Source organism: Streptococcus sanguinis SK1 = NCTC 7863 (assembly GCF_000194945.1).
In the GTDB taxonomy this organism is placed as follows: Bacteria; Bacillota; Bacilli; order Lactobacillales; family Streptococcaceae; genus Streptococcus; species Streptococcus sanguinis.
The window spans coordinates 173,015-230,685 of record NZ_GL878511.1 but is presented as its reverse complement, the minus strand read 5'-3'; the positions used below and the strand labels follow the sequence as shown (position 1 = coordinate 230,685).

Annotated in this window: 51 protein-coding genes, 3 pseudogenes and 1 riboswitch (2 of these 55 running past the window's edge); of the genes and pseudogenes, 38 read left to right on the top strand and 16 right to left on the bottom strand. The window is 44.6% G+C overall.

Annotated features, from left to right (window positions below; translation table 11 throughout):
• From HMPREF9378_RS00800 to fni, 7 genes are all read left to right on the top strand, one after another.
• On the top strand, positions 1-12 hold the final stretch of the coding sequence (locus tag HMPREF9378_RS00800; RefSeq protein ID WP_002914416.1) for a hypothetical protein. Its footprint begins 1,272 nt before the window's first position; 12 of the gene's 1,284 nt are visible here — the last part of the coding sequence; its start codon lies off the left edge, out of view; it ends in the stop codon at positions 10-12.
• A gap of 95 nt (positions 13-107) precedes the next feature.
• Positions 108-842: a CppA N-terminal domain-containing protein gene (locus tag HMPREF9378_RS00805; RefSeq protein WP_002901526.1), complete on the top strand. Its 735-nt coding sequence runs from the start codon at positions 108-110 to the stop codon at positions 840-842.
• Positions 839-1,774: a serine hydrolase domain-containing protein gene (locus tag HMPREF9378_RS00810; RefSeq protein ID WP_002901525.1), complete on the top strand. Its 936-nt coding sequence runs from the start codon at positions 839-841 to the stop codon at positions 1,772-1,774. The genes HMPREF9378_RS00805 and HMPREF9378_RS00810 overlap by 4 nt, the downstream gene beginning before the upstream one ends.
• A gap of 150 nt (positions 1,775-1,924) precedes the next feature.
• On the top strand, positions 1,925-2,803 hold the full coding sequence (mvk, locus tag HMPREF9378_RS00815; RefSeq protein ID WP_002901524.1) for a mevalonate kinase: 879 nt from the start codon (positions 1,925-1,927) through the stop codon (positions 2,801-2,803).
• A complete protein-coding gene (gene mvaD, locus HMPREF9378_RS00820) occupies positions 2,785-3,732 on the top strand; it encodes a diphosphomevalonate decarboxylase (RefSeq protein WP_002901522.1) in 948 nt (315 codons plus the stop codon). The genes mvk and mvaD overlap by 19 nt, the downstream gene beginning before the upstream one ends.
• Positions 3,722-4,741 carry a phosphomevalonate kinase gene (locus HMPREF9378_RS00825; RefSeq protein ID WP_002914415.1) on the top strand — a complete coding sequence of 340 codons (1,020 nt, stop codon included), beginning with the start codon at positions 3,722-3,724 and terminating at the stop codon, positions 4,739-4,741. Before mvaD ends, HMPREF9378_RS00825 begins: the two co-directional genes overlap by 11 nt.
• A complete protein-coding gene (gene fni / locus HMPREF9378_RS00830; protein ID WP_002901519.1) occupies positions 4,722-5,729 on the top strand; it encodes a type 2 isopentenyl-diphosphate Delta-isomerase in 1,008 nt (335 codons plus the stop codon). The genes HMPREF9378_RS00825 and fni overlap by 20 nt, the downstream gene beginning before the upstream one ends.
• 38 nt (positions 5,730-5,767) lie before the next feature.
• Here the strand turns inward: fni and HMPREF9378_RS00835 are convergent, their stop codons facing one another.
• The 5 genes from HMPREF9378_RS00835 to pflB form a co-directional block, all read right to left on the bottom strand.
• Complete coding sequence (locus HMPREF9378_RS00835) at positions 5,768-7,042, bottom strand: hydroxymethylglutaryl-CoA reductase, degradative (RefSeq protein ID WP_002901518.1); 1,275 nt, start codon at positions 7,040-7,042, stop codon at positions 5,768-5,770.
• Positions 7,039-8,217, bottom strand: a complete 1,179-nt coding sequence (locus HMPREF9378_RS00840; protein WP_002901517.1) for a hydroxymethylglutaryl-CoA synthase — start codon at positions 8,215-8,217, stop codon at positions 7,039-7,041. The genes HMPREF9378_RS00835 and HMPREF9378_RS00840 overlap by 4 nt, the downstream gene beginning before the upstream one ends.
• 144 nt (positions 8,218-8,361) lie before the next feature.
• The gene (locus HMPREF9378_RS00845) at positions 8,362-8,829 is read right to left on the bottom strand and encodes a threonine/serine exporter family protein (RefSeq protein WP_002901516.1); all 468 of its coding nucleotides are present in this window, start codon (positions 8,827-8,829) and stop codon (positions 8,362-8,364) included.
• Between the two features lie 4 nt (positions 8,830-8,833).
• Positions 8,834-9,610: a threonine/serine exporter family protein gene (locus HMPREF9378_RS00850; protein WP_002901514.1), complete on the bottom strand. Its 777-nt coding sequence runs from the start codon at positions 9,608-9,610 to the stop codon at positions 8,834-8,836.
• A 159-nt stretch (positions 9,611-9,769) separates the two neighbouring features.
• Positions 9,770-12,085: a formate C-acetyltransferase gene (gene pflB / locus HMPREF9378_RS00855; RefSeq protein ID WP_002914414.1), complete on the bottom strand. Its 2,316-nt coding sequence runs from the start codon at positions 12,083-12,085 to the stop codon at positions 9,770-9,772.
• A gap of 368 nt (positions 12,086-12,453) precedes the next feature.
• Here pflB and dinB point away from each other — a divergent pair, with 368 nt between their 5' ends.
• From dinB to HMPREF9378_RS00880, 5 genes are all read left to right on the top strand, one after another.
• Positions 12,454-13,518: a DNA polymerase IV gene (dinB, locus tag HMPREF9378_RS00860; RefSeq protein WP_002914413.1), complete on the top strand. Its 1,065-nt coding sequence runs from the start codon at positions 12,454-12,456 to the stop codon at positions 13,516-13,518.
• 212 nt (positions 13,519-13,730) lie between these two features.
• On the top strand, positions 13,731-14,057 hold the full coding sequence (locus HMPREF9378_RS00865; protein WP_002914412.1) for a hypothetical protein: 327 nt from the start codon (positions 13,731-13,733) through the stop codon (positions 14,055-14,057).
• A gap of 308 nt (positions 14,058-14,365) precedes the next feature.
• Complete coding sequence (locus HMPREF9378_RS00870; protein WP_002901509.1) at positions 14,366-15,160, top strand: CPBP family intramembrane glutamic endopeptidase; 795 nt, start codon at positions 14,366-14,368, stop codon at positions 15,158-15,160.
• Positions 15,150-15,857: a CPBP family intramembrane glutamic endopeptidase gene (locus HMPREF9378_RS00875; protein ID WP_002901507.1), complete on the top strand. Its 708-nt coding sequence runs from the start codon at positions 15,150-15,152 to the stop codon at positions 15,855-15,857. Before HMPREF9378_RS00870 ends, HMPREF9378_RS00875 begins: the two co-directional genes overlap by 11 nt.
• A gap of 75 nt (positions 15,858-15,932) precedes the next feature.
• Positions 15,933-16,571: a TetR/AcrR family transcriptional regulator gene (locus HMPREF9378_RS00880; RefSeq protein WP_002901506.1), complete on the top strand. Its 639-nt coding sequence runs from the start codon at positions 15,933-15,935 to the stop codon at positions 16,569-16,571.
• A gap of 314 nt (positions 16,572-16,885) precedes the next feature.
• Here HMPREF9378_RS00880 and HMPREF9378_RS00885 read toward each other — a convergent pair whose 3' ends face one another.
• The 4 genes from HMPREF9378_RS00885 to rnhC all read right to left on the bottom strand — a co-directional run bounded on the left by HMPREF9378_RS00885 (position 16,886) and on the right by rnhC (position 21,870).
• Positions 16,886-17,830: a hypothetical protein gene (locus tag HMPREF9378_RS00885; RefSeq protein WP_002901504.1), complete on the bottom strand. Its 945-nt coding sequence runs from the start codon at positions 17,828-17,830 to the stop codon at positions 16,886-16,888.
• 93 nt (positions 17,831-17,923) lie between these two features.
• Complete coding sequence (recD2, locus tag HMPREF9378_RS00890; protein ID WP_002914411.1) at positions 17,924-20,287, bottom strand: SF1B family DNA helicase RecD2; 2,364 nt, start codon at positions 20,285-20,287, stop codon at positions 17,924-17,926.
• A 59-nt stretch (positions 20,288-20,346) separates the two neighbouring features.
• The gene (gene lepB / locus HMPREF9378_RS00895) at positions 20,347-20,976 is read right to left on the bottom strand and encodes a signal peptidase I (RefSeq protein ID WP_002901501.1); all 630 of its coding nucleotides are present in this window, start codon (positions 20,974-20,976) and stop codon (positions 20,347-20,349) included.
• A gap of 3 nt (positions 20,977-20,979) precedes the next feature.
• A complete protein-coding gene (rnhC, locus tag HMPREF9378_RS00900) occupies positions 20,980-21,870 on the bottom strand; it encodes a ribonuclease HIII (RefSeq protein WP_002901499.1) in 891 nt (296 codons plus the stop codon).
• Positions 21,871-22,058: 188 nt separating this feature from the next.
• Here rnhC and HMPREF9378_RS00905 point away from each other — a divergent pair, with 188 nt between their 5' ends.
• The 7 genes from HMPREF9378_RS00905 (at position 22,059) to HMPREF9378_RS00935 (ending at position 29,554) form a co-directional block, all read left to right on the top strand.
• Positions 22,059-22,349 (top strand): hypothetical protein, encoded by a 291-nt coding sequence (locus HMPREF9378_RS00905; RefSeq protein WP_002896593.1) that lies wholly within the window; start codon positions 22,059-22,061, stop codon positions 22,347-22,349.
• A 10-nt stretch (positions 22,350-22,359) separates the two neighbouring features.
• Positions 22,360-22,911: a CvpA family protein gene (locus HMPREF9378_RS00910; protein ID WP_002901497.1), complete on the top strand. Its 552-nt coding sequence runs from the start codon at positions 22,360-22,362 to the stop codon at positions 22,909-22,911.
• A gap of 54 nt (positions 22,912-22,965) precedes the next feature.
• Positions 22,966-25,299 carry an endonuclease MutS2 gene (locus HMPREF9378_RS00915; protein WP_002901496.1) on the top strand — a complete coding sequence of 778 codons (2,334 nt, stop codon included), beginning with the start codon at positions 22,966-22,968 and terminating at the stop codon, positions 25,297-25,299.
• A 10-nt stretch (positions 25,300-25,309) separates the two neighbouring features.
• Positions 25,310-25,954 (top strand): GNAT family N-acetyltransferase, encoded by a 645-nt coding sequence (locus tag HMPREF9378_RS00920; protein ID WP_002901495.1) that lies wholly within the window; start codon positions 25,310-25,312, stop codon positions 25,952-25,954.
• A gap of 100 nt (positions 25,955-26,054) precedes the next feature.
• Positions 26,055-27,473, top strand: a complete 1,419-nt coding sequence (locus tag HMPREF9378_RS00925; RefSeq protein WP_002901494.1) for a C69 family dipeptidase — start codon at positions 26,055-26,057, stop codon at positions 27,471-27,473.
• An 84-nt stretch (positions 27,474-27,557) separates the two neighbouring features.
• Complete coding sequence (gene trxA / locus HMPREF9378_RS00930; RefSeq protein WP_002901492.1) at positions 27,558-27,872, top strand: thioredoxin; 315 nt, start codon at positions 27,558-27,560, stop codon at positions 27,870-27,872.
• 166 nt (positions 27,873-28,038) lie between these two features.
• Positions 28,039-28,131: riboswitch (glycine riboswitch) on the top strand.
• A gap of 85 nt (positions 28,132-28,216) precedes the next feature.
• Positions 28,217-29,554 carry an alanine/glycine:cation symporter family protein gene (locus tag HMPREF9378_RS00935; RefSeq protein ID WP_002903371.1) on the top strand — a complete coding sequence of 446 codons (1,338 nt, stop codon included), beginning with the start codon at positions 28,217-28,219 and terminating at the stop codon, positions 29,552-29,554.
• 65 nt (positions 29,555-29,619) lie between these two features.
• On the opposite strand, the gene sstT is transcribed toward HMPREF9378_RS00935, so the two are convergent.
• Entirely contained in the window at positions 29,620-30,837 is a 1,218-nt protein-coding gene (gene sstT / locus HMPREF9378_RS00940) for a serine/threonine transporter SstT (protein ID WP_002901488.1), read from the bottom strand.
• A 143-nt stretch (positions 30,838-30,980) separates the two neighbouring features.
• Between sstT and HMPREF9378_RS00945 the strand changes: the two genes are divergently transcribed.
• The 6 genes from HMPREF9378_RS00945 (at position 30,981) to HMPREF9378_RS00970 (ending at position 35,919) form a co-directional block, all read left to right on the top strand.
• On the top strand, positions 30,981-31,844 hold the full coding sequence (locus HMPREF9378_RS00945; protein ID WP_002903370.1) for a mechanosensitive ion channel family protein: 864 nt from the start codon (positions 30,981-30,983) through the stop codon (positions 31,842-31,844).
• A 21-nt stretch (positions 31,845-31,865) separates the two neighbouring features.
• The gene (locus HMPREF9378_RS00950) at positions 31,866-32,495 is read left to right on the top strand and encodes a DUF4352 domain-containing protein (protein WP_002903368.1); all 630 of its coding nucleotides are present in this window, start codon (positions 31,866-31,868) and stop codon (positions 32,493-32,495) included.
• Between the two features lie 174 nt (positions 32,496-32,669).
• The gene (locus HMPREF9378_RS00955; RefSeq protein WP_002914410.1) at positions 32,670-33,572 is read left to right on the top strand and encodes a DUF2268 domain-containing putative Zn-dependent protease; all 903 of its coding nucleotides are present in this window, start codon (positions 32,670-32,672) and stop codon (positions 33,570-33,572) included.
• A 62-nt stretch (positions 33,573-33,634) separates the two neighbouring features.
• Positions 33,635-34,003, top strand: a complete 369-nt coding sequence (locus HMPREF9378_RS00960; protein WP_002914409.1) for an EXLDI protein — start codon at positions 33,635-33,637, stop codon at positions 34,001-34,003.
• Between the two features lie 250 nt (positions 34,004-34,253).
• A complete protein-coding gene (locus HMPREF9378_RS00965) occupies positions 34,254-35,258 on the top strand; it encodes an NADP-dependent oxidoreductase (protein WP_002914408.1) in 1,005 nt (334 codons plus the stop codon).
• 16 nt (positions 35,259-35,274) lie between these two features.
• Complete coding sequence (locus tag HMPREF9378_RS00970) at positions 35,275-35,919, top strand: TetR/AcrR family transcriptional regulator (protein ID WP_002903363.1); 645 nt, start codon at positions 35,275-35,277, stop codon at positions 35,917-35,919.
• A gap of 96 nt (positions 35,920-36,015) precedes the next feature.
• Here the strand turns inward: HMPREF9378_RS00970 and HMPREF9378_RS00975 are convergent.
• The 3 genes and pseudogenes from HMPREF9378_RS00975 to gdhA all read right to left on the bottom strand — a co-directional run.
• Positions 36,016-36,165: pseudogene (locus HMPREF9378_RS00975) on the bottom strand (NADP-specific glutamate dehydrogenase); the annotation flags it as partial.
• Positions 36,166-36,180: 15 nt separating this feature from the next.
• Entirely contained in the window at positions 36,181-36,666 is a 486-nt protein-coding gene (locus tag HMPREF9378_RS00980; RefSeq protein ID WP_002903361.1) for a GNAT family N-acetyltransferase, read from the bottom strand.
• A 31-nt stretch (positions 36,667-36,697) separates the two neighbouring features.
• Positions 36,698-38,044: an NADP-specific glutamate dehydrogenase gene (gene gdhA / locus HMPREF9378_RS00985; protein ID WP_002903360.1), complete on the bottom strand. Its 1,347-nt coding sequence runs from the start codon at positions 38,042-38,044 to the stop codon at positions 36,698-36,700.
• Between the two features lie 352 nt (positions 38,045-38,396).
• Here gdhA and HMPREF9378_RS00990 point away from each other — a divergent pair, with 352 nt between their 5' ends.
• From HMPREF9378_RS00990 to HMPREF9378_RS01030, 11 genes and pseudogenes are all read left to right on the top strand, one after another.
• On the top strand, positions 38,397-39,335 hold the full coding sequence (locus HMPREF9378_RS00990; protein WP_002903358.1) for a dihydroorotate oxidase: 939 nt from the start codon (positions 38,397-38,399) through the stop codon (positions 39,333-39,335).
• A 169-nt stretch (positions 39,336-39,504) separates the two neighbouring features.
• Complete coding sequence (locus tag HMPREF9378_RS00995; RefSeq protein WP_002903357.1) at positions 39,505-39,894, top strand: DUF1310 family protein; 390 nt, start codon at positions 39,505-39,507, stop codon at positions 39,892-39,894.
• A gap of 255 nt (positions 39,895-40,149) precedes the next feature.
• A complete protein-coding gene (gene msrB / locus HMPREF9378_RS01000; RefSeq protein WP_002903355.1) occupies positions 40,150-41,085 on the top strand; it encodes a peptide-methionine (R)-S-oxide reductase MsrB in 936 nt (311 codons plus the stop codon).
• A 158-nt stretch (positions 41,086-41,243) separates the two neighbouring features.
• On the top strand, positions 41,244-42,116 hold the full coding sequence (locus HMPREF9378_RS01005; protein WP_002903353.1) for a MetQ/NlpA family ABC transporter substrate-binding protein: 873 nt from the start codon (positions 41,244-41,246) through the stop codon (positions 42,114-42,116).
• Positions 42,117-42,365: 249 nt separating this feature from the next.
• A pseudogene (locus HMPREF9378_RS0110995) lies at positions 42,366-43,433 on the top strand (methionine ABC transporter ATP-binding protein).
• Positions 43,433-44,125 carry a methionine ABC transporter permease gene (locus tag HMPREF9378_RS01010; RefSeq protein ID WP_002898357.1) on the top strand — a complete coding sequence of 231 codons (693 nt, stop codon included), beginning with the start codon at positions 43,433-43,435 and terminating at the stop codon, positions 44,123-44,125. Before HMPREF9378_RS0110995 ends, HMPREF9378_RS01010 begins: the two are co-directional and overlap by 1 nt.
• Before the next feature lie 137 nt (positions 44,126-44,262).
• A complete protein-coding gene (locus tag HMPREF9378_RS01015; RefSeq protein WP_002914404.1) occupies positions 44,263-45,534 on the top strand; it encodes a TRZ/ATZ family protein in 1,272 nt (423 codons plus the stop codon).
• A gap of 274 nt (positions 45,535-45,808) precedes the next feature.
• Positions 45,809-47,740 (top strand): beta-glucoside-specific PTS transporter subunit IIABC, encoded by a 1,932-nt coding sequence (locus tag HMPREF9378_RS01020; protein ID WP_002901467.1) that lies wholly within the window; start codon positions 45,809-45,811, stop codon positions 47,738-47,740.
• A gap of 162 nt (positions 47,741-47,902) precedes the next feature.
• Positions 47,903-49,285 carry a CapA family protein gene (locus HMPREF9378_RS01025; protein ID WP_002901466.1) on the top strand — a complete coding sequence of 461 codons (1,383 nt, stop codon included), beginning with the start codon at positions 47,903-47,905 and terminating at the stop codon, positions 49,283-49,285.
• Between the two features lie 184 nt (positions 49,286-49,469).
• A complete protein-coding gene (locus HMPREF9378_RS0110990; RefSeq protein ID WP_032910630.1) occupies positions 49,470-49,667 on the top strand; it encodes a hypothetical protein in 198 nt (65 codons plus the stop codon).
• A gap of 66 nt (positions 49,668-49,733) precedes the next feature.
• On the top strand, positions 49,734-50,405 hold the full coding sequence (locus tag HMPREF9378_RS01030) for a hypothetical protein (protein ID WP_002903346.1): 672 nt from the start codon (positions 49,734-49,736) through the stop codon (positions 50,403-50,405).
• A 120-nt stretch (positions 50,406-50,525) separates the two neighbouring features.
• Here the strand turns inward: HMPREF9378_RS01030 and HMPREF9378_RS01035 are convergent.
• Positions 50,526-51,352 (bottom strand): annotated as a pseudogene (locus HMPREF9378_RS01035) (helix-turn-helix domain-containing protein).
• A 105-nt stretch (positions 51,353-51,457) separates the two neighbouring features.
• Between HMPREF9378_RS01035 and HMPREF9378_RS01040 the strand changes: the two are divergent.
• Together HMPREF9378_RS01040 and HMPREF9378_RS01045 are read left to right on the top strand one after the other, a co-directional pair.
• A complete protein-coding gene (locus HMPREF9378_RS01040) occupies positions 51,458-52,903 on the top strand; it encodes a glycoside hydrolase family 1 protein (protein WP_002914401.1) in 1,446 nt (481 codons plus the stop codon).
• A 274-nt stretch (positions 52,904-53,177) separates the two neighbouring features.
• Positions 53,178-55,307: a transglutaminase domain-containing protein gene (locus tag HMPREF9378_RS01045; protein ID WP_002914400.1), complete on the top strand. Its 2,130-nt coding sequence runs from the start codon at positions 53,178-53,180 to the stop codon at positions 55,305-55,307.
• A gap of 106 nt (positions 55,308-55,413) precedes the next feature.
• Here HMPREF9378_RS01045 and HMPREF9378_RS01050 read toward each other — a convergent pair whose 3' ends face one another.
• Both HMPREF9378_RS01050 and HMPREF9378_RS01055 read right to left on the bottom strand, forming a co-directional pair.
• The gene (locus tag HMPREF9378_RS01050) at positions 55,414-57,138 is read right to left on the bottom strand and encodes an ABC transporter permease/substrate binding protein (RefSeq protein WP_002914399.1); all 1,725 of its coding nucleotides are present in this window, start codon (positions 57,136-57,138) and stop codon (positions 55,414-55,416) included.
• A 14-nt stretch (positions 57,139-57,152) separates the two neighbouring features.
• On the bottom strand, positions 57,153-57,671 hold the final stretch of the coding sequence (locus HMPREF9378_RS01055) for a quaternary amine ABC transporter ATP-binding protein (RefSeq protein WP_002898349.1). Its footprint extends 672 nt past the window's final position; the window shows 519 of its 1,191 coding nt (coding positions 673-1,191); its start codon lies beyond the right edge, outside the window; it ends in the stop codon at positions 57,153-57,155.

The following is a 57,671-nucleotide window of genomic DNA, read 5'->3' as shown; positions in this document are numbered from 1 at the left end:
GTTTACCAATAAATCCAAGGCTTTCTTGTTTTAAAAATTGTTTATTTGCGCATAATTTCTTGTCAAAAAGATGAAAATCCATTACAATAAAATGGTTTGGAGGAATTATGAGCGCGAATCATATTATTAGAATTATCCCTGTATTAAAAATCAATAATCGTCATTTAAACCAAGAGTTTTTTGTAAATCAGCTGGGCATGAAGGCTCTTTTAGAGGAAGCTGCTTTTCTGTCCTTAGGAGATCAGACCAAGACAGAGAAACTGCAGCTGGAAGAATCACCCAGTATGCGGTCGCGGCGAGTCAAAGGCCTTAAAAAATTAGCCAGAATCGTTGTCAAGGTTGCAGATGCTAAAGAAATCGAGTCTCTATTGGCCCAAAAGCCTGCTTGGACTAAGCTGTATCAAGGAGAGAAAGGCTATGCTTTTGAAGCTCTGTCACCAGAGGGTGACCTAGTTCTCCTGCATGCAGAAGAGAATAGAACAAATCTTCAAGAAGTGGCGGAGGCGCCTGAATTTGAAAAGCAAGAGGACTTCATCGGTCTTAGTCAATTTGAGATAGAGACAGTAGAAATTCGTGTGCCTGATGCCAATGCAGCCCAAGAATTTTATAGCAAGATTGAAAATGCGCTGGACTTTCTGACCTTTATAGAAGCAGAGGGTCAAGACTTGAAGGCAGACAATGCCCTAACTTGGGACTTGACTATGCTCAAAGCTCAAGTCAATCGTTTAGAAACCGCTGCGCTGCGTCCTATCTTTGAAGGACACGAGGTCTTTGTACCCAAGTCAGATAAGTTCCTGCTGAGTCAGGATTTTAGTAAGATTGAATTGTGGTTTGAAGCATGACTCTAGAAAAAATCACCAATAAAATCAAAGAACAGCTAAAAGACGGTATCTATCCCGGTGCTAGTCTGGCCTTGTATCAAGCTGGCCAGTGGCAGGAATTCTACTTTGGTTTAGCTGATCCGCAAGAAAAAAAGGCCACTCAAGCAGGTTTGGTCTATGACTTGGCTAGCGTCAGCAAGGTGGTCGGAGTTGGTACTCTGGCAGCCTTTTTGTATGAGCAAGGCAAGCTGGAGCTGGATTTACCCTTGCAACACTATTATCCGGCCTTCCATCAAGAAGATGTGACCTTGCGTCAGCTCTTGACCCACACATCTGGGCTGGATCCCTTTATTCCCAATCGTGACCAGCTGACAGCTCCTGAGTTGAAATCAGCGCTCAATCATTTGACCGTGCTTGAAGATAAGACCTTCCGCTATACGGATGTGAATTTTCTGCTCTTGGGCTTTATGTTGGAAGAGATCTACGGTCAGTCCTTGGATCAGATTTTTCAAAGTCAGATTTTCCAGCCTTGGGGTTTGACTGAGACAGGTTTTGGGCCAGTTCCAGTAGCTGTGCCGACCGTTCGCGGTGTCCAGGATGGTCAGGTTCATGATCCCAAGGCGCGTGTTCTAGGCATCCATGCTGGCAGTGCTGGCTTATTTTCAACTCTCAAGGATTTGGAAATATTTCTGGAGCATTATCTGCAGGATGACTTTGCGGCCAATCTGACCCAGAATTTTTCCAAAGAGCCTGGCAAAAGACGCAGTCTAGCTTGGAATCTAGAAAGCGGCTGGCTGGACCATACTGGCTACACGGGAATCTTTATCATGTATAATCGCAAGGAGCAAAAGGCGGCTATTTTCCTATCCAACCGGACCTATGAAAAAGACGAGCGGGCTCAGTGGATCTTGGATCGTAACCAGCTGATGGACCTGATAAGAATAGAACTTTAAAAGACTCCGGCTGCAAGCCCCGGGGTTTTATCATGTCTGCCTATATAAATATCGGTCTCTAGCCCCAGTGATTTTCTCTTAATAAAAATCGCTTTTTTTGCCAAAGTATATTAAAATAAGATAGAGAGAATCTACAGACAAGAGAAGAATATGACAAAAGAAATCGGTGTCGGCAAGGCACACAGTAAAATTATTTTAATGGGAGAGCATTCGGTGGTCTACGGCTATCCAGCCATTTCTCTGCCTCTTAATCGCATTGAAGTGACCTGTCAGGTCTTTCCGTCTGAGCGGGCCTGGACCCTCTACGCCGAGGATACGCTGTCTATGGCTGTTTTTGCCTGTCTAGAACATCTCGGTCGTCAGGGAGCTAAGATTCGCTGTCAGGTGGAGTCCATGGTCCCTGAGAAGAGGGGGATGGGGTCTTCAGCAGCGGTCAGTATTGCGGCTATTCGGGCGGTCTTCGACTACTTTGAGGAAGAACTGGATGACCAGACACTGGAGATTCTAGCCAATCGGGCAGAGATGATTGCCCATATGAATCCCAGCGGCCTTGATGCCAAGACTTGCCTTAGCGATGTGGCTATTAAATTCATCCGCAATTTTGGTTTCAGTGAAATTGAGCTGGATTTGGATGCCTTTTTAGTCATTGCAGATACTGGCATTCACGGTCATACCCGCGAAGCTATCCGTGCTGTAGAAAGTCAGGGTCAAAAGGCTCTGCCCTTGCTTCAGGAATTAGGGAATTTAACGAAAATCCTTGAGAAAGCCATTTCTATCAAGGACTTGATGACAATGGGGCAAGCTATGACCAAGGCTCACGAGAAGCTAGCCAAGCTAGGAGTGTCTTGCCAGAAAGCAGATGAGCTGGTATCGGCAGCTCTTGAAAACGGAGCTTTGGGAGCTAAAATGAGCGGCGGTGGTCTGGGTGGCTGTGTCATTGCTCTTGTAGGAGAAAAAAGTCAGGCGGAGGCCTTAGCCGCCTTATTGAGAGAGAAAGGGGCCATTAACACATGGATCGAAAGCCTGTAAGTGTCAAATCCTATGCCAATATTGCAATTGTCAAATATTGGGGGAAGAAAGATGCAGAAAAGATGATTCCGTCTACCAGCAGTATCTCACTGACATTGGAAAATATGTACACCAAGACGCAACTAAGTCCTTTGCCGGATACAGCGACTGGAGATGAGTTTTATATTGACGGTCAGCTGCAAAGTCCGGCAGAACATGCCAAAATCAGTAAGATAATTGACCGTTTCCGCTCTCCAGAAGATGGTTTTGTCCGTGTTGATACCAGCAACAATATGCCAACAGCTGCGGGTCTTTCTTCCAGCTCCAGTGGTCTGTCAGCCCTCGTCAAGGCCTGCAATGCTTATTTTCAGACGGGCTATCAGACGGAAGAGCTGGCTCAGCTGGCCAAGTTTGCTTCAGGGTCGTCAGCTCGCTCTTTCTTTGGTCCGCTAGCGGCCTGGGATAAGGACAGTGGGGCCATTTATCCAGTCAAGACGGATTTGAAGCTAGCCATGATTATGCTGGTTCTTCACGATGAGAAAAAGCCCATTTCCAGCCGCGACGGTATGGAGCTCTGTGCTAAAACTTCCACCATTTTCCCAGATTGGATTACCCAGTCTGCCCTGGATTATCAGGCCATGCTGGGTTATTTACGAGACAATGATTTTGCAAAGGTTGGTCAGCTGACGGAAGAAAATGCTCTTCGGATGCATGCCACGACAGAAAAAGCTTATCCACCATTCTCTTATCTGACAGATGAGTCTTACCAAGCTATGGATGCTGTCAGAAAGCTGCGGGAGCAAGGCGAACGTTGCTACTTTACCATGGACGCGGGGCCAAATGTCAAGGTGCTCTGCTTGGAGGAAGACCTAGATCATCTGGTTGCTATTTTTGAGAAGGACTATCGGCTTATCGTCTCCAAAACAAAGGACTTGTCAGATGAAAGTTAGTGCAAGAGTTCAAACCTGCGGCAAGCTCTATCTGGCGGGTGAATATGCAGTGCTGACGGCCGGCCAGCCAGCCATTATCAAGGCCATTCCCATCTATATGACGGGGGAAATCCAGGCAGCCTCCGCCTATCGCTTGACATCAGATATGTTTGAACACAGCGCTAACCTAGAGTCAGACCCTGATTATGCCTTGATTCAGGAGACGGTAGGGGCTATGAACACTTATCTGCTAGCCTTAGACTACCAACTTCAGCCCTTTTCTCTAAAGATTAGTGGCAAAATGGAAAGGGACGGTAAGAAGTTCGGGATTGGCTCCAGCGGTAGTGTGGTTATTCTGACTCTCAAGGCCATGGCGGCGCTTTATGAGCTGGACTTGGAGCCAGAGTTACTCTTTAAGCTGGCTTCCTACGTCCTCCTAAAGCGAGGGGACAATGGCTCCATGGGAGATCTAGCCTGCATTGCTTATGAAGACCTGATTTACTACCGGTCTTTTGATAGAGAACTGATCCGTAAGCGTATGGACAAAGTTGATTTGCTACAGCTGTTAGCAGAGGATTGGGGTTTTGAAATTCGCAGCATTAAGCCTCGCTTAGCCATGGATTTTCTAGTTGGCTGGACCAAGCAGCCGGCTATCTCTAAGGACTTGGTCAATCAGGTCAAGTCAGCTATTTCAGAGTCCTTTTTGACAGGAAGCAGGACGCAGGTTGATGCTTTGGAGAGAGCTTTATTAGCAAGAGAGAAGCTTGCTATTCAGTCCAGTTTGGAAAAGGCTAGCCAGCTCTTAGAAAGGCTCAGCCCAGCTATTTATACAGACAGGTTGAAAGTCTTAAAAGAAGCGGCAGAGGGTCTGAACTGTGTGGCTAAGAGCAGTGGTGCCGGCGGTGGCGACTGTGGGATTGCTCTCAGCTTTGATGTCACATCTAGCAAGCAACTGATTCAAGCCTGGCAAGCAGCTGGCATTGAGCTATTATACAGAGAAAGGATGGGCCATGATGAGCCAGAATCGTAAGGATGACCATATCAAATACGCCTTAGAGCAGCGTCTGGGTTACAACAGTTTTGATGAAATGGAGCTGATTCACCGTTCTCTGCCCAAGTACGATTTGGCAGAGATTGACCTATCTACTCACTTTGCTGGCCGTGATTGGGCGTTTCCCTTTTACATCAATGCCATGACTGGCGGCAGCCAAAAAGGCGGTCAAATCAATGAAAAGCTGGCTCAAGTAGCTGAAAGTTGTGGCCTTCTTTTTGTAACTGGCTCTTACAGCGCAGCCTTGAAAAATCCTTCTGATCCTTCCTATCGGGTGGCGGCTGGTCTGCCTAATTTATTACTGGCTACCAATATCGGCTTGGACAAGCCTTATCAAGCCGCCCAGCAAGCAGTAGCTGATTTACAGCCCCTCTTTTTGCAGGTCCATGTCAATCTCATGCAGGAATTGCTAATGCCAGAGGGCGAGCGGGAGTTTCGTTCTTGGCGCCAGCACTTGGCAGATTATAGTCAGCGATTAGAAGTCCCTCTAATTCTTAAAGAAGTTGGCTTTGGCATGGATCGCTCTACTGTCGAAGAAGCGCGCTTCTTTGGAATTCAGACTTTTGATATTTCCGGCCGGGGTGGCACTAGCTTTGCCTATATTGAAAATCAGCGGGGTGGCAATCGTGACTACCTTAATGATTGGGGTCAATCTACTCTGCAAAGTCTGCTAGCTCTTCAGCCACTTCGTGATGAGGTCGAACTCTTGGCTAGTGGAGGTGTCCGCCATCCTTTAGACATAATCAAAGCTCTGGTCTTAGGAGCCAAGTCGGTTGGCCTTTCTCGCGCCATGTTGGACTTGGTGGAAAATCACTCAGTGGAAGAGGTTATTGATATTGTAGAAGGCTGGAAATCGGATTTGCGGCTTGTCATGTGCGCCCTATCTTGCCGAAACTTGCAAGAATTAAAGAGTGTACCTTATCTACTCTACGGTCGGCTAAAAGAAGCTCAGGAACAGATTCAATAAATAGCATAAAGACATAAAAAAAGGCCATTAAGGCCTTTTTACTTGTCCTGTTTTCGTAAGTCAGTTAGTATTTCTTGAGCAGCAGCGAGGTTGAAAGTCTTCATGGCTGTTAAGCGATTGGCTACAGCAGCAATTTCTTCGCCTTGAGCTCCAGCCTGCAATGCTAAAGATTTGGCTTGCAATTTCATATGTCCTGCTTGGATGCCAGTGCTGACTAGAGCTTTGAGGGCAGCGAAGTTTTGTGCCAATCCGACTGATACGATGAGGGAAGCCAATTCCTTAGCCTGAGGCTGCCCCAGCAAGTCAAAGCTGGCTGTCACTGTGGGATTGAGGCCGATGGAGCCTCCCTTAGTTGCAATGGGCATGGGCAGGGTCATCTGACCATGAAGCTGGCGTTTGTCTGGGTCCGCCGTCCAAGTAGAGAGGCCACGGTAGCTTCCTTCTCGGCTGGCATAGGCATGTGCACCAGCTTCTACAGCCCTCCAGTCATTTCCAGTAGCTAGCACCAAAGCATCAATACCATTAAAGATACCTTTATTGTGGGTAGCCGCTCGATAAGGGTCAATCTGGGCTAGCTTGCTAGCCAGCTGCATTTTATCCGCAAGAAGTTCCGCCTCAGCCTTATCCCGGCTGAGAAAGCGATAGTCGATGACACAGCGGGCTGTTACAAGGCTATCTGTTGCATAGTTTGACAGAATAGCCATCAGGCTCTTACCGCCAGTCAGCTCTTCCAGAGAAAGGGTGAGAGCCTCTAGCATGGTGTTGAGCATATTGGCTCCCATAGCTTCCTGCGTATCTACAGACAGATAAAAAATGAGGAAGTCATCCTTTTGCTCCAGCCAAAGATCTCTAGCACCGCCACCACGGGCAACGATCGATGGATAGGCTTGGTTGGCCTGCTCCAGCAACTCTTTCTTTTTTTTGAGAATATCTTTGATGGCTTGGTCGACCTTTTCGACCTGATAGAGGGCAATTTGCCCAATCATCTGGCGTTTGTGAACCTCGGTTTCAAATCCGCCTGAACGTTTGATAATCTTAGCGGCAAAGCTAGCCGCTGCTACCACAGATGGCTCTTCTGTCACAAAAGGAACTTGATAGGTCTTACTATCCACCAGAAAGTCTGGCACCAGAGAGTAGGGTAGGGCTAGAGTGGCCAGCACATTTTCACTCATCTGGTTGGCTGTTTCCAAAGGCAAAGTCTGCTGACTGTCTAGCAGTTGCCAATGTTCATCTTGTAAAAGTTCCTTTTCTTTCAGCATCTGCAGCCGCTCAGCAGGAGTTTTTTTGGAAAATCCAGTCCAGTTTACTTTCATGATGATTTCTCAACTTTGATGTACTTACGCTGGTGCTCTGCAATTTCCGCCAGAGCAAAGCTTTGGTCTTCATAGCCAGAGAAGCGGGCATTGCCTTCCGCATCCAGCTCAGCTTCTTCAAAAAAGATGCGCTCGTAGTCTGAGATGGAAAGAGTCTGACGCTGGTCTAATTCCTCTAGGCGTGTCTTGGATAGATGCTTTTCATAGCCCTCTACCAAATTGGCACTAAAGATTTCAGAGACAGCCCCGCTGCCATAGCCGAAAAGAGCAATCCGTTCACCAGCCTTGAGGTTGTCAGAGTTTTCTAAAAGAGACAGAAGACCTAAGAAGAGAGAGCCTGTATAGATATTTCCAACCTTTTGACTGTAAAGAATGGAGGCTTCAAAGTTCTTTCTAAGCTGATCTTGCTGCTCTTGAGGTAGGCTTTTATCCATGATTTTATTGAGGCCTTTAAGGGCCAGTTTTGGATAAGGCAGGTGGAAGCAGTAGGCTGCAAAATCTTTGAGAGCTAGCTTGTGGCGTTTCTGGTACTCTGTCCAAGTTGTCTTTAAGCTATCCAGATACTGCTGGGTTGAATAGAGCCCGTTGACATAAGGAGTTGTCGAGTAATTTGGGCGCCAAAAATCCATGACATCGCGTGTCTGGGCCACATTATCATCATTGAAAGCGAGGATACGGGGATTGCTGCTAATCAGCATAGAAATAGCTCCCGCTCCCTGAGTTGGCTCGCCCGGTGTATTGATTCCATACTTGGCAATGTCGCTAGCTAATACCAAAACTTTGCTGTCTGGGTGTTTTTCGATATGGAGCTTGGCATAGTCCAGTGCAGCAGTAGCTCCATAGCAGGCTTCCTTAATTTCAAAGCTGCGGGCAAAAGGCTGGATGCCCAAAAGGCCGTGGACAAAAACGGCTGCCGCCTTGCTCTGGTCGATCCCTGACTCAGTAGCCACGATGACCATATCAATCTTTTCTTTGTCCTCTATTGTCAGGATGGGTTCTGCTGCCGCCGCTCCCAAGGTAACAATATCCTCAGTCAGAGGAGCAATGCTTAGTTCCTTGAGTAAGAGCCCCTTGCTAAGCTTGTCTGGGTCAGTTCCACGGGCTGCCGCTAAATCATTTAATTTTAAAACATAATTACTGGTCGCAAAACCGATTTTGTCGATTCCGATTGTCATTATAAGACCTCTTTAAATCCTTTTATTCTAGTATATTCCGAAAACTATTTTACCATACTTAGGAATAAAACTCTTACAAAAACATCTAATCTCAGCTAAATCAGGCTTAAGATGTATTTTCCAAAAGAAAAACAGCAGATGGCTCTACTGTTTATTTGCTGTGAGTTTGGTTTGGCGCTTTTTTAAGTAGTGATAGATCTTGAGTACGACGGTGCCGCTGGCCATGCCAATTGAGATGACCAAGGCTAGAATGACCACCAGAGTGGCGTGAATCATGGCCTGGCTGTAATCACCAGTGACAAAGAAGGCAGTCGTCCGATAGGAAATGTAGCCTGGGACCAGAGGCGCTAGAATAGCCAAAATAAAAACAACAGCGGGCGTTTTATAGATGATGCTGAGAATTTGGCTGACGCAGGAACCAATGATAGCAGCCACAAAGGTTGCTATAATGACGTTGGTCGGTCCTTTGAGCAGGAGATAGAGCAGCCAAATAGCCATGCCCAGCACTCCGCCAGGAATCAGCATACTACGCTGGACGTTTAGAACGATTAAAAAGGTAATGATGGCCAGCAGGCTGGCAACGGCTTGCAGTAAGAAAGTCAAGATTGTCATAGGCTTATTTCATAATAAGGAGGGCGACAGAGGTACCTGCACCGAGAGCAAGAGTGATGAGGAGCGATTCAAAGAGCTTGCTCATCCCAGAGTTGATATGGTTGGTCATGATGTCACGCACAGAGTTGGTCAGAGCAATGCCGGGCACAAAAGGCATGACAGAGCCCGCAATAATCAAATCATCTGTGGAGTTAAAACCGGAATAGCGCGTCCAGATATGAGCCAGCAGTCCAAAGACAAAGGCTCCGGCAAAAGCTGTCACAAAAGGAATGCGGATATATTTGTCCACATACAAAGAGAAAGCAAAGCCAAAGAAGGTGGCAATGGCAGCCCCCAAAGCATCGTAGAAGTTTCCGCCAAACATGATGGAGAAGAAGGGAGCACTGAGCGTTGCGGCAGCGATCAGCTGCTTGTTGTTATAGGGCAGTTCCTTGACTTTGAGGCGATTCAGCTCATCAAAAGCCTCCTGAAGGCTGATTTCTCCTGTTACCAACTGACGGGAGACCTGATTGACATCGCAGACCTTCTCGATATTGTAGTTGGTCTTGAGATTGCGCTTCATACGTGAGACATTTGTATTTTCAATCGAAAAGAAAATAGCTACTGGCATTGCTAAGGCATTGCAGTCGATAATCCCTTGCGAATGAGCGATACGAATCATGGTGTCTTCCACCCGATAAGTCTCGGATCCGCTCTGTAGCAGCAGTGTCCCAGCCAGCATGATGACATCTACCGCCAGATTGAAATCTTTGGCTTCTTCCCTGATACCTTTCTCTGTCATTTCCCCAGTCCTTTTCCTAGTATAGCAATAGAACCATTATACCATAAAGACTCTTAAAAATTTCATCAAGTTAGCAGCCATTTGAAGTCTGAAATACAAAAAAGAAGATTGGAGATTTCCAATCTTCTTTCAAATGGTTTGTAAGTCCTTAGTCGTTTATTAGCTCAAAGCATCGTCCATAGAGAGCACTTCGTGGAAGACACGTTGAGTCAATTCAGTTTTTTGCTCTGGAGTGAGGTACTTAGTATTTACACAGTAACCTGAGATACGAACGATAACGTCTTCACCAGACATAATCTTGTCGTAAACATCCTTCAAGTCCATAACGTTCAAGTTAACGTGCTGACCACCGTTTTCGAAGTAGCCATCCAGGATAGTAACTAAGTTGTCTACTTGTTCGTCGTGAGTCTTACCAAGCGCACGAGGTGATACTTGAGTTGTCAATGAGATACCGTCAGCTGCGTAACTGAAGTCCAAGCTAGCAAGAGAGTTAAGGTTTTGCAACCAGCCACCTTTTGCCTTGTTAGATGGGTTAGCACCTGGTGAGAAGAATTCCAATTTAGACAAGTTCACGCTGCCATCTTCGTTGAGGTAAACTCCTTTGTGAACTGGTGAGTTACCAGTTTGTTTAGAGTAAGCAACGTTAGATGTGATAGTCAGAAGAGACACAGTAGCTTCTGCATTCTTATACAGTTTGTGGCTGCGCAGACGAGTTGTGTAAGCTTCAACCAACCATTCAGCCAGTTCGTTTGAACGAGGATCATCTTCACCCCAACGTGGGTAATCACCGATTGTTTCGTAATCGTAGATATAGCCGTTTTCGTCGCGGATTGGCTTAACAGTTGCATACTTGATAGCAGACAAGGTATCAACAGTGTTGGCAAATCCACAGATACCGAATCCCATGTTAGCACGTTGGTAAGTTGGCAAGAAGGCCATTTGAACAGCTTCGTAGTTGTACTTGTCAGTCATGTAGTGGATGATGTTCAAAGCATCTACGTAAGTGTCGGTCAACCAGTCCAGAGATTTTTCAAAGTTCGCTTTAACTGATTCGAAGTCAAGAACTTCGTCCCGGATAGGCTCGATGTCAAATACTTTGTAGTCTTTATGAACATCGTCGTAACCGCCATTGAGACCTGTCAGAAGGGCTTTCAGAACGTTTACACGAGCACCGAAGTATTGGATGTTGTGGCGTTGTTCTTCATTTTCAGGGTCAAGTGGAGATACACAACATGAGATACAGCTCATTTCACCGTAACCATCTCTAGCCATTGTTGTTACACCTTCGTATTGGATAGAAGAGTGCTTGTGGCTCATGTGCATACAGTAGCGACGGAATGAGTATGGAAGTTTGTCAGTCCAGAGAACGGTCAAGTTTGGCTCTGGAGAGTTACCAATGTTGTCAAGTGTGTTAAGGAAACGGTAGTCCATCTTTGTAACACGGTGACGGCCGTCGTTACCCATACCTGCCATAGAAGTAGTGATGAAGGTTGGGTCACCAGAGTAAAGTTGGTCGTAAGCTTTCGTACGAGCAAACTTCACTGTACGAAGTTTCATAACGAAATCATCAACAAATTCTTGGATTTCTGATTCAGTGTAAGTACCGCGAGCCAAGTCACGTTCAGCATAGATGTCAAGAACGATAGGCACACGTCCAAGAGAAGTAGCAGCACCGTTGATAACACGGCAGACAGCCATGAAGGCGATGTTAGTCCATTGGATAGCTTCTTTAACGTCAAAAGCAGGACGGCGAACATCAACTCCGTAAAGGTCACCAAGTTTTACAACTTCACCAAGTGCTTGGTATTGCAGGTTGATTTCTTCGCGCAGACGGATTGTTTCTTCGTCAATATCAGTCAAACCATTCCAGTCGCGAACTTTTTCAGCCATGAGGTAGTCAGCTCCATAAAGAGCAAGACGTGCGTAAACCCCGATGATACGTCCGCGTGAGTAAGCATCTGGAAGACCAGTTACAGTGTGGGCGTGACGAGCACGGCGGATGTTAGAAGTGTAAGCACGGAAGATACCGTCGTTTACTGTTGTAACATACTTAGTAAAGATTTCATGAACAGCAGGATCTGGTTCGTATCCATTTTCTTTCAAAGTAGTTTCAGCCATGCGGATACCGCCTTTTGGCATGAAGTTCAATTTGAAGAGTTCGTCATTTTGGATACCGTAAATCAGTTCGTTGTCCTTGTCAATGTAACCAGCGTCGATATCAGCGATAGATGCTGGACGAGTGTCCATTGGGAAACGAGTTTCTTCGTAGTGAGCTTTTGTTTCTTCTACGATTTTCTTGATGTGGAGTGAGCGCTCAGTAGGACCTGCCAAGAAGCTTTCATCTCCATCATAAGGTGTGTAGTTAGCTTGAACGAAGCGAGAAACACTTGCTTTCTCTTTCCAGTCTTCACCTTTGAAGCCTTCCCAAGCTTTGTCAAAAATATCTTGAGCTTCAACAACTGTTTTTACAACCATTTGATTTTCCTCTTTATTCTAGCAACATAAACTGTTACATTTATAAGTAAAGTATATCATACGGTAATCGGTTTCACAAACCATTTTCGGCAGAAAGAAAGACTTTCTTTTATAATACAGAAAGTAAAAAGTCGCGGATGTGTACTATAGATTTGAAAAACACAACTCTTTTCAAATATTTTGGAAAAATGGGTAAAAAAGTTATAATAAAAGTAATTAAAATGTCATATAAAAATTACTGACAAAGAATCTTACTTTTAAAATACTTTTTACAAGAACAAAAAACTGTTTCAGATTTATTTGAGCAAAAAGGGCCGACTTTGTGAAAGCTCATAAGCTGAAATTTATGGTAGGAGAAAGGAGGAGGCATGCTGATTTTTCCACTGATTAACGATACATCTCGGAAGATTATCCACATTGATATGGACGCTTTTTTCGCTTCGGTGGAAGAGCGGGATAATCCTAAGTTAAAGGGGCATCCGGTCATCATCGGCAGCGACCCACGCTTGACTGGCGGTCGTGGTGTCGTCTCCACCTGCAATTATGAGGCCAGAAAGTTCGGAGTTCATTCGGCTATGAGTTCCAAGGAAGCCTATGAGCGTTGCCCGCAGGGCATTTTTATCTCGGGGAATTACGAAAAATATCAGGCGGTCGGCTTGCAGATCCGAGAGATTTTCAAACGCTATACGGACTTGATTGAGCCAATGAGTATCGACGAGGCTTATCTGGATGTAACGGAAAACAAGCTAGAGATTAAATCCGCAGTCAAAATAGCCAAGCTGATTCAGCACGATATCTGGAATGAACTCCATCTGACAGCTTCGGCAGGCGTTTCTTATAATAAGTTTCTGGCCAAGATTGCCAGTGACTATGAGAAGCCTCATGGTCTGACTGTTATTCTACCCGAAGAGGCTGAGGCCTTTCTGGCGCCTATGGACATTGCCAAGTTTCATGGAGTTGGTAAGAAGGGCGTTGAAAAACTGCATGAAATGGGAGTTTATACTGGTGCAGATCTACTCAAGATACCGGAAATGACTTTAATTGATAAGTTTGGCCGCTTTGGTTTTGATCTCTACCGGAAAGCGCGTGGCATCAGCAATAGTCCGGTCAAATCCAATCGCATCCGTAAGTCGATTGGGAAAGAGCGGACCTATGCCAAACTGCTCTATAGTGAGGAGGATATCAAGAAAGAGCTGACCTTGCTGGCGCAGAAGGTAGAAAATAGCTTGACTAAGCATGATAAGAAAGGACGAACCATCGTTCTGAAAATCCGCTATGCCGATTTCTCCACCTTGACTAAAAGGAAAAGTTTGAATCTAGCCACTCGAGACAAGGAGCAAATCGAGCGAACTGCGCATGAGATATACGATAGCTTGGAAGAACAACCACGAGGTATCCGACTGCTAGGACTGACAGTGACGGGGTTTGAATAAAGATAAAAGCTTGGTTCGTTACCGGGCTTTTTTAGATATAGCTTTTAGTATGAGAGAGTTGCTTGTGACGAGCTTCTAAGTTGTCTGATGATTTTCATTGACTAAAAATAATCTTTTTTGAAAAAATACTGGACAAAGTTTTCTGTGTCTGTTATACTGTGTCTATAAAATAAAAAACCGTCCGGTCGGTTTTTAAAAAGAAAGGAGCAGAAATGAAGAAATCTGTAGTAGAAAAAACAAGCGAGCACATCCTCAAGTTGAATCAGGAGCTGGATCGACAGCGGGAAGGTCAGAAAGAGTTTTTGCAGCAGCAGGCAGAAAAACGTAAGGTGTGGCTAGAAAAGATAACACAGGGTGAGAATGGCATACGCTATTCTAAGTGGGGAGTCAAAGCTGGATATGCTGTCCTTGCTGGTGGCTTGCTGACTTCTGTCTTTAGCCCTTGGCGAGGACTGGGTATTATGGCAGTAGGGGGTCTGAGTCTTGCCTCCAATCTCTGGCATATCCGGCGATTGCAAAATCAAGAAAGGAGCAAGTAGCAGAGAGATGACCTGTTTTAAGCATCAGAGTCAGGACAACTTAGAAACTAAAAGCAGCTAGACGGTGCTGGCGTAGCTTTTAGCATCATTTAGTCTATCTTTGCTTTTTATTTTAGGCAAGGACTAAAAGACTATGTTTTCTATTTGGCGCAGGTCTTTATTTTTTATAATAAAACAAACCGAATGGTCGGATTTTAAAAATCTGCGTTTCAAAACAGGCAATCATCTGAAAGACTGAAAGTAAAGGATGCTTTTGACCAGTTTTCGGATGACTTTTCACTATTCTACATTTGATAAGGAGTTATCGTATGAACACACAAACACATGTAGAGCCAGAGACAAGGCATATCCTGCCCTTTCTGGCCTGGACTTTTGGCATTACCTGGGGATCCTGGCTGCTTCAGTATATTTTAACCGCCCTGAAGCTGACCAGCGGGGCTGATCCTTTGGGCTTTGCTCTCAATTTCATCGGGGGCTTCGGACCGACCTTGGGAACTTTTATCAGCCTCAAAATTTCTCATCCTAAGAAGATGCTGGACTTTATCTTTTCTCATGCTAAGGGCTGGTGGATTTACATGCTGGTCTTCTGTCTGGTTCGGGTTTTGACCCTTTTTATCGCCAATCCTGTATTACCGCCGCTCAATGCCATTCTGATGTTTCCTCTGGGCTGTACCTTTGTCACCTTTGCTGGGGGCGGGAATGAAGAGCTGGGCTGGCGGGGCCTCCTGCAGCCGGCTCTGGAGAAAAAATTCTCCTTCCCTCTGGCAACTGTCATCACGGCTCTGGTCTGGGTGGCCTGGCATCTGCCCCTCTGGCTGATTCCGGGAACGAGTCAAAGTCAGATTTCTTTGCCCTTCTATCTCTCCTTTGGTATCTTGCTCTGTTTCTGTCAGGCGGTTCTCTACAAGCAGACGGCCTCTGTCTTTGCCTGCATGGTCTTTCACGGCTGCATTAACTTTGCTCAGGCGACGATTGTCGGCAGTGCTACAAATGGCGGAAGGTATCTCAGCTTCCAGGCTGCTAATCTGGTCATGACCGCCCTGCTGGTCGGCTGGTGGTATTGGAAGGGCAACCGGAAAGGAGTTCAGAAAGATGCAAGCTAGAAACTATAAAGATTCCTCATCTGTTAAGCAAATTCTAATGTTTCTGCTTTGGACCTTTGGTATCAGCTGGTCTGCCTGGCTGGCTTCGGCTTTCCTGAGGATTCCTATTATTTCCCAGGTCCTAACCATCGCTGGTGTTTTTGGCCCGGCCATTGGAGCCAAACTGGTCTTAGGAAAATCGTTCAAGGAGCTCTTGGCTTCTATCGGATCGGCCCGAAAAAGGACTTGGGTCCATCTCTTGATTTTGACAATTCTTTATACCCTTTCCATAGTCTTTTGGAGTCCGCTCCTGCCTGGTTTTAGCCCCCTCAGGATTGCTCTGCTTTTTCTCATGACGACTCTTCTGACAGGCGGCAATGAAGAGATTGGCTGGCAGGGCTTCCTGCAGCCAAGTCTGGAGAAGATCCTGCCCTTTCCCTTAGCAACTGTAACAACTGGGTTAATCTGGGCTGTCTGGCATCTGCCCCTCTTCTTTACTGCCGCCTGCCTGCTCGCCCGTTTCTGGCTGGCGGCTCTTTACAAGGTCAGTCAGTCCATCCTTTACTGTGTTCTTTTCCACGGGGCCATCAATACCATTGGTGAAGGCATTTTCCTGGGCAAGGGGACGGAAAATCCCCTCTTTTTCCTAGGCTATATCTTGATGGCGGCTTACAGTATCTATCTTTGGTATCAAAGGGATCAGCAAGACAAGGCTTAAAGATATTTTTATGATTTTGTATTTCTCCGGCTTTTTTGGTAGAATAAAGCTATACTAGAAACAAAGGGGAACAGAATGGCGCAGCGAAAAGACAAATCCCAGGCCATGAGAGAAAAAATTTTAAATACAGCAACCCAGCTCTTTATCCAAAAGGGGTCCGAAAAGACCAGTATGCAGGATATTGCTCAGACGGCGGGCATCTCCAAGGGGGCTATCTATCATCATTTCAAGTCAAAAGATGAGATTGTCTTTGCGGTGATTAGGAGCCGGCAGGAGCTGATGGAAGAAGAGATGAAGCAGTGGCTCAAGGCTACGGAAAATCTGACTGGCAGAGAGCAGCTGCAGACCATCCTCAAGTCTAATCTGGAAAGTCAGACAGCCCGAGCTACGGACGGCATTGTGGGTGAGTATGAGAAGGATGCAGGTTTTATTTTGACCATGATGCGGGACAATCTGCGGATAGGCGCCCCTCTGGTCAGTGACATTATCAAAAAAGGGATGGCAGATGGCTCCCTTCAGACCCAGTGTCCGGACCAGGCTGCAGAAGTTTTTCTGCTGCTGGTGAATTTTTGGATGCATGGGACCGTTTTTGAAAGTGAGCCCGAAAGACTGCCGGAACGCTTCCACTTTCTGCAGTTTATGATGACCTCGGTCGGTCTGGATATCTTTACTGACGAGCTCCTGCAGCTCTTTAGCCAGAAAAATAAGACATAAAAAAAGGCTGGGACAGAACTAAAAAATTTAATTCTGTCCCAGCCTTTTTATTTATGTGCTGAATATACTGTGGATATCTTCCTCGGTCAGGCCGATTAGGGGGTCGATTTTCAGAGAAAAGTTTTGAAAAGCAGGCTGAGCGTCTCCGCTTTCTCCGCTTTATGCTGGAATCCATTGGCATTGATATTCTTAGTGACGAGCTGATGGAGCAGACTTTGACATACTTAAAACGAAGCTAAGCGATGATTGGCACACCGAATTTTCCAACTTCAATTGTAGAAAGTTAATATAAAGAGGACAGCAAACTGTCCTCTTTATAATTCAATATTTGGAAATTTGTCATGGATTTGATTTTTTAAACGAGTTAAAGCAAGATCTGTTTTAGAAACGTTTTGATGTCTTAGAGGCAGTTTCTCTTCGTTGCCATCAGAAAGGACAACCCGAATCTCATTTTTTCTGATGATGGGAAAGATAGAAATCATGAATGAATTGCTATGATGATAAATTGTTAGCGCGTCATGTATGTCACATGTTTTAAAGCTAGATTTGTAACTGACCAGATGATTCTTGTAAAAGAAGACACGAATATCTGGGTCAACATAACCACCATTGTTTTCAATCTGATCCAGCGTTTCATTCAACTCGGGATAGAGTTTGAAAAAATCATTCAATCTTTTATGGTTTAAGTAATAACGAATGAACCCGATCAAAATGCAGAATATAGCAATATAGGTGAAGAAAGTGAAGGAAGTTGTTCCACCTTTTTGGAATTCTTTGTCATCAGAGAGAGTGATGTAGTATTTCAGTTGTTGGTTATTTTCATCATTAAATAGATACGATTTCATGATTTTAGCGTAATCAGGAATATCTGAAGCTGAGTGTACTGAGGCAATCAACCATTTTGGCTCTCCTCCTAAAGTATTCGCTTTTTCTAGTTCATCTACGAAGCGGCTAGTTGAAGAATCATTGCGCAGGCCAATATCGCTTTTCCTACCATTTTTATCTATATAAGATACTTTGTAGAAATAGGTTGAGTCATGCTCTTCTTTTAACTCAGCAACCGGTCCATCAATATGAGTAATTTGTATTGCTTGGCTGTAAGAGGTGTCAGAGATTTTTGCAGAAAGAATTTTTCCTTCTTTTCGCAAGGTTTCCACACTGATATCCTTAATTCTTGTTGATGAACGGGTACCAAATAAAATGAGACAGCATCCTACAAGCACCCATTTTATTAGAGAGGCATATTTATTGTATTTCATTAATATCTCCTTTGAAGAAAGTTAATTGTTGTTTTGTCTGGTCGTATAGCCACATTTTAGCATTATACACAGAGCAAAGAAGGGAGTCAAGGCTTACTTAAAAATTCCCTTTATATCTTCTTCTCTTATCCCAATCATAGGGTCAATTTTCTGGAAGTTTTCCTCAGTTAGGACATAGTTTTCCACAGGCGCTTTCATTTTATCCACAGTATTGTGAATATTACTCTCAGCTTGCGGAAAGTCGCCAAAGCGCTCGATGAGATAGGTTTTGCGGGCGGTACCGGTGTTTTTGACGGCATAGTCAAAGGCTACTTTTTCCCCAAGTAAGATCAACTTGCTCTTGGCGCGGGTGATAGCAGTGTAGATGAGGTTGCGCTGCAGCATCCGGTGACTGCTCTTGGTGATGGGCAAAATAACTACCGGAAATTCACTGCCCTGAGACTTGTGAATGCTCATGGCGTAGGCCAGGCGAATCTTGTACCACTCGCTGCGCTGATAAACAAGTTCATTGCCATCAAAGTCAATGGTCAGCTCGTCCTGCTTGGAGTCGGTGTATTTGCCAGGCAAGAGGTCGGTGATATAGCCCAGATCGCCGTTAAAGACATTGCTTTCGGCATCGTTGACCAGATGAATGACCCGGTCGCCCTGGCGGTACTGGCAGTCGGGAGCTTCAAAGGTCAATTCCTCTTTCTCGACAGGATTGATGAGATTTTGCATGAGATTGTTAATCTGGTCGATACCGGCTGGCCCCCGATACATAGGTGCTAATACCTGAACATCTTGAGCTGGGATACCGCTGCGAATGGCAGCGCTAGCGATTTTTTCAATCATAGGTGGGATATGCTCATTTCTAGCTTCAAAATATGAGCGGTCCGCTTTTTTGTCTGTAAAATCTGCTGGTAGAATGCCCTTCTGAATCTGGCTAGCCAGTGTGACGATTGTAGACTCTTCGCTCTGCCGATAGATGGTTTCCAGCTTGGTCTGTGGAATAGTCGGTATCTGCAGCAAATCTGCCAGAACCTGACCCGGACTGACAGAGGGCAGCTGGTCGGCATCTCCGACAATCAAGAGTTTGGTCTGAGAGGAGATATTGCTGAGGAGCTGATTAGCCAACCAAGTATCCACCATGGAAAATTCATCCACAATGATAAAATCAGCATCCAGATAATCATCCAAATGACTGGTGTCATCATCTCCAGTCATCCCCAAGTGGCGGTGGATAGTGGCGCTAGGAAGACCGGTCAATTCGTTCATGCGACGAGCAGCACGTCCAGTGGGAGCCGCTAGCAGAATAGGCAGATCATTGACCTTTCGCAGATCCAAACCACGAAGTTGGGCGTAGACTGCGATGATACAGTTGATAACGGTAGTTTTTCCAGTACCCGGTCCGCCGGTTAGAATAAAGACCTTCTGATTGATAGCCTGACGGATGGCTTCTTTTTGGATACTGTCATAGGAGATGCCGGAGCTTTCCTCCACTTGCTGGATAGCCGCAGTAATGTTATCTGCGTCAAAGCAGTCTTGCTCTCCTTTTTCCAGTAGACGGACCAGATTGCTCTTAATCCCTTCTTCAGCAAAAAATAGGCTGTTTTCAAAGATCTTGGTCTCTACATTTTGGACCTTATCTTCCTCAATCAGATGGGCCAGCTCATCAGCGACTAGACTAGGGTTCAGCTCCACTTGACGTGAGCTTTCTAAGAGCTCGATGGTATGCTCTAGTAAATCACGAGCTTCGACATAGGTATCTCCCCGCTCCATGGACTGGGTCAGCAAGGTATGGACAAGGCCAGCCCGAAAACGCTCAGGGGCATCACTTTGGATGCCCAGCTCTTCTGCCAGATGGTCAGCAATTTTAAAGCCGATTCCCTGAATATCCTCTACTAGCTGATAGGGATATTTTTCGACAATATCCAGCGTTTCTTCCTTGTAGGTATCCTGGATTTGAAAAGCTAGCTTATTGGGAATGCCGTAGGCTGCCAGCTTGGCTAGTACCATCTCCGTTCCGTAGTTGAGTCTGAGCTTGGCGACAAAGGCCTCGCGGTTCTTAGCTGCTAAGCCGTTTATCTGGGTTAGCTTTTCCGGATCTGCTAAAATCTTGTCAATGGTGTCCTCGGTATCTTCTCCGTAGAGTTGGACGATTTTTTGAGCAGTCTTGACTCCGATTCCCTTGAAATGGTCACTAGAGAAGTATTTTACTAGGCCTTTGCTACTGGGTTTGGCTCGCTCATAGCGAGAAATTTTAAGTTGCTGGCCATATTTGGGGTGCTGGACGAGACTGCCCCAGAAGCTGTAGTCTTCGCCTTCCATAACATCTGCCATGGAGCCGGTGACAATGATTTCAAAATCTTCAAAATCCTCAGCATCTGTATTCTCAATATCTAAGAGCAGGATGCGGAAAAAGTTGCTGGGATTTTCAAAAATAATGCGTTCAATCGTTCCTGAAAAGTAAAATTCCATAGTTTATAGGTTCTTCTTTTAAAACGAACCCAGTTGACGTTCAACTGAGTTCGATATGCTTAATAGGTCTTAAAAGGCAGCAGCGGCCAGAAGCGGAACTTAGCTTCGCCCTGGATTTGTTCTTTTTGGAAGGTGCCGACTTGGCGACTATCCTTGGAAACAATCCGGTCGTCACCCAGAAGCAGGTATTCATCATCCAGAAGCTTGATGGTGAAGACAGGGCTGCCTTCACTATCAACAGTGAAGGCTTGAGCCTGAGCTGCGAGTTTTCTGAAAAACACACCATTGTCATCATAATCATCCCCAGTATAAGTGGATTGGAGCTTGTCTTCTTTGAATTTTTTGATGTAGTCTGTCAGGTAAGGCTCGTCTGTTTTTTTGCCGTTGATGTAAAGAGTATCATTTTCATACTGAATAGTATCACCCGGCATACCGATAACCCGCTTGACAATCTCCTTGGTCGTTCCGTCATTATCTGTCTCAGTGGCGACAACGATATCAAATCGGTCAATTGACTGATATTTAAGCACAAGTAGATATTCCCCATTGGCCAGCGTAGGGTCCATAGAGTGGCCATCTACCTTTACAGGGGACCAGAGATAGAGCCGTGATAGGATAATGATAGAGATAAAGATGATAAAGAGCCCCCATTCTTTGAGAATGACAACGGCAGTATTTGATTTTTTCATAGGTTACCTTTCTAAAAGTTTTTGTGCTTTTTCAGTATTTTTAAAGTGGAGTTTAGCAGAATGCTGCAGACCGGCCATTCCATAGGCTTGAAGAATCTGGCTGGCAACGTGATCGCTCTTGCTTCCGGCTCCGCTAGGCAGGGTATAGCCTAACTCTTGACTGAGATTTTCTAGATTTTCCAGAAAGAGGTCACGAGCGATAATAGAGCTGACCGCAACAGCTAGGAACTTTCCTTCAGCCTTTTCAATCAGACTTACCGGATTTGGAAAATGATTTTTTTCCTGCTTTAGGTATTTATTATAGTTTTGCTGGCTGGTAAAGGCATCGATGACGATTTTTTCGGGATTGATGCCTTTCTGCAGCAGTAGGTAGATAGCTTGATTGTGCAGAGCTACCTTGACAGAGACGGCATTGTAGCCAGAAGCGATGACTTCGTTGTACTTCTCTGGCGATAGGAGCAGAGCTTGATGAGCAATTTTTTCTTTCAAGACCGGTGCCAGTTGGCGAATCTTGCTATCGTTCAAGGTTTTAGAATCACCAACGCCCAGTTTTCTCAGAAAGTCGTGCTGGTCTGGAGTAACGAAAGAAGCTACGACGGCTAGACCTCCAAAGTAGGAGCCGTTGCCGACCTCATCTGTCCCAATGAGGGCAAAATTCTGAGAAGCAGGACTATAACTGGATTTGCCTGCTTGATGGCCAAAAAAGCCAGCGTAGTGAGCAGCTTTTGCCCCTTGAAAGAGAACTTTTCCGGAGCTAAAGACACTGACCGTCGCCTGATCCAGCCGGAAGAAATATTGAATATGAGGGTTCTTGCTGGGAGCCAGCTTGCTCTGATATTTCTCAACAAAAGCCTGAATTTCTTGCTGTTTGGGACTGAGTGTGATACTTTCCATACCCCCTATTGTACCATAAAAAGGAAAAGTCGAAAGTCATAAGATTGAAAATCCTACAAAAATTTTGTAGGATAGCACCGCTGCTTGCAATGTCAAAAAAGATGAAAAAGAAAGTCCCTGTCTAGTTCCAAGTGTTTTTATAACTGACAAAGGGCTTCTTTTTTGATATAATACAATGAGGTGATTTTATGGCAAATTTGAATCGATATAAATTTACATTTGGAAACAAGACCTTAACTCTAACAACAGAACACGATAATCTCTTTATGGAAGAAGTAGAACGGGTAGCAAAGGAAAAATACAAGGCTATCAAAGAGCAGATGCCTGCGGCAGATGATGAAGTCCTGGCGATTTTGCTGGCTGTCAATAGCCTGTCTACCCAGCTCAGCCGCGAGATTGAGTTTGACGACAAGGAAAAAGAACTAGAAGATTTTCGTCACAAAATGCTCAGTGATTTGAGAGAAAAGTCGGGTAAATAGAGGAGAAATAATGCTTTCTATTATTATTTTACTAATATTGGCCTGGAGCTTTTATATTGGCTACTCGCGTGGTATTGTTCTGCAGGGCTATTATGCTGCTGCAACCATGGTTTCCATGCTGGTAGCTGGAGCTTTTTATAAGAGCTTGGCCAAGTTTATCAGTCTTTGGGTGCCTTATGCCAGCGCGACTCAGGGCTCTTCGACCTACTTTTTCCCTAGCTCCCAACTTTTTCACTTGGATCAGGTTTTTTATGCTGGTTTGGCCTATCTTATTATTTTTACAGCTGTCTACATCCTTGGGCGCTTTTTCGGGATTTTTGCGAATCTGATTCCCTACCCCAATAAGCTGGATACCAAATGGTACAATGTGACCAGCGGAGCCATCGCTGTTTGCATCTCTATTTTTGTTTTGGGAATGTGCCTGACTATTTTAGCGACGGTGCCGATGGAGATGGTTCAGGAGCGGCTCAACAGCAGCTTTATGATTCGCTTTATTGTCAAGTATACCCCTATCACATCCAATATCCTCAAAGATCTCTGGGTGAATCAAGTTATCGGATAAAAGACGACTCAGTTGGCCTGCTAGCTGGGTTCTTTTTTACTAGAAAAGAAAATTATGAACACAAAAATTTTAGAAACCTTAGAATTTAAAAAGATTAAAGAACTTTTTGCTCCCTATCTTTTGACCGAGCAGGGGCAGCTGGAGCTGGGTCTGCTCTTGCCGACCAGCAAGAAGGAGACAGTGGCCTCGGCTTTTCTGGAAATGAGAGATATGCAGCAGATTTTTGTGCAGCATCCCCACTTTAGTCTGGCTGCGACTCAGGATATCACTGCCTTGACCAAGCGGTTGGAGCTGGAAAGCGACTTGAATATTGAGGAGTTTTTAGCTCTCAAGCGCGTTTTGGCAGTGACTCAGGAGCTCAAGTCCTTTTATGATGACTTGGAAAATGTGCACTTGGAAAAGCTGGACCGTCTGTTTGAGAACCTAGTTGTTTTCCCTAAGCTGCAAGGAAGTCTGCAGGCTGTGAATGATGGCGGCTTTATCGAAAGCTTTGCTAGCGAAAGTTTGAGCCGCATTCGCCGAAAAATTCAAGAAAATGAAAATCAGGTGCGGGAAATTCTGCAAGAGATTCTCAAAAATAAGGGAGAGATGCTGGCGGATCAGGTAGTGGCCAGCCGGAATGGCCGCAATGTGCTGCCTGTAAAAAATACCTACCGCAACCGCATTTCTGGTGTGGTTCACGATATTTCAGCCAGCGGTAATACCGTCTATATCGAGCCTAGAGCAGTTGTCAATCTAAACGAAGAAATTGCCAGCAGTCGAGCGGACGAGCGTTATGAAATTCAGCGGATTTTGCAGGAATTATCGGACCTATTCCGTCCCCATGCAGCTGAAATTGCCAACAATGCTTGGATTATCGGACATCTGGACCTAGTGCGTGCCAAGATCCGCTTCATGCAGGAGACGGGAGCGGTGGTGCCAGACCTGTCGGAAGAGCAGGATATCCAACTGCTTAGTGTCCGCCATCCCCTGATTGAAAATGCAGTGGCTAATGATTTGCATTTCGGGCCAGACTTGACAGAGATTGTCATTACCGGGCCTAATACCGGTGGTAAGACCATCATGCTGAAGACCTTGGGTTTGGCTCAGATCATGGCCCAGTCAGGTCTGCCGATTCTGGCGGACAAGGGGAGCCGCGTCGGGATTTTCAGTCAGATTTTTGCAGACATTGGTGATGAGCAGTCCATTGAGCAGAGTCTGTCAACTTTCTCCAGTCACATGACCAATATCGTCTCTATTTTAGAGCAAGTTGATAGCGAGAGTCTGGTTCTGCTGGATGAGCTGGGAGCTGGAACTGACCCGCAAGAGGGTGCAGCTCTGGCCATTGCTATCTTGGAAGATTTGCGGCTGAGACAGATTAAAACAATGGCGACGACCCACTATCCTGAGCTCAAAGCCTATGGGATTGAGACGGACTGGGTGGAAAATGCCAGCATGGAGTTTGATACAGATAGTTTAAGGCCGACCTATCGCTTTATGCAGGGAGTGCCTGGCCGTTCCAATGCCTTTGAAATCGCTCGGCGTTTGGGCTTGTCGGAAGTTATCGTTGGCCATGCCCAAGAGCAGACCGACACAGACAGTGATGTCAATCGGATTATTGAGCGCCTAGAGGAGCAGACGCTAGAAAGCCGCAAGCGCTTGGATAATATCCGCGAGGTGGAGCAGGAAAATCTCAAATTTAACCGAGCCCTCAAAAAACTTTACAATGAGTTTAACCGAGAAAAGGAAACCGAGCTCAATAAGGCACGGTTGGAAGCCCAGAAAATCGTTGATTTGGCTTTGTCAGAGAGTGAGAGCATTCTCAAAAATCTCCATGATAAGTCCAGCCTTAAACCACATGAGATTATTGAAGCCAAGGCTCAGCTTAAAAAGTTGGCACCAGAAACCGTTGATTTATCAAAGAATAAGGTGCTCAAGCAGGCTAAGAAAAATCGGGCGCCCAAGGTGGGAGATGATATTCTAGTCACCAGCTATGGTCAGCGGGGAACCTTGGTCAAGCAGCTCAAGGACGGCCGTTGGGAAGCTCAGGTCGGTCTTATCAAGATGACTCTAGAAGAGCAGGAGTTTAACTTACTCAAGGCTGAAAAGGAGCAGCAGCCTAAGCGCAAGCAGGTCAATGTAGTCAAGCGAGCCAATACTGCTGGACCGAAAGCCAGGCTGGATTTGCGCGGTAAACGCTACGAAGAGGCTATGGAAGAGCTTGATGCCTTTATCGATCAGGCCCTCCTCAATAACATGGCTCAGGTGGATATTATCCACGGTATCGGGACCGGCGTCATCCGTGAAGGAGTGACAAAATACCTCCGCCGCAACAAGCATGTTAAGTCTTTTGGCTATGCTCCGCAAAATGCTGGCGGCAGCGGTGCAACGATTGTGATATTTAAGTAAGAGGCCAGAAATGAAAATACAAATCTATGACTCGACTTATGAGAAAAGTTGGATTTATACAAAGGCTTTGAGTTATCTCTTTTCGCCTTTCTTTGATGATATGAGCCGCAGCAAGGATGAGTTTACTGAAGAGCCTTACCAAGATTCGATTGAGCTCATAGCAGTGGAAGATGATCAGGTTGTGGGGCTTCTAGATATTGGGATTTACACCGAAGAAGCAAGTCATTCTTATGCATATTATCCGGGAGAAAAGATAGCTTACTTCGCTAATCTGGCTGTCCATCCTGATTTTCAGAATCAAGGGATAGCCAGTCAACTCTTTCAAACTGCTCGAGAGCAGCTGCATGAAAAGAAAGTTGAGGCCTTGGTCATCTTTACCAGAGACGGAGAGCAGGCAAATCACCTCTATCAGAAGTGGGGCGGCAAGCTGATTTGTCAAGATTATTTAGTTGTCGGACGCCCCAAAGATCAAAGACCGTTTTCTTTCAGCGTTGATACTAAGAAACAGATAATCTGTCTGACAGATAAGTCAGGAAATCCTTTAGGCTATTATCAAAGAGAAGGACATTATATTGTCTCAAGGAAAGAAGATTTGGAGCATTTTGAGATTGATGAGCTTTACAAGGAACATACCTATGTCTTGAAAATCGAATAGGGTATTAGAAGTTTCAGCGAAGAGATAACAGCAGGTTCTTTTATGAGGGCCTGCTTTTTGCTATAATGTAAGCAGCATAAAGTGTTTCGGAGGGAAAATAATGAGACTAAAGCATGCATCAGATTCTTGCACGACTATTTTGGTGGGCAAGGAGGCCAGTTACGACGGTTCAACCATTGTGGCTCGTACAGAGGATTCACAAAATGGGGTCTTTACGCCCAAGAAATTTGTTGTAGTGGAGCCGCAAGACCAGCCACGCCATTATCAGTCAGTTTTAACGTCCTTTGAGATGGATTTGCCGGACAATCCAGTCCGCTATACGGCAGTGCCAGATGCAGTTCCCAAAGATGGGATTTGGGGAGCTGCTGGAATTAACAGCTACAATGTTGCTGTCAGCGCAACGGAAACGATTACGACCAACAGCCGCGTACTGGGGGCAGATCCTTTGGTAGAGTCAGGTATCAGCGAGGAAGATATCCTTACGCTGGTTCTTCCCTATATCAAAACAGCTCGCGAAGGGGTTCTACGCTTAGGGAAAATCCTAGAAGAGTACGGCACTTATGAGTCCAATGGGATTGCTATTTCAGATATTAATGAAATCTGGTGGCTGGAAACCATTGGCGGCCACCATTGGATGGCGCGACGCGTACCAGACGATGCCTATGTGACCAATCCCAATCAGCTGGGCAGCGATTATTTTGAATTTGACAATCCAGAGCATTTCCTCTGTCATCCAAATCTCAAAAACTTTATCGAGGAAAACTATCTCAATTTGAATTACTCGGACGAGGGCTTCAATCCGCGCTATGCTTTTGGTAGCCAGAAGGATAAGGATCGCCATTACAATACACCGCGAGCTTGGGATATCCAGCGTTTTCTCAATCCAGAAGTGGAGCAAGAACCAAGGAGTTTCTTCATTCCATGGTGTCGCAAGCCTTACCGCAAAATCACGATCGAAGATGTCAAGTATGTCCTGAGCAGCCACTATCAGGATTCGCCTTATGATCCTTACGGAGCAGAGGGGGACCACCACAGCAGACGGGCCTTTCGGACTATTGGGATTAATCGGACCAGTCAGACAGCCATCTTGCAGCTGCGCCCTAATCAACCGCAGGAAACGACTGGGATCCAGTGGCTATCCTACGGCTCCATGCCTTACAATACAGCTGTTCCTTTCTTTACTCAAGTCTCAACAACGCCAGACTACTTTGCCAACACGACAGACAAGGTTTCGACGGATTCCTTCTACTGGGCTAATCGGATCATTGCTGGGTTGGCTGATGCTCATTTTAGCAGTCATGTCGGAGATTTGGATGATTATCAGGAAAAGACCATGGCCTGGGGTCATGAAATGATTGGTCGGGTAGACCGAGCTCTGACTAAGGGCGAGGATGTGGACTTTGAAGCTGAAAATCAAGCTATGAGCGACAAGGTGCAAGAAGCGACAGACCAGCTCTTGGAGAAAGTTCTCTTGGATGCCAGCAATCTCATGACCAACCATTTCTCACTGAGTGACTAAGGTCTACCCGTAGCAAATATTTTTCTTTCTGTTGCTTTTGGTGTAAAATGTTATCAAAAGTAAGCTATTTAAAGGAGAAGATTTATGGTAGCAGCCGTTACAGATGCAACATTCGCAGAAGAAACAAAAGACGGATTGGTTCTGATTGACTTTTGGGCAACTTGGTGCGGTCCATGCCGTATGCAGGCGCCTATCTTGGAGCAGTTGGCAGGGGAAGTTCATGAGAACGAATTAAAAATCCTTAAGATGGATGTGGATGAAAATCCAAATACTGCCCGTGAATTTGGCATTATGTCCATTCCGACCCTTCTGTTCAAGAAAGAAGGTCAAGTCGTTAAGCAAGTCGCAGGTGTTCACACCAAAGACCAGCTCAAGGCTATTATCGCGGAATTAAGCTAAGCAAGAAGCCTCTGGGCTTCTTTTTTGCATCAAAAAACGTTTACATGCTCAAAAATTTTCACAAAATATTGACAAAAGGCGAATGTTCTTTTAGAATAATAGAAAATTAATAATCAACACCGAACGAAGTTTTTCAGAAAGAGGCGGGCACCTCTGACTGTGAAATGGACGGAACTCTGGAGAGACCATGAATGGCACCGAAGGGGCAAGGCGGTTTAGAACCGCTCAAACTCTCAGGTAAAAGGACAGAGCGAAGAGGCAGGGATTTCCCTACTCCAGCACATCCAGAGTACATGTTTTGCATGTGCTCTTTCTTTTTCTCGGTGTGAAAAGGAGCTTATATCATGTTGGAAATATTGAATCGTCTGGATTCTTTTGTTTGGGGTCCGCCCCTGCTCATTTTGCTGGTTGGTACTGGTATCTATCTCAGTCTGCGTCTGGGCTTGCTGCAGATTTTTCGACTTCCTCGTGCCTTTCGGCTAATCTTTGTATCGGACGAGGAGCATCAGGGCGATGTCTCTAGCTTTGCGGCTCTCTGTACGGCTCTAGCCGCGACTGTGGGAACGGGAAATATCATCGGAGTGGCAACTGCCATTAAAACCGGTGGACCGGGGGCGCTCTTCTGGATGTGGGTGGCTGCTTTCTTTGGGATGGCGACGAAGTATGCCGAGGGCCTCTTAGCTATCAAGTACCGCCGCAAGGATGCTCATGGTGCTATGGCGGGCGGTCCCATGCACTATATCCTATTAGGGATGGGCGAGAAGTGGCGCCCGCTGGCTATCTTTTTTGCAATAGCTGGTATCTTGGTGGCTCTCTTGGGGATTGGGACCTTTACGCAGGTCAATTCCATCACAGAGGCCATGCAGAATACCATTCAGCTGCCTCCAGCTGTGACAGCTTCTATCTTGGCTATTTTGGTGGCTCTGGTTATTTTCAGCGGCATCCAGTCTATCGCTCGAGTATCGACCAAGGTTGTGCCCTTTATGGCAGCTATTTATATCTTGGGGACTGTGACTGTCTTAGCGGTCAATCTCGATCGATTGCTGCCCACACTCCAGCTGGTCTTTAGCTCAGCTTTTAGTCAGACGGCTGCTGTCGGTGGCTTTGCCGGTGCGACCATCCAGATGGCGATTCAAAACGGGGTCGCGCGTGGAGTTTTTTCCAATGAATCTGGTTTGGGGTCAGCACCCATTGCAGCGGCGGCAGCTCGGACCAAGGAACCGGTAGAACAAGGCTTGATTTCTATGACCGGAACCTTCATCGACACCCTGATTATCTGTAGTCTGACAGGCTTGACGATTTTAATCACAGGGGTCTGGGATGGCAATCTTAACGGTGTGTCCTTGACTCAGGCAGCCTTTGCGAGTGTTTTTGCTAATTTTGGTCCGGTTCTGCTTTCAGTCTTTCTAGTTCTGTTTGCCTTTACGACTATCTTGGGCTGGAACTACTATGGTGAGCGCTGTTTTGAATTTCTCTTTGGGGTTCGCTATATCCGCGTTTATCGCCTGCTATTTGTCCTGATGATTGTTCTCGGTGGTTTTGTAGGTCTAGAGGCGGTCTGGATTCTTGCAGATATTGTCAATGCCCTCATGGCCTTGCCGAACTTAATCGCTCTTCTAGCACTCTCTCCTATTGTCATCGGGGAAACAAAGAAATACTTTGACAAGCATCGAAAGAACTAATTTTCGCACATAAAAAAGCCTCTAGTTTTCTGTAATGATGGAAGTCTAGAGGTTTTTTGTCGAAATTAATAGCGTTTTTCTTTTGGCCAGCTGCTCATCTCGGCCACAGCTGTAAAGAGAACGTCAGTAGAAGAGTTGAGGGCGGTCTCGCAGGAGTCCTGAATGACACCGATAACGAAGCCGACGCTGACTACCTGCATGGCCAAATCATTGGAAATCCCAAAGAGGCTGCAGGCGACTGGAATGAGCAAAAGAGAACCGCCAGCTACGCCGGAAGCCCCGCAAGCAGAAATTGCCGCTACGACACTGAGAACGAGAGCCGTTCCAAAGTCAACCCTGATACCCAGCGTGTTGACAGCAGCCAAGGTCAGGGTGTTGATAGTGATGGCGGCCCCTGCCATATTGATAGTAGCGCCTAGAGGAATAGAGACTGAGTAGGTCTCTGGATTGAGCCCCAGATCCCGACAGAGTTTCATGTTGACGGGGATGTTAGCCGCTGAGCTGCGCGTGAAAAAAGCAGTCACACCACTGACTCGCAAGCAGCGCCAGACCAAGGGATAAGGATTTTTCCGCAGCATGATAAAGGTAATCAAAGGATTGATAATCAGAGCGACAATCAGCATGCTGGCTATCAGGACCAGCAATAGGATGCCATAGCTTTTTAGAGCCTGGAAGCCTTTCCCGGAAATGGTCGTGTAGACCAGGCCTAGAATACCGAGAGGGGCTAGATTGATAATCCACTCGACAATCTTAGAAGTGATATCTGCCAAGGTCTGCAGCAGTTCCTTGCTGTGGTGGCTAGCTTCTCGCATGGCAATCCCAAAGATGACAGCCCAGGAAAGGATACCGATATAGTTAGCGGTGATGAGTGCGTTGACGGGATTGTCCACCAGCTGAAGCAGAAGATTGCTGAGGACTTGTCCGATTCCGTCTGGCGGAGAAACCTTTTGGGAGGACGAAGCCAACTCTATACTAATGGGAAAGAAAAAGTTGACCAGAACCGCTACCAAGGCCGCCGCAAAGGTCCCTAGAAGATAGAGCAAGATGACTGTCTTCATATTGCTCTTTTGCCCTTTCTGCTGTTGAGACAGGGCGTTTGCCACCAGAGCGAAGACTAGGAGCGGAGCGATGGCCTTGAGGCCGCCAACGAAGATTTGGCCCAGGAGTCCTATGGCTTGTGCTTGGGGAAAGGTGATAGCCAGCAGGACACCAATGCCAATCCCGATGGAAATCCGCTTGATTAGATTGGTTCTGTTCCAAATAGTGATGAAGCGATGGACCATGTAAGTTCCTTTCTTGTCTTAGATACTTATTTTATTATACGATAGAAAGGGGGTGAAAGCAACGCTAGGTCATGCTAACCATTCTATGTCCGCGCTGATTGGTCTTTGTGGTATAATGGTAGTAATCTTTTTGGAGGTAGCCTATGTCTAAGACCGGAAATGTCTTTTCCCGTTATATCCAGCAGTTTGACTGGTCCAAAATTGCAGATGACCTTTTTTCCAAGCTGGTCTCTTTACTTCTGCTTTTTATCTTATTTTACATCGTTAAGAAAATCCTGCATTTGTCAGTGACCAAGATCATTGCCCCCTCTCTCAAGCTATCCAAGCAGGATGTAGCCAGACAGAAAACTATTACCCGTCTGATTGAGAATCTGCTTAATTATGTCTTGTATTTCCTCTTGATTTACTGGGTTTTATCCATCTTGGGACTGCCAGTTTCCAGTCTTTTGGCTGGTGCAGGGATTGCCGGCGTGGCCATCGGGATGGGAGCTCAGGGCTTCCTGTCGGATCTAGTCAATGGTTTCTTTATTCTTCTCGAGCGCCAGTTAGATGTTGGTGACAATGTTCGCCTGACTAACGGCTCTATCAACATCGCTGGAACAGTAATCAGTGTCGGGATTCGGACGACGCAGGTACGGGACGCGGACGGAACGCTTCATTTTGTGCCAAACCGCAATATCATGGTTGTCAGTAATCTGTCTCGTGGAGATATGCGGGTTCTGATTGACATTCCGCTTTATGCCCAGACGGATTTGGACGAGATTTACCGCATTATTTCAAAGGTTAATGAAGAAGCAGTGCCAGAACATCCAGAGATTCTCAAGGAACCGGATGTCTTGGGGCCGCAGATGGCTTCAAATGGCCAGTTCAACTTCCGTATCAGCATGATCGTACAAGGTGGCATGCAGGTTTCCATTTACCATATCTTCTACCGCCTTTACCATGAGGCGCTTTTGCGAGAAGGGATTGAGCTTCCGACGCTTGGACCTCTTTCAAAAGGCATGTAATTATTGATTAGAAAGGTCCATATGAATCAGCGAATTCAGCAGGAGATTGTCAGTGAGGACAATCATGTTTACCGTTTAAAACGTCCTCTCCACAAGCAGGGGCTCTTTTGGGCGGCTCTGGTGTCTGGGATTATTATCTTTCTTCTGGTCTTGCTCAGCATTCTTCTCGTCATCACCACGATTGGCCTTATGGAGGAAAATGACCATCTCAAGTCCCTCACAGGCTACCATAACTCGCCTTTAGAGTCCTATAACAGCCATGCTTTTGGAAAAACAGTTGAATTTTCCAGTGGACTCAAGGTGACCGTTCATTCGGCAGTGGAAGATAGAAAGAAAGTCATGAGCGATGAGTCAACAGGTGTAGCTGTCGTTGCGACAATCACGGTTGAAAATACTTCGAAAAAGTCCATTCTGGTCAGTCCTTATGACTTTGGACTCTATGACAAGAAGGAGAATGTCTATATTTTGGATGGCTCAACCTTTGACAATACACAAATCGGCACCAATCTGGCGCCGGGCAAGTCTATCCGCTTTGACCTAATCTTTGACGGGGAAGGCGGCGATGAGGATACCTATACCGTGACCTACGAAAATGCTAAGTGGCAAAAGGAGAAAAACAAGACAAAGCAAGAGAAAAAGAAGGAGCAATAGGGAAAATTATCCTATTACCCTAATGCCTTTGCTACTTTCCGTACCCAGATTCGAAAGTGGCGGCAGCAAATGCTATAGATAAAAGAAGATTTGAGACGAAAGTTTCAAATCTTTTTCTTGACTCTGACCTTAGAGGAGGGTGTATACTGGTGAAAATTAGAAAAGGAGATTACAATGAAAATCAATATCATTCGTTCAGATAAAGTTTATCAAGAGATGCTAGAGATGCCTTTAGAAAAGAGAGAAGGCTGTTTTCGGGCTAAGATACTAGCACCTTTTGCAACAAAATATCGAACACAACACATTCCTCTGGAAGCGAAGTATCCCGGAGGATTTGATGCTCTGTTCCTGCTTGGTTTTATGAATCAGCTCCCTGCAACTCTATCAGAAAAGGATAGACCGGCTATTGATGCTCTCAGTTCAGATCAGCTTTGGCAAGATTGCCAGAATACCATCAAGAGGAGTATAAGTCTTTTTGAGCAAGCTGGATATGATTTAGAGGTTGAGGATTACTATTTTACTATTTTGTTAGGCAATCCAGAAAAGCCTATGTTACAGCTCAATAAGGGTTATAGCGGAGATGGTGGAATTCCAGGCTACCTCATGCTTAGTCTGTTACCGAATGACTACACTTTGCCACGTGTACAGGCGGCGCTGGCCCACGAGTGCAATCATAATGTCCGCTTCCAATTTATCAAATGGAACCAGCAGACGACATTAGCAGATTGGGTAGTTAGTGAAGGATTGGCAGAGTCTTTTGCTGCTGAGCTCTATGGCAAGGAGCTCATTGGACCTTGGGTCACTTCAACTAGTTCCGAGCAGTTAGAAGAGATTAAGCCCATCATCTCCAGTCAGCTTCAGCTAACAGGGATGGCGGAAATGGCTCCCTATCTCTACGGTGATGAAATTGCAGAAATACAGGGGCAAATACCAGTCGGTATGCCTTATGCTGCAGGCTATGCTTATGGCTATCATCTGATACAAGCCTATCTGAAAAAGACTGGCAAGAGCATTATTGAGGCCACAGTAACACCGACAGAAGAAATTTTAGAGGCGACTAAAGACTTTTGGAAATGACACTTTTACTTGAAAATCTGTCAAAACTTGATATAATGTAGGTGATTTCTGGAGGTATCAGTATGCATTATAAAAGAATTGAATTAAAAGTCACAAATCAAGGTATCCATGAGCGCAAGATTTTTCAAGGTGTTAAAATTTTCAGCCGCAGCAAGCTGTCCAAAGATCAGAAAAGCATTCTGACGCAGAAGGTTTATCTGACACCGAAGCAAAACATTGTTTACTATCAACGGGCAGATGTCAACTATCACCAGAACTGGTATCATAAGAAGGATTATTACGAACTAGCTTATGGCCAGTTGGACAGAGAAACTGTCTTTAAGGTTTGCCAAGATTTTGACGAACTAAGTCCTTTTCTGGAGACTGAGCTGCTTGAGAAGCTAAAAGAAAAGCAGTCAGCAGGCAAATTTTTTGAAAAATTAGATATATAAAAATCCGGCTGCTTTGATAAGCAGTCGGATTTCTTTAGATTCGTATTAAACGATAATTGAATCTTCTCTCTTTTTAAGTTTCTTTGAAGTCGATAAAACAGGACAACTTTCATCAAAAGATGATAACTAAACAAAAATTGAGATAACTGTGCCACGTCGTCTATGTTGACATCTTTGAAAAATGAGCGTATAATCAAGAAAAATGATTGAGTGCTCACTCAATTTATAGATAAACAAAGGAGCTTATGAAATGGTTGTTCAAGCAATACAGTATAGTCGTTTCGGTGATGAAGAAGTACTAGATTTGGTGAACATTAAATCTGATGTTTTGGAAGTGAATCAAGTTAGGGTAGAAGTTTATGCAGTTGGTTTAAATCCTATTGATTATAAGACTTTTGAGGGTGCAAAGCCACTTCGTTTTCTATCTTTTATGACGAAACTAAGGAAGCCAAGTCGTTGTTTTGAGTCAAAATCATCTCTTTTTCCAAGAGGTGTTGGTCGGGATTTTGCTGGAGTTATCACAGAAATCGGTGAAGGAGTAAGTCGGTTTGCAGTAGGGGACAAGGTTTTTGGTACAATGATCAGTGACCCTGGATTGGGAACCAAGAGGGGAGCTTTGGCAACAGAAATTTGTGTCAATGAATCGGAAATCGTATCGAAACCAGATATGATTGATATGAATCATGCTGCTACTATGGGGGTAGCTTCTCTAACAGTGGGAGGTGCTTTTAGAAAAATTGAGTTAAGTTCTAAAGATATTGTGGTTATTTCAGCAGCGGCAGGTGGTATTGGAAGTATTGCAGTACAGTATGCAGTTGCTAAGGGTGCAACAGTTATCGGAATTGCAAGTAAGAAGAATTCAGAATATCTGAAGTCTTTAGGTGCTATACCAGTTGCTTACGAAGAGAACATCCAGAATGCTCTTCTATCAGCAAGTCCAAAGCCGATTACAAAATTCTTGGATTGCTATGGAAGTGATTATGTTAAATTAGCTTTCAATTTGGGATTGAAGGGCACGGATATTGGAACGCTAGTACCTTCACCATATGTTATGATAAGAGGAGCTCAGTTCACGGGTCCGAGACATTCCACATATGATGATTTGAACACTCTGGCGGAAATGGTCTCAGATGGGAAGGTTTGGCTGAATATTGATCAGGTTTATGATTTTTCTCTAAAGTCAGTTAGAGAGGCATATCGTAGTCTGAAGTTGGGGCACACTCGAGGTAAAAAAGTCGTAAAAGTAAGAGAGTAGAAGAGAGGTGCTAGCAATGGATAGTTTAGAACAAAAGTATGCACAGACATTAGAAAATAGCAACTTGAGTATAAAACAACGTCAAGTATTATTATCAAGTCTAAAGTTATTTTCAGAAATTGGTTTTGAGAATACAACAGCAAGCCTTATTGCTAAGGAGGCTGGAGTTTCAGAAGGGACCGTTTTTAGTTACTTTAAAACCAAGGAAGGAATATTAGAAGCTATTCTGTCGACTTTTCTCGAACAGGTTATTCCAGATGTGATTGCTGATTTTTCTGAGAAGAAATTTACAGCAAACCAAGAATCTTTTCCAGTGTTTTTGAGAAGCATTGTTCGAGATAGACTAGTTTTCGTTCAGGAGAATCAAATGCAAGTTAAAATTCTCTTGAGTCGTTGTTTTATTGATAAAAATATTTCTGACCAGTTAGGGAATGTTATTGTTCACTCTATTATTAAGCCAATTAGTCCAGTTCTGAATCAGTTTAAAGAAAATGGTGTTATCCGAGATTGGTCAAATGAAAGAATCGTTCGTTATATTCTAGCCTTGAGTCTTTCTTATGTTATTCCAATGATGTTGAATGATAAGGAAGATGTGAACATAGATGAAGCAGTAAACGAAATTGTTGACTGCCTATCTTCTGCCTTAGTAGAAGTAAAATAAATCTTGATTTTTAAGCTTACTATTTAAATAGTAAGCTTTTTTGAGACCAACATAAAAATCCCCAATCGGAGTGATTGAGGATTGAAAAAATAAATTCTAAACAATACCTTGGGCAATCATAGCTTTGGCTGTGTTTTCAAAGGCAGCAATGTTAGCACTAGCCAGATAGTCTTTGCTAAGTCCGTAAGTTTCAGCGGTAGTTTTAGCTCTGTTAAGGATGTTGGTCATGATGTCCTTGAGACGGCCAGAGTATACTGACATCTATTCATCTGATGAGAGTGATTTTATCATCCAGATATTCATAGCTGGGTGGCCGGCAGCGTTAGAAAGTGGTTGTTGCAGTGATGTGAAACCATAGTGCTGATAGATGGCCACGGCTGTAGCCAGTTCAGTAGTGGTTTCTAGATAAAGCTGTTCATAACCTGCTAGGCGGGCTTCTTGGAAAATCTGCTTTATCAGCCGACTGGAATAACCTTTGCCACGACAGTTTTTAGTGACATACAGTTTTTGTAATTCAGCAATCTTATCAGACACAGGTGCAAAGCCACCACAGCCAACGAGATGGCCTTCATCTTCCAGAATAAAGTAAGCCGCCCTCTCTTGATGTTGATAATAGTCGGCCAAATGATCTAGATGAGAATCAAAGTAGACAGTTCCTGGTTTATCAAGCCCGAATTCTTCTAGGCTGGCTCGAATGAGCTGCGCTACAGCTGGATTGTCTCTCACTTCCATTGGCCGTAAGTTCATGATTTGTCCTCCGATAGGATGTATCGACTAGTTAAACAATACCTTGCGCAATCATAGCGTTGGCTACGTTTTCGAAGGCAGCGATATTAGCTCCTGCAAGGTAGTCAGTACCAAGACCATATGTTTCAGCAGTTGTTTTAGCAGTGTTGAAGATGTTGGTCATGATGTCCTTGAGGCGGCCGTCAACTTCTTCACGAGTCCATGACAGACGAAGGCTGTTTTGACTCATTTCCAGAGCAGATACAGCTACACCACCAGCATTAGCAGCTTTAGCAGGTCCGTAGAAGATACCATTTTCTTTATAAACTGCGATAGCATCCAGGTCGCTCGGCATGTTGGCACCTTCAGATACGCAGATAACTCCTTGAGCGACTAAGCGTTTGGCAGCTTCGCCATTGATTTCATTTTGTGTCGCACATGGCAGAGCGATGTCATATTTCTCAGCGTAAGTCCAGACAGAACCTTCATGGTAAGTAGCAGTTGCTTTTTCAGCAGCATATTCTGTCAAGCGAGCGCGGCGTTTTTCTTTGACATCAACCAAAAGATCAAAGTCAATACCGTTTTCATCGATAACATAGCCGTTTGAGTCAGATACAGAGATAACAGTTGCACCAAGCTCAGTTGCTTTTTGAAGAGCGTATTGGGCTACGTTACCAGAACCAGAAATAACCACCTTCTTGCCAGCAAAGCTTTGGCCGTTAGCTTTGAGCATTTCTTCTGTGTAGTAAACCAAGCCGTAGCCTGTTGCTTCTGGACGGATCAAGCTGCCGCCAAATCCAAGAGGTTTACCAGTCAAGACACCAGCATCGAATTGGTTAAGGCGTTTGTATTGGCCATAGAGGTAGCCGATTTCACGTCCGCCAACACCGATATCACCAGCTGGAACGTCAAGAGATGGGCCGATGTGTTTTTGCAATTCTGTCATAAAGCTTTGGCAGAAGCGCATCACTTCAGCATCAGTCTTACCTTTGGGATCAAAGTCAGATCCACCTTTACCACCGCCGATTGGAAGGCCTGTCAATACGTTTTTAAAGATTTGCTCAAATCCGAGGAATTTCAAGATCCCTTGGTTTACAGTTGGGTGGAAACGAAGTCCGCCTTTATAAGGGCCAACTGCTGAGTTAAATTGTACGCGGTAACCGCGGTTGACTTGTATGTTACCTTCGCGGTCTACCCAAGGAACACGGAAGCTGATTACACGTTCAGGCTCAGTAATACGCGCTAAGATGTTTTCTTCGATGTATTCTGGGTGTTTTTCAAAAACAGGCTCCAGAGTATTGAGGAACTCTTCAACAGCTTGGAGGAATTCTGCCTCGTGTCCGTTGCGGGCTTTTACGGTTTCGAAAGTGCTTTGGATATATTCTTTAGCAGTTGTCATCTGTTATTCTCCTTTAAATAAAATAGTAAACCATCCTGTCGGGAGCTGCCTGCAGCTTGTGTGACGAGGATGTGTTTAAATTTTAAAAACAGGCATCTTTTAGATGTCATATTTTATTACATGGAACATTATAGCAGACTTTTTTTATCTTGTAAAGAAAAAAGTTGAATTTTCTAAAAATTTCCACAATTTATTTTCTGAAATATTCCAGAAAATAGCTGAGCGAACTGCATGTTTTCCGAACGTTAGTCAGGAATTGCTGGTTTAAAAAACGAAAAAGCGGGCTTTGGTGATATAATAGAGGAAATGAGCTAAAGGCACTCGCCTTCAGAAGAAAAAGGAGCGTTTTACTATGGTTTCGACATCGACACAGATTGCTGGTTTTGCATTTGACAACTGCCTGATGAATGCAGCTGGGGTTGCCTGTATGACAAAAGAGGAACTGGAGGAAGTCAAAGATTCTGCTGCGGGAACATTTGTGACCAAGACAGCGACACTGGAATTTCGTCAAGGAAACCCAGAACCGCGCTATCAGGATGTTCCGCTGGGGTCTATCAACTCCATGGGCCTGCCCAACAATGGCTTAGACTACTATCTCGACTACCTGCTGGAACTCCAGGAAAGTGAACCAAATCGCACTTTCTTCCTCTCTTTGGTCGGTATGTCGCCAGAAGAAACCCACGCCATTCTCCAAAAAGTGCAGGCAAGTGACTTTAAAGGCATTACTGAGCTCAATCTCTCCTGCCCCAATGTTCCTGGCAAGCCACAGATTGCCTATGACTTTGAAACGACGGAAAAAATCTTGTCAGAAGTTTTTGCTTATTTCACCAAGCCGCTGGGTATCAAGCTGCCTCCTTATTTTGACATCGTGCATTTTGATCAAGCCGCTGCGATTTTTAACAAATATCCGCTCAAGTTTGTCAATTGTGTAAACTCTATCGGAAATGGTCTTTATATAGAAGATGAGTCAGTGGTCATTCGTCCGAAAAATGGTTTTGGAGGTATCGGAGGTCAGTACATCAAGCCGACAGCTTTGGCCAATGTCCATGCTTTTTACCAACGCCTTAAACCAGAAATCCAAATCATTGGAACTGGTGGTGTCCTGACGGGGCGCGATGCCTTTGAGCATATCCTCTGTGGTGCCAGTATGGTGCAGGTAGGAACAACCCTTTATAAGGAAGGGGTCGTAGCCTTCGAGCGCATTACCACAGAACTCAAGACTATTATGGAAGAAAAAGGCTATGAAAGCTTAGAAGATTTTCGAGGAAAATTGAAGTATATTGAGGAGTAATTAAAATACGGCTGTTTCAGATTGAAGAAAGATGCATCTTTCTTCAATTTTTTTTGAAAGCGATGATAATATCTGAGAACTACTGACCTCCACCATTTAAAGAATATCCTAAAATTGTGTTATACTACAAATAAAATAAATTGATAAGATATTTGAAGGGGAAATTACGATGAATAAAACATTCTTATGGAGTGGGCTTAGTATTCTAGTAGTTACGGGACTGATTATCATAGGATTTAGTATGTATCAAAACCAGAAGAAGCAAAAGATGATACGCATTGCGACTAGTAAAGAAGCAAGAAAGGTTTATGAAGAACATATGAGAGCGAATGATCCTAATGCTTTAACAAGAGAAGGAGTTATTCAATCTTATGAAATTGATACTGAGACATTAGAATATAATCCGATGGGAGGACTGATGGTTCGATTGTATTTTAATAACAATAAAGAATTGGACTTTCATTTTGGATTGATAAAAAATGACAATGGAGAGTATGAAACATATGGATATACCGTATCACCTAAATTATCAGCTTTGTTAAAGGAAAATGTTAAATGAGCAAAAAATATGTGAATGAACAAAATCTTCAGACGGCTATGACTGAATATAACGATAATTCTCTTAATCGTGAAGTAAAAGATCAATATGGCTAAAAAAATGAGACCGGTTGTCGGCGAGCAAAAAAATAAATATGATGAGATTCTGCCTGTATAATAGTAGTTATAGTCAGTAGCAGAAATCATTTTTGAGTTGAATCACTATAAAATTTACTCCTTTTATGAGAAAATAGACGCAAAGAAATGAGGTGCTTTTATGGCAGAAATTTATTTAGCAGGCGGATGCTTCTGGGGCTTGGAAGAGTACTTTTCCCGCATTGAGGGGGTTGAGGAAACGACAGTGGGCTACGCCAATGGGCAAGTAGAATCAACCAACTACCAGCTGATTCATCAGACGGATCATGCAGAGACAGTTCATCTAGTCTATGACGAAAAGCGGGTCAGCCTACGGGAAATCCTGCTCTATTTTTTCCGAGTCATTGATCCTCTGTCGGTCAATAAGCAGGGAAATGATGTAGGACGTCAGTATCGGACGGGCGTTTACTATACGGATCAAGCCGATAAGGCGGTCATTGAGCAGGTCTTTGCTGAGCAGGAAAAACAACTGGGACAAAAGATTGCTGTTGAGCTAGAGCCTTTGCGCCATTATGTTCTAGCTGAGGACTATCATCAGGATTATCTCAAGAAAAATCCTGGTGGCTACTGCCATATCAATGTCAATGATGCCTATCAGCCCTTGGTCGATCCAGGCCAATACGAGAAGCCTACAGATGTGGAACTAAAAGAGCAGCTGACGGAAGAGCAGTATCAGGTGACCCAGCATAGTGCGACAGAGCGCCCTTTCCATAATGCCTACAATGCCACTTTTGAAGAAGGAATTTATGTAGATGTGACGACTGGTGAGCCCCTCTTTTTTGCTGGAGACAAGTTTGAATCTGGCTGCGGCTGGCCTAGCTTTAGCCGGCCGATTGCCAGAGATGTTCTAAAATACTATGAAGACAAGAGTCATGGCATGGAGCGGATTGAAGTGCGCAGCCGTTCTGGTAATGCCCATCTGGGCCATGTCTTCACTGACGGTCCAGAAGCAGCAGGCGGCTTGCGCTACTGTATCAACTCAGCAGCTCTGCGATTTATTCCAAAAGAGAAAATGGAAGCAGAAGGATACGGCTATCTGCTGACCTTCATGCAGTAAAAGGGCATAAAATCAACTCAAATGCTTCAAACAGTCATATAATTTTTTTATCACGGCGATAAATTATTTATATAAGCCAAGTCTCCTTTAACATGGTAAAATGAGAAGTAATCTTATAAAATAGAAGATTTAGAATTTTATCCATTAAAGGAGAATAAATGATGAATTTGAAAAAAATCTTTTCAGTAGGCTTAGTTGGCCTTGCAGCCTTGGGTTTGGCAGCTTGCGGCGGTTCTTCTAGTAAGGAGAACAAATCAGCAGACGGACCTGTAACCGTCAAGGTTGGGGTGATGAGTCTGAGTGATACAGAAGAAGCGCGCTGGAACAAGGTTCAAGAGATTCTTGACAAAGAAAATGCAGGTGTTAAATTAGAGTATACGCAGTTTACTGACTACTCTCAGCCTAACCAAGCTCTGCTTGACGGTGATGTGGATATCAACGCTTTCCAACATTACAATTTCCTTGAAAACTGGAACAAAGAGAAGGGAGCAGACCTTGTGTCTGTTGCGGATACCTATATCGCACCTATTCGTCTCTACTCTGGTACAAAGGACGGCAAAAATAAATATACAGATGTGAAAGACATCCCAGAAAATGGTACGATTGCTGTTCCAAATGATGCGACAAATGAGAGCCGCGCTCTTTATCTTCTTGAATCAGCTGGCTTGATCAAGCTTGATGTTAAAGGTAAGGAACTTGCGACTGTTGCCAATATCAAAGAAAACAAGAAGAATCTGACAATTTCTGAGTTGGATGCTTCTCAAACACCAGCTTCTCTGACTTCAGCAGATGCTGCAGTTGTCAATAATACTTTCGTCCGCGAAGCAGGCATTGACTACAAGAAGGCCCTCTTCAAAGAAGAAGCCAATGAAAACTCAAAACAATGGTATAACCTGATTGCAGCGAAACCAGACTGGAAGAAATCAGACAAGGCTGACGCAATTGAAAAAATTATCAAGGCTTACCACACTGATGAAGTGAAAAAAGTTATCGAAGAATCATCAGATGGTATGGATCAGCCAGTGTGGTAATTTTTACCGGCAGAAGGTCATTGTATTGAATAAATGAAATGATTAAGAAGGGCGGAGATTAGCTTCTCCAGCCCTTTATCTGCTATTAGGGTCATTTAGTTTGATCATTATCTAGCTTTGAGCTAGGTTGGTACAGATTGCAGCACACAACTTATCACTATCTTTGGTCAAATGACAGGCGGAAATCAAACTAAAAGGTTACAGAGGATACATCACATATTGGACAAATCAAGGAGTGAATCGGAAATTATGGGCAAAGAAATTATCAAATTGGATCACATTGATGTCGTTTTTAATCAAAAAAAGCAAGACATTAAGGCCGTAGAAGATGTGACCATTCATATTAATCAGGGAGATATTTATGGAATTGTAGGCTATTCTGGTGCCGGGAAATCTACTCTGGTTCGTGTCATTAACTTGCTGCAGGTGCCGTCTGCCGGTAAGATTACGGTGGATGATACGGTTTTCTATGATCATCATCAGGTTCAGCTTACTGCAGCTCAGCTACGCCAAAAGCGTAAGGATATCGGGATGATTTTCCAGCATTTTAACCTCATGGCTCAGATGACAGCCAAGGAAAATGTTGCTTTTGCGCTTAAGCATTCACCTTTATCAGCTGCTGAAAAAGAGAAGAAAGTTCATACGCTTTTAGACTTGGTAGGCTTAGCAGATCGGGCGGACAATTATCCTGCCCAGCTGTCTGGCGGTCAGAAGCAGCGGGTGGCTATTGCGCGGGCCTTGGCCAATGATCCCAAAATCCTAATCTCGGACGAGTCCACATCCGCTCTGGATCCTAAGACCACCAAGTAGATTTTGGCTCTATTGCAGGATTTGAATCAAAAATTGGGTCTGACTATTGTCCTCATTACCCACGAAATGCAGATTGTCAAGGACATTGCTAACCGGGTAGCAGTTATGCAGAACGGTCGGCTGATTGAGGAAGGCTCAGTTCTGGATATTTTCTCTAATCCCAATAATGAGCTGACTCAAGACTTCATTACGACCGCAACGGGTATCAATGAGGCTATGATCAAAATCAACCAGCAAAAGATTGTGCAAAACCTGCCGGAAAATTCCATTCTGGCCCACCTGAAATACTCAGGTGTGGTAACGGACACAGCCATTATAAACGACATTTACAAGCAGTATCAAATATCGGCCAATATTCTTCACGCCAATATTGAGATTTTAGACCATGTACCAGTCGGAGAAATGGTCGTTATCTTATCTGGAGAGACCAAGCAACTGGCGGCGGTGCAGGAAAGTCTGCGCGAAGCAGGAGTAGAGCTGCATGTTCTGAAAGAAGGGAGTAACTAATGCTACAGCTGATTCAACAATTTATGCCCAATGTTTATAGAATGGGCTGGTCTGGGCAGGCTGGCTGGGGAACAGCTATTTACCTGACCCTGTATATGACCATCATTCCTTTCTTTATCGGAGGGATTCTAGGCTTTATCGCTGGTCTCTTGCTCGTCTTGACAGGGCCGAGAGGTATTTTGGAAAATAGACTTGTCTTTTTCGTCTTGGACAAGGTTACCTCTATCTTCCGGGCGATTCCTTTCATCATTCTCCTAGCCCTCATCAATCCTTTTACTCGTATTATTGTGGGAACTGGGATTGGACCGACTGCGGCCTTGGTGCCTCTTTCGCTGGCTGTTTTTCCTTTCTTTGCCCGTCAGGTTCAGGTGGTCTTATCCGAGCTAGACCGAGGAGTCATTGAAGCGGCGCAGGCTAGTGGAGCAACCTTCTGGGACATTGTCGGTGTTTACCTGCGGGAAGGTCTGCCGGACTTGATTCGGGTGACGACTGTTACGCTGATCTCTCTGGTTGGTGAGACCGCTATGGCCGGAGCGATTGGAGCTGGTGGACTGGGAAATGTTGCCCTGACTTATGGTTATCAGCGTTTCAACCATGATGTGACCATTCTTGCGACTATTCTTATTTTGCTGCTCATCTTCTTTATTCAGTTTGTTGGGGATTTCCTGACACGGAAGATTAGTCATAGATAATGATTGACAACTAGGGCCTTAGCTGGGGCTCTTTTTTATGCCATAATTTTATAAAAAGACTTGCACAATTAGATTAGGCTTGTTATAATAGCTAAAATCTCTTGAAGCCAAGTATTGGGAAAGTGAGGATATGGCGGATGAAAGCTTATACAAATGTCAATCTGGTGACCTGTGACAGCGTATTTCATGTTTACCGAGAAGGGCTGCTGGTCGTGGAAGATGACCGCATTGTCTACTGCGGTCCCTATGAAGAAAGCTGGCCAGGGAAATGCAGTGAAACAGTGGATTATGAAGGGGCTTGGATCATGCCAGGGCTGGTCAACTGCCATACTCACTCGGCCATGACCTTGCTGCGCGGGATTCGTGATGACAGTAATCTGCATGAATGGCTAGAGGACTATATCTGGCCGGCAGAAAGTCAGTTCACAGCGGATCTAACGACCGAGGCTGTCCAGCTGGCTCTAGCTGAAATGATGCTGTCAGGCACAACGACTTTTAACGACATGTATAATCCTCAGGGAGTAGAGATTGACCGGATTTATCAGACTGTGCGGCAGTCTGGTATGCGTTGCTATTTCTCACCAACACTCTTTAGCTCAGAGGCGGAAACAGCAGAAGAGGCTCTGGCACGTACTCGTGCCATTATTGAGAAAATTCTCTCCTATAATGATGAAGATTTTCAGGTCATGGTGGCGCCTCATTCGCCTTATGCCTGTGACGAAGCTTTGCTCAAGGGAAGTCTTGAGTTAGCGCGTGAGCTAGACTTGAAGCTTCATATCCATGTAGCTGAGACCCAGGAAGAAAATAAAATCATTCTGGAGCGCTATGGCAAACGGCCTCTAGCCTTCTTAAAAGACTTGGGCTACTTGGAGCAGTCAGGTATTTTTGCTCATGGGGTTGAGCTAAATCCGTCAGAGATTGCGGATTTGGCGGCTTCTCCAGTCAGCATCGCCCACAATCCTATCAGCAACCTCAAGCTGGCTTCCGGTGTAGCTCCGGTGACCGACTTATTAGCCGCTGGGGTGACTGTTGGCTTAGCGACGGACTCTGTTGCTTCCAATAATAATCTGGATATGTTTGAAGAAGGTCGGACAGCTGCCCTCCTTCAGAAGATGCGGGCAGGCGATGCGACCCAGTTTACGATTGAGCAGGCCTTGAAAGCTTTGACCATTGAAGGAGCCAAAGCTCTGGGCTTAGAGAAGAAAATCGGCAGTCTGGAAGCGGGCAAGCAAGCCGATTTCATTGTCATTCAGCCTAAGGGACGACTTCATCTCTATCCTTTGGAAAATATGCTGTCGCACCTAGTGTACGCAGTCAAGGGCAGCGATGTTCAGGATGTCTACATTGCAGGGCAGCAGGTTGTCCGAGACAGCCAAGTGCTCACCGTTGATGTAGGGAGTTTTGTGTAAGTGTAAAAGATCAAAATGGAAGCGAGAAATTAGCCTAGCTTCCATTTGTTTTTATAAAATTCGACAAATCGTCAAGAAAACGCTTGCAATTTCTCTAGCTTCTGGTATAATAAACTTATGGATTGTTACTGGTCAAGCAGGCAAAACCTAAACAAATACGAGATATAAAGCACTTTCTTGCTTTCTATTTGGTGTGTGTTTAGGTTTTTTTCGTGCCCTATTTTCCGGAAATAGGAACAAACTGCCAACCTAAAAAATACAAGGAGGATCCATTATGGCTAAAGACTATACAGAATTAGCTCAGGATATTGTTGCCCATGTAGGTGGCAAGGACAACATCACCAAACTGGTACACTGCGTGACACGCTTGCGCTTTTCTCTGAAGGATGAATCAAAAGCAGATACAGACTATCTGATGAAGCGCGACGGAGTTGTAACGGTTGTCAAGGCCGGTGGTCAATATCAAGTTGTTATTGGCAATCATGTGCCTGATGTCTATGAAACGGTGCTCAAGGTTTCTGGTATTTCTGGTGAGGGCAGTGTTGATGCAGATGATGACGCTGTAGAAGGAAATCTGTTTGACCGCTTCATTGCGCTCGTATCCGGTCTCTTCCAGCCGATGCTTGGTACCTTGTCAGCAGCAGGTATGATAAAAGGTGTGGTAGCCATTATGGCAGCCTTAGGCGTTGCCAAAACAGATGGTGCTTATGTTGTTCTCAATGCAGCTGGTGATGGTATCTTCCAGTTTCTTCCTTTAATTTTAGCTATTACATCTGCTAAACGTTTCAAGATGAATCAGTTTACGGCTTTGGCTATCGGTTTTGCCTTGGTTTATCCAAATATCGCTGCTAGTTTTACAGCAGAAAAACCGCTTTATACACTTTTTGCAGGTACACCTATCGAGTCTCCGATTTTCTCGACTTTCTTCGGTCTTCCTATTATCTTCCCTGCATCTAGCTACCTGTCAACGGTCCTTCCAGTAATTACAGCTGTTTGGGTTGGGGCCAAGATTGAAAAAGGCTTTAAAAAAATCATTCCAGATGTTGTCAAAGTCTTTATAGTACCATTCTTTACCCTTTTAATTACAGTGCCATTGGCCTTTCTGGTCATCGGTCCGGTCATGAGTTGGGCGTCTGATTTGGTTGGTGCTCTCTTTACAGGTATCTATGATTTTAGTCCGGTGCTATACGGTATTGTTCTTGGTGCTGCTTGGCAGGTTCTGGTTATGTTTGGTCTTCACTGGGGCTTGGTACCGTTGGCAATCTTGGAGCTTCAAAAGGGTCCAGGTGTCATACTTGTTGCCACTATTGCGATTTGTTTTGCTCAGGCAGGTGCCCTGCTCAATATCATGATGCGTACTAAAGAAGATAAGGTTCGTCAGCTTTCGATTCCAGCTTTCATCTCATCTCTCTTTGGTGTGACAGAGCCAGCTATTTACGGAATCACGCTTCCAATGCGCTTGCCATTTATCATGACTTGTATTTCTGGAGCTCTGACTGGTGCTTATCTGGCTTTCTTTGATGTCAAAATGCAGGTTATGGGTGGTTTGGGACTCTTTGCTATTCCATCCTTTATCGAAGCTGGCAATAGCATGACTTTGATTCACTTCCTCATTGCTATTGTGGCAAACTTTGTGCTAGGTTTTGGCCTGACTCAGCTGGTCAAGATTCCAAATCTTTTCGGCGGCCCGTCAGAAAAAGATGCTGCCGAGTCTTTAGATTCTGAAAAAGAAAGAGTCTCAGCGGGAATTACAGAGCAAGTCGTGACCAGTCCATTGTCTGGTGAGGTAGTGGCTCTTGAGGACACTCCGGACGCAGTCTTTGCCAGCGGAGCTATGGGCAAAGGAGTTGCCATTGAGCCTAGTGTGGGTGAAGTAGTAGCGCCTGCCGATGGGGTCATTCGCCTGCTCTTCCCTACCAACCATGCTATTGGTTTAGCTACGGATGATGGAGCAGAATTGCTGATTCACGTCGGTATGGATACAGTAGTCCTTGACGGAAAAGGCTTTACAGCCCATGTTGTCCAAGGCTCTAAAGTCAAGAAAGGACAGCTTTTGCTTAGCTTTGATATCGATACTATCAAGGAGGCTGGTTATCCAGTGACAACTCCAATCATTGTTACTAACACAGCTAATTATAAGCAGATTGAAGTCCTTGCAAAAGGAGAAGTTCAGCTCGGCGATCAGCTATTAGAATTGAAAAAATAGAAAATGAAGCAGGAGAATGGGAGAGATTGCCGCAATTTGAAGATTGTAGCATGCTTCTCCCCGTTCCTGCTTTTTGCTTTGCTTTCCTTTTGGCGGTAAAAATAGTACAATATAGTAAATGTTGATGCACTATTATCAAGTAAGAAAAAGCGGAGAGATGTGATGGATAAAAAATTTCTTTGGGAGAAGATTCAGACTTTTTTTCAGGAACTTTGGAAGAAGATATCTGCTTTTGCTGCGGAGCATACTCTTCTGACAGATGCCTATCAAGCTTGGCGGGATTGGATTAAGAAGTTGCCGCTTCCTCGTCCCAAAATCTTTAAAAAACAGCTTAGCAATCGCCAGTTTGTCGGAGTGCTTTTGACCGTAGTAGGGCTGTCAGCTGGCTTAATTCTGCTGTCAGAGCATGTGCAGGATTTTACCTTTCTGTCTCCTAGTAAGAAAGAGCAGCAGTCAGATTCCTCTCAGAATCAGACGGTTCGTATCATGGCGACTGGGGATTTGCTTTATCACGATGGCCTTTATCTGAGTGCTCAGAAAGAAGATGGAACTTATGATTTTTCTGAGAATTTCCAATATGCTAAGGAATGGCTTCGGCAGGGAGATTTGGTCTTAGGGGACTTTGAGGGCACGATTCGGCCAGACTATCCCTTGAATGGCTATCCGCTTTTTAATGCTCCAGAAGCCGTAGTTCCAGCAATCAAGGATGCTGGCTATCAGGTGATGGACCTGGCCCATAACCATATTTTAGACTCTGGCTTGGAGGGAGTTTTCACTACAGCTCAGGCTTTTGAAAAAGAGGGAATCACTCCCATTGGTGTTTATCCGCATGAAAGCCGCAGTCAGGCACCGCTCTTGATAAAGGAAGTCAAAGGCATTAAGATTGCACTGCTGGCTTACTCCTATGGTTATAATGGCATGGAAGGGCTGCTCAGTCAGGAAGACTATGACAATCGTCTGTCCGATCTGGATGAAGAAAAGATGCGAGCCGAGATTGAGCGGGCAGAAAAGGAAGCGGACATTACAGTCGTCATGCCTCAGATGGGGGTAGAGTACCAGCTGGAGCCGACAGAAGAGCAGATGACCCTCTACCATAAAATGGTTGACTGGGGAGCAGATATCGTCTTTGGAGGGCATCCGCATGTGGTTCAGCCGGCGGAGATTGTAGAGAAAGATGGTCAGAAGAAGCTGATTATGTATTCTATGGGGAATTTCATTTCCAATCAGCGCATCGAAACCATGGAGGAGATTGAAAATGCTCATTGGACCGAGCGCGGAGTGCTGATGGATGTTACCATTGAAAAGACAACAAAGGGCACACAGATAAAAAGTGCCCAGGCTCATCCGAGCTGGGTCAGCCGAGTGGAAAAAGGCACTACTTCGGCAGACGGTCTACCTTTATACACTTACCAGACCTGGATTTTGGACGACTTTGTCGAAGGTGGCAAGTATCGAGACAAACTGGATCAAGAAACCAGAGCACGGATTGATACCGCCTATCAGGAAATGAATTCTCATGTTGGACTGAATTGGCCGGGGCAATAAATTGCTTGAATATGATTTTAGCCAGATTGGATTTACCAATCTGGTTTTTGCTGTTTTGAAATTTAAGATTTTGTTATAATTAAAAAGGATTATAGAACTGTTAATGAATGGAACTGACCGTTTTCGAGCTTGTCTATTATTTTGACTTATTTGATTGGAAAGAAAATGAAATGCATTTTGGTTTGTGGCTACTTTTGTATCTTATACCTATGTTTATCTTGTTTTTGTTGCTAGTGTGCTCCCTGGTTTTGATGATTTTCTGCCTGTTTTTGCAGAGAAATTTCTTCAAAGAAAAGCAGGGGCGCAATTTGTTGCTAGCTATCTTTTGGTTAGGACTCTTCAATCTCCTGCTGAACTTGCTAGTATAGAAATGATTGGATGATAGGAACTAGCTTTATCCTTGTTCGTTGAAACTAAATATTGGTTGAGAATTAAAGAAAGGCGAAATATGAATTTTTTTGAACAACTTTTTCTTTTAATAGACTTTTTAATTCACTTTTTACCACTCTTATTTATCTTTGTTGTTTTTATTGTTTCATGGATAGTTTATATCTGTATAAAGAAACCTTTCTACAAAAGCATTTATGGGAAAGTGATTAGTCTACTCTTTTTGGGAACCTTGATTTGGAATCTGGTTTATTTTGGCGGAGAAGATCATGGTGGCTCTTACCAATTAGTAAAATTAAAGCCAGGTGAAGCTGTTTATGTAAAGATTAAAAAGCCTTATCTTGACCTAATAAAGGGTTCAGGAGTCAGTGTTTTAAAATTTAAAGATAAAACAGATGGGAAAATTAGAATATACGATTCTTATTTGAGAGAGCAGATAGATGAAAATGAGTATATCTATGATGCAGAAAAAAAGTCTGTTCACTACTATAATGAAAAGGATGGGGGGATAACAATCCCAAACGAACAGGCTTTATCCGATTTAGGTGTTGAGTTTAACGAAAACTATAGCATTGATGTCAACTTTACCCAAAATAGAGCGTTTGTTTTTAGTGTAAGCGACAGTGATCAAGATATCACTGTCCAAAACGAATCAGATAAACCCATATCTTTTTATATCAAAGCCTATCACAGAGTCTATGGCTCAGAAGGTAGGGACCGAGATCTAGAATAATATCTTACAAAACATGTTGCTGTTTCAATACTTCTTATAATATTAGCATTACAAAAAACGAATACCTCCTAGCATATTTTGTCAGCAGGTATTCGTCTTTTTATTTTCCATTGTAGAGCTTCATTTCTTCCGATACTGACTTGGTGTCATTTGATAGTATTTTTTGAACTGGCGGTTGAAGTTGGACAGGTTATTAAAGCCAGCTTGGCTGGAGATTTCTAGTACAGAGAGGTTGGAGTGCTGCAGGAGTTCGGCTGCCTTGCGCAAGCGGAATTGGATTAGGTACTCAATGCAGGAAACGCCCAGATGCCAGCCAGTTGGTCAATATTCAGGTCTTCTTGGTAGTGGGCATTGATGTAGTCGATGATGGAGCGAATCTTTTCTTCTTTGCGATATCCTTCTGGTGACAGGTCTTTGGAAATGACATAGCCATTCTCAAAGAGTAGGTAGAAGAGCTGGTTGAGCTGGGCTTTGAGCTGAAACTCGTAGTAAGATTTGCGGAAATAGCCTGTTTCCATAGCTGCTAAGAGGAACTGGCGAATCTCCGCATAGGCTGTATCATTGGGCTTGATCACATGAGTCAAGTCCAGCTGACCATTGTAGAGGGGCTGCAGATAGTTGATGCTGGCCTGATCCATGGCAGAGTAGCCCATCAGATCCAGATGAAAATTAATGGCGTCCATATAATGGCGCTCGTCGTTGATGGGATGGATGGAGTGCAGGGCATTAGGGCGGATCAGGATAATATCACCTTTTTCGCTGTTAAAGTAGTCGTCGTCAATATGAAATTGTGCTTTTCCTTCGTGGACATAAATCATTTCAACATCGGTATGCCAGTGAAAAAGAATATCTGGATGACCATTCTCAGTGATGGTGCGGGTCAGAGAATAAGGGGTTCGTTGGTTTTTAAAAACGGTATTTTTATGTAGTTGGCCTAAATCAATCATGGGGACACTCTTTCATAGAATAGTACAATTTATTAAGATAATTGTGTTAGAAAATATGCTTGACAACTATTATAATATAAATATAAAAAAAACGAAAGCGAGAAAATGCAAATGGGTAAATTTCCGCAGAATTTCCTCTGGGGCGGTGCAACTGCAGCTAACCAGTATGAAGGTGCCTATAATCTGGATGGAAAAGGCCTGTCTGTTCAGGATGTGACTCCAAAAGGCGGAGTGCCAGCCAAGCCAGGTGACCGCAATCCTTTGATTACTGAGGGGCCGACACCAGATAATCTCAAGCTGGAAGGGATTGATTTCTATCATCGCTATAAGGAGGACATTGCCTTCTTTGCAGAGATGGGCTTCAAGGTCTACCGGACTTCCATTGCCTGGTCTCGGATTTTCCCAAACGGGGACGAGCTGGAACCCAATGAAGCTGGTCTGCAATTCTATGACAATCTTTTTGATGAACTGGCCAAATATGGCATTGAGCCGCTGATTACCCTGTCTCACTATGAAACGCCCCTGCATTTGGCGCGTCAATACAATGGCTGGGCCAACCGTGATTTGATTGGCTTCTACGAGCGCTATGTTCGCACGGTTTTTACCCGCTACAGGGACAAGGTCAAGTATTGGCTGACCTTTAATGAAATCAACTCTGTTCTCCATGCGCCCTTTATGAGTGGCGGCATTGCCACGCCAGCTGAAGAGTTATCCAAGCAGGACCTCTATCAAGCGGTCCATCATGAGCTGGTGGCGTCTGCCTTAGCAACGAAGATTGGTCATGAGATCAATCCTGATTTTAAGATTGGCTGTATGGTTCTCGCCATGCCGGCCTATCCCATGACACCTAAACCTGAAGATGTTCTGGCAGCTCGGGAATTTGAAAATCAAAACTACCTCTTCTCTGATATCCATGCGCGTGGAAAATATCCAGCCTATATCAATCGTTTCTTCAAGGAGAATGGGATTGAGATTCAGTTTGCGCCGGGAGACAAAGAGCTTTTGGCTGAAAATACTGTAGACTTTATTTCCTTCTCCTACTACATGAGTGTGGTTGCGGCCCATGATCCGGAAAATTATTCTTCCGGCCGAGGCAATCTTTTAGGTGGTATTATGAATCCTCATCTGGCTAGCTCAGAATGGGGCTGGCAGATTGACCCAGTCGGTCTGCGCTTGGTGCTAAATAGCTTTTATGATCGCTATCAGTTGCCTCTCTTTATCGTGGAAAATGGTCTCGGTGCCAAGGATGTCTTGGTGGATGGTCCAAATGGCCCAACGGTTGAAGATGACTACCGTATTGATTATCTTAAACAGCATTTGCAGCAGGTTGGAGAAGCGCTGGAAGATGGCGTAGAACTGCTAGGTTACACGACTTGGGGCTGTATTGACCTGGTCTCAGCCAGCACGGCAGAACTCAGTAAGCGTTACGGCTTTATCTACGTTGACCGCAACGATGATGGTAGCGGAACTCTAGCCCGCTATAAGAAAAAATCTTTTGATTGGTACAAAGAAGTCATTGCGACGAATGGAGATAGTCTCTATCAGGATTGAATGACTTAAATCAAAATAAAATGGCTCCTTATAAAATAAACCAAGTCCTATCTGGCTTGGTTTTTCTATGTTTTAAGGAGGTAATTGGCTGAAGCCTCTTGATTTTAAAAGCAAGAGGAGAAAATGCAGTAGTTTGAGGGAAGCTGTCTCTATAAAAAAATTAAGAGTTTATTCGCAAAATTGCAGATATTTGAATCCGTTTACAAAAAACAAAGACACCTCAAATAAAATATGGTATAATATATTAAGAATATTTACTTCAGGAGGGGAAATCATGAGTAGGAAAATCCGTTTCATTTCTCTGCTTACTCTGTTGATTTGTTTTCTGATGGGCTGCAGTCTTTTTCAAAAGAACGGTGGAGGTCCGGGAGAGCAAGGCAGCCAATTTTCGGAAAGTGTTCGTAAGCTGAGAGAAAAATACAGCAAAAATACTCCTTATGATGTCCAAGAAAAGGTCATTCAGATCAAGGAAAATGAGCCTATTACCTTTCCGACAGAGGTACAAAAGCCTAACGATTTTGAGACACTGCCACATGAAGGACAGACCGAGTTGATTTCTTCCTTTGAAATTTATGGGGACAGCAACTTACGAGCTATTTTAGGGGGTGACTTCAAGATGAATGATAAGCGGCAGATAGTGATTGAGCCAGCTTATCATTTCTCTGCGACTAGAGTGGAGCCAAATGGAGAGCATACGGAATATGGTCTAGCCAAGCAAGGTGAGAGCTGGGGTGTCTTTGATACGCTCTATTTGCTGCAACGTGATGATGAGCGCACAGGTAAAAAGCTTAAAAAACCAAAACTTTGGATTGTTAAAATAGATAAGAAAGGGCGCGACAAGCTAGCCCTGAAAACCAAGAGCAGTCTGCTCGGAGATGGTCGCTTGCAGCTGGAATGGACGGAAGTACCGGGAGCGGACTCTTATTCCATTATAAAAAGAGAGTATGTGACCATGCCTGGCAGTGATACGAAGACAGGCCTTTATAACTATAAAGAGGTCGATCGGGTCACTTCGACAGTGTATCGGACAGATTTGCCTACCCACTATGATAGCCGCAACGGAGGCCGTTCTGGTGATGATCCAATTCTTGCCAGACAACGGTTGCTGCAGGCTTACGACCAGGATTACAGTAAGAAAACGGTTGAGAAAAAGCCTTATGAACTCCTTGTTGTTCCCCTTAAAGACAAAGAAGCTTTAGGAACTATCAGCAATCCTATCTCATCTGATAGCTTTGCGAAACTGATGCCGAATCAAATCGATTTTCGGACTTTTTCTGACCAGGTTTCCGCCCTGAGGCAGAAAGGAAACATTCCTGAAGAAGCACCGCTGCAGATGATGGATGGCCAGATTCAGAACTTTCCAATCGTCTATGAAAAAATTGAAAAAGAAGGCCGGGATGTCAGATGTCTGGTCTCTATCAAGGGCATGCCTACTGTCAAAACGGACTTTTTCATTGAACAGGCCAGTGTAGAAGAAGTGCAGCCTGTTGTAGATAAGCATAATGAAAAGGTCAATAAAGAGGAAAACAAGTCGGGTGTTTCAGAGAAATATATCAGTGTAGAGCAGGCTGACTTGGATCTCAAGGGTAAAACAGTCGTTCATGATGTTAGTGACATTGAGGAAAGGGTGGCAGCCAGAAGTGCAGCGCAGGAATATTTTGCTAAGGCCCTTCTGTCAGATGCTGAATATGTTGATTACAGTGAGTTTCCAGAGCTGAGTGAAGGAGATGTCAGTGAATTGCTTCACGATGTTTTAGAGCAAAATCCAGTCATTCAGCAGGGAGTGGTTCCTACCATTGATGCTAAGCAACATGTGGTAAGTTTTAAATACGATGCTAATGAAACAGCCAAATATAAGAAGGCCCGCAAAAAAGTCAAAGAGATTGTCAAAGACATCATCAAAGACCAGATGAGCGATCGAGAAAAGATTGAGGCGATTAATCAGTATATGATTGAGCATATTAGCTATGATAAGGCTGCTTACCAAGGCTTTTTGAATTACAAAACATCTATTGAGAATAAAGAATCAGAAGAAGCTATTTCAAAAGCGTTTAAAGATATGCAAGACGGTATTCGCAAGTATGAATCTAGTTTTGATATTACTGGTCCGCTATTTGAGGGTAAGGGAGTCTGTCAAGCTTACGCTGTAACTTTCCAGGCTCTTGCTCAGGAAGCTGGTCTCGAAACCATGTATGTGAGTGGAAATACAGATGATTTTGACCCGCATGCTTGGAACTTCGCAAAAGTAGATGGTCAGTGGCTGGCCTTAGATGTTACCTGGAATGACTCTGATGGAGACAGCAATAAAACAGAAAATGAATACTTGCTATTGGCCATGGATAATCCACTCTACGCACAGAGCCACTATGCCTTTGACAGATACGAAGATGCTATTAAAGAATGATGCTCCAAATAGAAGCAATCTTTAAAAGATGCCTAAGTCTTGTAAGACAAGAAAGAAGCTAATCAAAAACCCTGAGATAACAGTATCTCAGGGTTTTTCTATGCTTTTATTTCTTCCAACTTTCGACTTCTTTCTGGTGGTTTTTGATCCACTCTTTGGCTGCAGCTTCTGGTGAGCTGCCTTCGTTAATCTTAAGCATGACTTCTTCCATGTCCTTTTGGGTCCAGTTGAAGTTGTCTAGGACCTTATTGACTTCTGGCAAGTCCTTGTCTAGATTTTTTCGAGTAATAGTGTGGATAGCTTCCTTGCCACCCATGGTTCCCTTAGAATCCTTGAGGTATTTGAGGTCGTATTTGGAGAACATCCAGTGAGGTGACCAGCCGGTTACGATGATATCTTCTTTATTCTTAATAGCCTGATCCAGAGCAGTGGTCATGGCTCCTGTTGAGGAAGAAGAAAGATTCCAGCCACTGAGATTGCTGTATTCTTGCATAGTCTTCTCAGTCGCGGTCATGATACCAGCGCCGGGCTCAATACCTGTGATGGTTTTCTTGGCTTGGTCTGACAGGTCTTCGATAGAGTCAGCGTCCATATAGCTTGGTACGACTAGCCCTGTTTTAACGCCCTCAAGGTTTGGCCCCAAGTCCACTAGCTTGTCCTTGTACTCCTCATAGAGAGAAGCATGGGTGGTCGGCAACCAGGCAGAAACCATGGCATCGGCTTCGCCATTAGCAACGGACTTCCACATAACGGCATTGTCCAGCGGTGTGATGGTGACATCGTAGCCCATTTCCTTGAGAGCTTCCGCTACGACATTGGTTGAGGCAACTTCGGAGTCCCATTCAACATAGGCAAGGTTGACCTTTTCTTTTTTGCTTTGCTGAAGCTTGGTTACTTGATTTCCGACAAAGGCTGTCAGGATGACAGCAGCCAGAGCAGACCAGAGCATAATCTTCTTGCGTTTTTCCTTGGCAGTGACCGGTGATTTTTTAGCCAGAGGCTGGTTGAGCTTCTGGGTCAGGCGGTCAATGATAATGGCCAGGATAACCAGAGATACCCCATTGACAAAGCCGGAACCGATGTCGGCATGCTGCAGGGCAGAGAGAACGCCGCGGCCCAGTCCTGGCGCCCCAATCATAGAGGCGGTAACGACCATTGAAAGAGCCAGCATGATGGTCTGATTGACCCCAGCTAGGATGGTATTTTTAGCCAGAGGCAGCTCGACTTTGAAGAGCTTCTGCTTGCCAGTGCCCCCGAAGGAGTCTGACGCTTCAATCAGCTCGGTTGGAATCTGACGAATGGCTAGATTGGTAAAGCGGACAGTCGGTGGCAGGGCAAAGATGACAGAGGCAAAGACCCCAGGCACCATACCAATGCCGAAGAAGGCTACGGCCGGTATCAGGTAGACAAAGGCTGGCATGGTCTGCATAAAGTCCAGCAAGGGCTTGATAACGGCTTCGACGCGATTGCTCTTAGCCATCCAAATCCCCAGTGGAATACCGATGATAATGGAAATGGCACTGGAGACGATGACCAAGGTCACAGTGTTCATGAGATTTTCCCAGAGGCCTTGGTTGTAAACAAAGAGCAGGCCTAGGAAGGTGAGCAGGGGCAGCCCCATCTTACGTTTGGAAATCAAATAGGTAAAAATAGTGATGACTGCGATAAAGAGCAGGGGTGGAATGAAGAGCAGGGTGTCTGTCATTCCATTCATGATGGCATTTCCGATAGCCTGAAGAACCGAGAAAAGCCCGGAGAAGGTATCAGTTACCCAGTTAGTAAAGGCCTCAACCCATTGAGAAACGGGGATTGGCTGTTGTAAAATATTCAAAATGCGAACCTCCCTTATTCTTCAGATTCAGTAGTATTGGCCAAGGCTTCGATGACTCGACCTTTGATAATAACGCCGACTAACTTGTCCTTATCATCTACAACGGCCAGAGGCGCTGGTGAATCGTAAATCAGCGGGAAAATATCGGTAATCAGGGTTTCCTGAGTGACCTTGCGGACGTTCTTATCAATCACTTCAGCCAGTGCTTGATGCTGTTTACGGGCATCGCGGGCGGCTTCGGCAGTTAGACTACCCTTAAGATGTCGCTTCCTATCAACAGCCAGCAGCATACTGACCTCTTCTTTTTTCATGCGATTAAGGGCCACGGTTGGTCCGTCAATGTCAATGTTAGTAGTCAGTGGCGTTGTCATGATATTCTGGGCAGTCAAGACCTTGGAGCGGTCAACATCTTCAACGAACTCTCGAACGAAGTCGTTGGCTGGATTGGTCAGGATTTCCTCACCGGTGCCAATTTGCATAATCTGACCGTCAGCCATAATAGCAATACGGTCACCGATACGCAGGGCCTCATT

Excerpts from the sequence above, each read along its gene's own strand:
- HMPREF9378_RS00835 (WP_002901518.1), bottom strand. The coding sequence starts at position 7,042 with ATGAAAGTAAACTGGACTGGATTTTCCAAAAAAACTCCTGCTGAGCGG.
- HMPREF9378_RS00970 (WP_002903363.1), top strand. The coding sequence starts at position 35,275 with ATGGATAGTTTAGAACAAAAGTATGCACAGACATTAGAAAATAGCAAC.
- mvk (WP_002901524.1), top strand. The coding sequence starts at position 1,925 with ATGACAAAAGAAATCGGTGTCGGCAAGGCACACAGTAAAATTATTTTA.
- HMPREF9378_RS00910 (WP_002901497.1), top strand. The coding sequence starts at position 22,360 with ATGCTTTCTATTATTATTTTACTAATATTGGCCTGGAGCTTTTATATT.
- HMPREF9378_RS00945 (WP_002903370.1), top strand. The coding sequence starts at position 30,981 with ATGTCTAAGACCGGAAATGTCTTTTCCCGTTATATCCAGCAGTTTGAC.
- HMPREF9378_RS00885 (WP_002901504.1), bottom strand. The coding sequence starts at position 17,830 with ATGAAATACAATAAATATGCCTCTCTAATAAAATGGGTGCTTGTAGGA.
- HMPREF9378_RS01020 (WP_002901467.1), top strand. The coding sequence starts at position 45,809 with ATGGCTAAAGACTATACAGAATTAGCTCAGGATATTGTTGCCCATGTA.
- fni (WP_002901519.1), top strand. The coding sequence starts at position 4,722 with ATGATGAGCCAGAATCGTAAGGATGACCATATCAAATACGCCTTAGAG.
- lepB (WP_002901501.1), bottom strand. The coding sequence starts at position 20,976 with ATGAAAAAATCAAATACTGCCGTTGTCATTCTCAAAGAATGGGGGCTC.
- HMPREF9378_RS01045 (WP_002914400.1), top strand. The coding sequence starts at position 53,178 with ATGAGTAGGAAAATCCGTTTCATTTCTCTGCTTACTCTGTTGATTTGT.
- HMPREF9378_RS00870 (WP_002901509.1), top strand. The coding sequence starts at position 14,366 with ATGAACACACAAACACATGTAGAGCCAGAGACAAGGCATATCCTGCCC.
- HMPREF9378_RS01005 (WP_002903353.1), top strand. The coding sequence starts at position 41,244 with ATGATGAATTTGAAAAAAATCTTTTCAGTAGGCTTAGTTGGCCTTGCA.
- HMPREF9378_RS00845 (WP_002901516.1), bottom strand. The coding sequence starts at position 8,829 with ATGACAATCTTGACTTTCTTACTGCAAGCCGTTGCCAGCCTGCTGGCC.
- HMPREF9378_RS00995 (WP_002903357.1), top strand. The coding sequence starts at position 39,505 with ATGAATAAAACATTCTTATGGAGTGGGCTTAGTATTCTAGTAGTTACG.
- pflB (WP_002914414.1), bottom strand. The coding sequence starts at position 12,085 with ATGGTTGTAAAAACAGTTGTTGAAGCTCAAGATATTTTTGACAAAGCT.
- HMPREF9378_RS01010 (WP_002898357.1), top strand. The coding sequence starts at position 43,433 with ATGCTACAGCTGATTCAACAATTTATGCCCAATGTTTATAGAATGGGC.
- HMPREF9378_RS01040 (WP_002914401.1), top strand. The coding sequence starts at position 51,458 with ATGCAAATGGGTAAATTTCCGCAGAATTTCCTCTGGGGCGGTGCAACT.
- HMPREF9378_RS00825 (WP_002914415.1), top strand. The coding sequence starts at position 3,722 with ATGAAAGTTAGTGCAAGAGTTCAAACCTGCGGCAAGCTCTATCTGGCG.
- HMPREF9378_RS00925 (WP_002901494.1), top strand. The coding sequence starts at position 26,055 with ATGAGACTAAAGCATGCATCAGATTCTTGCACGACTATTTTGGTGGGC.
- mvaD (WP_002901522.1), top strand. The coding sequence starts at position 2,785 with ATGGATCGAAAGCCTGTAAGTGTCAAATCCTATGCCAATATTGCAATT.
- trxA (WP_002901492.1), top strand. The coding sequence starts at position 27,558 with ATGGTAGCAGCCGTTACAGATGCAACATTCGCAGAAGAAACAAAAGAC.
- HMPREF9378_RS00965 (WP_002914408.1), top strand. The coding sequence starts at position 34,254 with ATGGTTGTTCAAGCAATACAGTATAGTCGTTTCGGTGATGAAGAAGTA.
- HMPREF9378_RS00875 (WP_002901507.1), top strand. The coding sequence starts at position 15,150 with ATGCAAGCTAGAAACTATAAAGATTCCTCATCTGTTAAGCAAATTCTA.
- HMPREF9378_RS00935 (WP_002903371.1), top strand. The coding sequence starts at position 28,217 with ATGTTGGAAATATTGAATCGTCTGGATTCTTTTGTTTGGGGTCCGCCC.
- HMPREF9378_RS01015 (WP_002914404.1), top strand. The coding sequence starts at position 44,263 with ATGAAAGCTTATACAAATGTCAATCTGGTGACCTGTGACAGCGTATTT.
- recD2 (WP_002914411.1), bottom strand. The coding sequence starts at position 20,287 with ATGGAATTTTACTTTTCAGGAACGATTGAACGCATTATTTTTGAAAAT.
- msrB (WP_002903355.1), top strand. The coding sequence starts at position 40,150 with ATGGCAGAAATTTATTTAGCAGGCGGATGCTTCTGGGGCTTGGAAGAG.
- HMPREF9378_RS01030 (WP_002903346.1), top strand. The coding sequence starts at position 49,734 with ATGAATTTTTTTGAACAACTTTTTCTTTTAATAGACTTTTTAATTCAC.
- gdhA (WP_002903360.1), bottom strand. The coding sequence starts at position 38,044 with ATGACAACTGCTAAAGAATATATCCAAAGCACTTTCGAAACCGTAAAA.
- HMPREF9378_RS00960 (WP_002914409.1), top strand. The coding sequence starts at position 33,635 with ATGCATTATAAAAGAATTGAATTAAAAGTCACAAATCAAGGTATCCAT.
- rnhC (WP_002901499.1), bottom strand. The coding sequence starts at position 21,870 with ATGGAAAGTATCACACTCAGTCCCAAACAGCAAGAAATTCAGGCTTTT.
- HMPREF9378_RS00915 (WP_002901496.1), top strand. The coding sequence starts at position 22,966 with ATGAACACAAAAATTTTAGAAACCTTAGAATTTAAAAAGATTAAAGAA.
- HMPREF9378_RS00920 (WP_002901495.1), top strand. The coding sequence starts at position 25,310 with ATGAAAATACAAATCTATGACTCGACTTATGAGAAAAGTTGGATTTAT.
- HMPREF9378_RS00980 (WP_002903361.1), bottom strand. The coding sequence starts at position 36,666 with ATGAACTTACGGCCAATGGAAGTGAGAGACAATCCAGCTGTAGCGCAG.
- HMPREF9378_RS00955 (WP_002914410.1), top strand. The coding sequence starts at position 32,670 with ATGAAAATCAATATCATTCGTTCAGATAAAGTTTATCAAGAGATGCTA.
- HMPREF9378_RS00905 (WP_002896593.1), top strand. The coding sequence starts at position 22,059 with ATGGCAAATTTGAATCGATATAAATTTACATTTGGAAACAAGACCTTA.
- HMPREF9378_RS00810 (WP_002901525.1), top strand. The coding sequence starts at position 839 with ATGACTCTAGAAAAAATCACCAATAAAATCAAAGAACAGCTAAAAGAC.
- HMPREF9378_RS01025 (WP_002901466.1), top strand. The coding sequence starts at position 47,903 with ATGGATAAAAAATTTCTTTGGGAGAAGATTCAGACTTTTTTTCAGGAA.
- HMPREF9378_RS00950 (WP_002903368.1), top strand. The coding sequence starts at position 31,866 with ATGAATCAGCGAATTCAGCAGGAGATTGTCAGTGAGGACAATCATGTT.
- HMPREF9378_RS00805 (WP_002901526.1), top strand. The coding sequence starts at position 108 with ATGAGCGCGAATCATATTATTAGAATTATCCCTGTATTAAAAATCAAT.
- HMPREF9378_RS00840 (WP_002901517.1), bottom strand. The coding sequence starts at position 8,217 with ATGACAATCGGAATCGACAAAATCGGTTTTGCGACCAGTAATTATGTT.
- HMPREF9378_RS00850 (WP_002901514.1), bottom strand. The coding sequence starts at position 9,610 with ATGACAGAGAAAGGTATCAGGGAAGAAGCCAAAGATTTCAATCTGGCG.
- sstT (WP_002901488.1), bottom strand. The coding sequence starts at position 30,837 with ATGGTCCATCGCTTCATCACTATTTGGAACAGAACCAATCTAATCAAG.
- HMPREF9378_RS00880 (WP_002901506.1), top strand. The coding sequence starts at position 15,933 with ATGGCGCAGCGAAAAGACAAATCCCAGGCCATGAGAGAAAAAATTTTA.
- HMPREF9378_RS00990 (WP_002903358.1), top strand. The coding sequence starts at position 38,397 with ATGGTTTCGACATCGACACAGATTGCTGGTTTTGCATTTGACAACTGC.
- dinB (WP_002914413.1), top strand. The coding sequence starts at position 12,454 with ATGCTGATTTTTCCACTGATTAACGATACATCTCGGAAGATTATCCAC.
- HMPREF9378_RS00865 (WP_002914412.1), top strand. The coding sequence starts at position 13,731 with ATGAAGAAATCTGTAGTAGAAAAAACAAGCGAGCACATCCTCAAGTTG.